This is a genomic window from Ralstonia flatus (genome assembly GCF_958439105.1).
GTDB classification, from domain to species: Bacteria; Pseudomonadota; Gammaproteobacteria; order Burkholderiales; family Burkholderiaceae; genus Ralstonia; species Ralstonia flatus.
On record NZ_CAUDLI010000014.1, the window covers coordinates 1 to 57,671 of the forward strand.

The window sequence follows — 57,671 nt, forward strand, 5'->3', positions numbered from 1 at the left end:
AAACCGGCTCCGGCAACGGGGCTTTGAAAGGCTTGAGCCGTATGCGGGGAAACTCGCACGTACGGTTCTTAGGGGGCCGCGTCGCAGCAATGCGGTGCGGCTACCCGACTTCGTGCATTTTCTTACGGCTTCGTCCGGAATCCTCTTTTTATTCAGCGGGTTACGGATTTGATGATTTCGAACAAGCCGTCCTTTTCGTGCGATTTCTTACGGTTTCACGGCTCTGGCCAGTTGGGCGCGGCTGCGGCGGGCAGCATGTTCACTGCGCAGTGAATATGCCGTTTTTGCCGAATATTGACGCTGGCCGCGCCGTCCAGCAAGTTGCCCGTTACGCTGCTGGGCCCGCTATGCCGAGGTGCGTTCGGTGGGAGCAGAACCACTTTTTCATCACCCGTTGGCATAATTGCTGGGCAAAAATTCATCTTTCGGGGAATGGGGTGGAAGTCGATCAGGCGCATTGCAGCGACATCGAGATTTGGAATGTCCGGCTTCGCAACCATGAGCCGTATGCGTTCACGCGCCTGAAGCGTGCGTTTGTATCCGACGATTCGCGCCACCGGGTCGTGATGGTCGATGCCAAGAAATTGCTCTCCTGTGCAGATCGCGACACCACGGACTACGTGCTGCCAAGGGTGGAGGACTGGTATCCGGGCAAGGTCCGCGGCATCTGTGAGTTCCTCGATCCTAGCCAAGCAAGAATCCCTGAGATGCCCTATGTCACTTTCAGGGTGCGAAACAGGCGCACACTGCTCGGTCTAATTGGCTTGGACAAGGAAGGTGTCGCCTCCTTCCGAAACGGCCAGCATCGTGCGCGCTACATAGTGTTTGCCGGCGCTACGAGCTTTCCGGTTGAAGTGCATGAAACGGAAGCAGCTTTGCTCGAACGCTACTGCGGCACTTGATTCGAGTCGGTCGGTCATGCCTATCCGCTTCCCGAGGACAATCCTGATCGAAGAAGCTCGCCTTGCAGAGGGGGCTGCCTCGTTGCGCCTTGACTGCGAGAGCATTACCGTCGCGCCGGGCGGCCTCACCGTCGATGGCGTCGAGGTGCGGCAACTGCTGGCCTTGGGCTGGACACCACGCTGCCTGTCCTTCGAATCGAATGGTCAAGCCTATCACTTCGACATCAACGGGGTCGCCGTCATACGACCGAGCCGCGCAGTATTCCCCTTTGCCTAGAGGCCTTTTTCATTGTCAGGCGAACTCCAGCGCGGCCACACGTGGGCGCAGAACTTGCATGGGAAGAATGACCTATTCTTCAACCATCACCCGTGCACCTCCCCCGCACATCATGAAGCCGCACATTCAGCATTCGCATCGCGCGTATCGTTCAGCCGAGCCACATTATGGCAGCCGCTACTACCTTGGGGTTGCCGCCTTCCTTATCGCAATCGGCCTGCTGTATCTCGCTTGGTTTCTTCTTTGGTCGATTCGGGCGTGAGTGGTCAATTGCGACGGACGGACCGTCAAGGAGCATCCTTCGCGCGCAAAATCTTAGCGTTTCAGGTCGCCGGCCCAGCCAAGCCGAGCTGCGCCCGGTAGTCGGTCAGTAGCGTCTGCTGGGCTTCCAGGCGTGCCGCCAGTTTGGCCAACTCTGCTGCCATCTGCTCACGTTCCGCACGCACGGCCGCGAACCCGTCCGTCTGCGTCTGCACCGTTGTGCGCAGCGCGTCCCGTTCCGCTTCTGCTCGGGCCAAGTCTGCGCGCGCCTGGTTCAGCGCCGTCAGAGTCTGTTCGCCACGTGCCTCCGACTCACGGACACGCTTCGCCGCGGCCCCGGCTTCGGCGACCAGCCTCGCGCCATCCTTGTTCAACTGCGTGATCTCTCCCTGCTTGATGATCAGTGCCTGATTGGCCTGCCGGATTTCCGCCTGCAGTTGTTGGACCTGCTGCTCGTGCCGGCGCGCGTCCTGATCCCGTTGCTCTTTGCTAGCGTTGCGGAAGTGGTCCAGTGCCTGGTGGGCATGCTGCAGCTTCTCCTCCAGCGAGCGGCGGAAGCCTTCATGCTCGGCCAGCCGGGCCGTGAGGTCCTGAACCTGCTGTGCCGAGCGCCCAGCCTCGATGGTGCGCTGCTGCAGCGCCGTCTGCGTGTCACTGTGCGCGGCCCGCACGTTGGCAATGTTGGCGTGAGCCTGCGCCAACTCGGCGCGCAGCGCGGCGAGATCTGCGGACAGCTTGTCGGCCTCCGCCTGGGCCTGTTGGCGCTGCGCGGCCGCGGCGGTGATTTGCTGATCAATTGTCGCCTGCGCCTCTTCGTGCAGGCGCGCCGCCAGCCGGGCCACCAGATCCTGGATGGCGTCGGAGAGCGAACCGGTGCGCGTCAGCGCCGTGCCGTCCTCCTCTTCCAGTTCCTTCAGGTAGCGGTGGATGGTCGTCTTCGAGCCGGTGTTGCCTAGCGCGATACGTATCGCATCGATCGAGGGGTGCTGCCCTTGGGCAGCCAGCGAATCGCGGGCGCGCTTCACGTCCAAGCGGCTCAGTCCTGCACGGGCCATGGTGCTCCTACAATTTGATACCGTAATACGTACCATGTATATACGTACCAAATTGAGGCGTCAAGCTACAGAATTCTGGTAATTTTTCACACACGATAATGGCGGATTATCACGTGTGAAACCTCTCACATAGGGCTCCAGTCCAAACCTTCGGTACGAAACTCCAGAAAAGCGCGATTCTCGAAATGCTGGCCGCGCTCACCTGTCTCACGGCGGAAGGCGACAGTACGTTGCGGCCGGCAACGCGAAAACTCACCTTGCGTAGCCGCGGTTCGTCGTTAGGCGAGATGCCAAGTGCCACACCCCAAAAACGTTCACCTTTCCACGGCAACGTATGGTGGTGCCCCAGCAGCCAATCTCCGCTGGTCTTGCATCTGTCGGGCCGGCTCGCATGCTTGTCAAATGCGAGACGCCAAGCCTCGCTATACGCGCACCCAGCTCGCTAATCGACGAACGGAAACCGGAGTGAGAACCGGGTGACGCTGCCAGGGAATGTCGCGACCGATGCAGTGCCCGCATGCAACTCCATGATAGATCTCACGATGGCGAGCCCTAAACCGGTCGACTGATCAGAGTGGGAACGCGCTTGGTCGCCACGATAGAACCGATCAAAAACGCGTTCCCTATCCTTGTCAGGTATCGGGACGCCCTGATTCAATACGTGCACTGTGACAGAGTCTTCGTCACGCTGACAGTTCAAGCTCACGACCGAGCCATTGTCAGCATGGCGGACCGCGTTCGAGAGCAGGTTGCCGACGGCGCGCCGGAACATGGTCAGGTCGGCACTCACACTGCCGGACGCCGAGACCTCAATCTTCACGCCCTTGTCTTCACCCAGTACGGCAAAGTAACTCGCCAGCTTGGACAATTCGGTGCCGAGCTCGATTGGCACACGGTCCAGTTCGACCGTTGCCGCATCGGCGCGCGCCAGGAAGAGCATGGAGTCGATCATGCGCGAGAGGCGCTGATATTCCGCCAAGTTGTCCTCCAGCAGGGTCACGTAGTCGGCTACTTCTCGTTCACGCGAGAGCGCCACCTCGGTGTGGCCGATCAGGTTATTCAATGGCGTGCGCAGGTCGTGCGCGAGATCGGCGGAAAAACGATACAACCGCTCATAGCCCGACTCCAGTCGCTCCAGCATGGCATTGAATGCGACGCCAATTTCGTGGACTTCCGTTGGCGTACTGGGGGCGTCGACGCGGTAGCTGAGTCGTTCGACGTTAATCCGGTGCACTTGCTGAATCAGTGCCTGTGCTGGCCTGAGTTCACGCCGGGTGATCAAGGCACCAAGAAGCGCAGTGAGAACCGCGCCCACCAGAATGCCGACGACGATGCTATTGCCCAGCCGGATCACCACCTGGCGCCGATCGTTTCCGTTCTTGGCCACCGATACTGTGGCGAACGGTACGCCATCACTCGCCTCGACGATACGCTTCCCCATGATCCATGTGCCGTCGTCATGAATTCCGGACCCAGTGGCAGCCAGATCGAAATCCGATCGCAGGCCGTCAGCCGTTCGATAGACGAGCCTGCCTTGCGGTGTTCGGAGTCTCAACGCCAAACCATCGTATCCCCTGACCAGATCGAACAAGCTGTGTTCGAATTTCTCGGTCTGCTCAAGGCTGCCAGCGTCTCGGACCAGGTGGCTCACCTGCGTCAGCTTGGCCTCGATGATTTCTACGTCCCGCGAGCGTAGTTGAGTATCCAGGGCGTAGTAGGCGTAGGCCCCCATGCTAGCCAGCGCAAACGTGACCAGGATCGAGAATAGCGAGGTCAGCCGACCGATCAGTGAACGCGCCACGTCTCATTTTCCGCGATGAGGATCAAGGACATAACCCATGCCCCGGACGGTATGGATCAGTTTGGTATCGAACGGCTCATCGAGCTTGGCGCGAAGACGGCGTATCGCCACGTCCACGACGTTCGTGTCGGTATCGAAGTTGACATCCCAGACGTGCGAGGCGATGGACGTGCGGGAAAGCACCTCCCCACTGCGGCGAGCCAACAGATGGAGCAGGACGAACTCCTGGCTGGTCAACTCCACCTTGACGCCGGCGCGTACGACTTTGCGGCCAAGGACATCGATATCGAGATCGCCGACGCTCAGATGCTCGGATTCGCGACCGCTGCTTTGCCGCAGGCAGCGGCGAATTCTGGCGAGCAGTTCGGCAAACGCGAACGGCTTCACCAAGTAGTCGTCGGCGCCGAGTTCGAAACCACGTACCCGATCGGCCACGTCATCCCGCGCCGTCAGAAACAGAACCGGGACATCACTCTTCTGCCGGATCATCTTGATCACGCTCCAGCCGTCTGCACCCGGCAGCATGACATCCAGCAGGATCAGGTCGTACCGCACCTCGCTGGCGAGATGCGCCCCGTCCATGCCGTTTGCGGCAATATCGACAACAAATCCGGATTCAGTCAGGCCCTTGAGCAGGTATTCCGCGGTTCGAGCCTCGTCCTCGATGACCAGTATTTTCAATGAGAGTGTCCTTGATGACCGTGGCGTTCGTCGGGTTGGCCGCTCGTCGCAGCAGCAATAGGCTCGCTGGGCCGGAAATGCGTCACGGCATCCGCCTGCGCGCACGGCCGCAGTTCGAACTGGATGGTGATATGCGTGATGCCGAAGCGTTCGGCAAGCCGGTCTCGGGCGACCGGCAGAATGTCGCGTTCGGGATTGACGGCGGGTTCGTTGACCAAGTGCACCGTCAAGCTGGTCTTGCCGCTCGTCAAGGACCACACATGCAGGTCGTGCATGCTGCGAACGCCGGGAATTGTCAACAGCGCCTGCTCCACGGATGGTAAGTCGATATCCTCTGGCACGCCTTCAAGCAGAATGTTGATGCTGGATTTGAGCAGGATCCAGGTGCGAGGCAGCACCCACAGCCCAATCAGCACGGCGATAGCCGAATCGACCCAGGTCCAACCGGTGAACCGGATAACGATCGCCGCAAAAATGACGCCGATCGAGCCCAGCAGATCGCTCCAGACCTCCAGGTAGGCCCCCTTGATGTTGAGGCTCTGTTCTCGGCCGCCTGCGAGAACTCGCATGCTGACGATGTTGACGACGAGGCCGATGGTGGCGATCCCCAGCATGCCCAACGATTGCACTTCGGCAGGCGCGCGCAAGCGCTGATATGCCTCGTAGAGGATGTACAGCGCTACCCCAAACAGCAACAGCGCATTGAAGGCCGCCGCCAGAATCTCAAAACGGTAGTACCCGAACGTCCGCTGCTTGTCTGCCGGCCGCTTGCCGATCTGGATCGCTGCGAGCGCAATGGCCAGTGCCGCGGCATCCGTGAACATATGCGCGGCATCGGAGATCAGCGCCAAGCTCTTGGTCAAAATGCCGCCGATCAACTCGGCGAGCAGAAACGTGCTGGTCAGCGCGAGCGCGATTTTCAATGCACGCTCGTTCCCGGTTGCATGGCTGTGGTCATGTCCTGCGCCCATGGCGAAAGCTCCTTGCGTAAGCGGCGCGGACCTTCTGTACCCGCGCCGTCAACTCCATCTCCGTCAGGCGGACCGCGGTGCCATCTCGCCCGTCCGCTCCACGTCCTCGGCTTCGTCCTTGCGGTGCGCCAGGCGATAGAGGACCGGCAATACCAGCAGGGTCAGTGCCGTCGATGAAAGGATCCCGCCAATGACCACGGTGGCAAGCGGCCGCTGCACCTCGGCTCCCGTTCCTGTGGCAATGGCCATGGGGACGAAGCCAAGCGAGGCGACCAACGCCGTCATCAAAACGGGCCGCAAGCGCGTAAGGGCCCCGGTGCGGATCGCGGTATCGAGCGATTGACCTTCTTCGCGCAGCGACCGGATGAACGACAGCATCACCAGACCGTTGAGCACCGCGACACCAGAGAGCGCGATAAAGCCGACCGCCGCCGAAATGGAGAGCGGTATGCCTCGCAACCACAACGCGAGAATACCGCCAGTCAACGCAAACGGAATGCCGGTGAACACGAGAAGCCCGTCCTTCACGTTGTTGAACATCGCAAAGAGCAGGACAAACACGAGCAGCAGCGCAACCGGCACCACGATCTGCAGCCGCGTCGTTGCAGACTGCAATTGCTCGAACGTACCGCCCCAGGTAATCCAGTACCCAGTGGGAATCTTGACCTGCCGCTCAATTGCGGCCTCGGCCTCCGGCACGAACGACCCAATGTCCCGGCCTCGCACGTTGGCGCTGATGACGATGCGGCGCTTGCCATTCTCACGCGACACCTGATTTGGCCCGGGGGCCAAGTCGAGCGAGGCCACTTCACTCAAGGGGATATAGGTCGTCTTCGACTCGCCGGCACCGTTTTTGGGCAGTGGCACCGGCAAGCGGCGCAGCGCCTCCAAGTCACCCCGTACGGCATCGGGCAGGCGCACCAGAATGTAGAACCGTCGGTCGCCCTGGAAGAACGTGCCTGCCTCCTTCCCGCCGATCGCAATCGCAACCGCGTCCTGCACATCGCTCATGTTCAATCCATACCGGGCCGCCTTTTGGCGATCGATGTTGACCGACAGCATGGGAAGCCCAGTGGTCTGTTCGATTTTGACTTCCGTAGCACCCTGTATGCCTTGCAATACCGCCGCAACCTTGCCGGCTGTTTCATTGAGCACATCGTTGTCGTCGCCGAAAATCTTGATCGCCACATCGGAGCGAACGCCGGAGATCAACTCGTTGAAGCGCAGCTGGATCGGCTGCGAGAACTCGTAGTTGTTGCCGGGAATCCTCTCAGCTTCCGCCTGAATCGCACTGAGCAGCTCCTCTTTTGTCTTCTTTGGCTTGGGCCACTGCGCCTGCGGCTTGAGCATGATGTAGCCGTCCGAGATGTTGGGCGGCATCGGGTCGGAGGCGATTTCCGCCGTCCCGGTACGGGCGAAGATGCGCTCGATCTCGGGGAACTTGGCCTTGAGCGTCGACTCGACCTGCTTTTGCATCTCCAGCGATTGAGACAGGCTCGTCCCGGGAATGCGCAGCGACTGGATCGCGATGTCGCCCTCGTTCAAATTCGGCACGAACTCGCTTCCCAACCGGGACGCCACGGCCAGGCAGAAGACGATCGCAATGCACGCGAAAGTCAGTACGACGGGCGTGTTGGCCAGGGACGCTTCGAGCATCGGCTGATAGCGATGCTTGGCCCACTCCATCAGCCGGTTTTCCTTCTCCGCCACCTTGCGCCCGATAAACAGGGCGACCGCCGCCGGCACGAACGTCATGGACAGCACCATGGCAGCAAGCAACGCCAGTACCACCGTGAACGCCATGGGGTGGAACATCTTGCCCTCCACTCCCGTCAAGGCAAAGATCGGCAAGTACACGATCATGATGATGAGTTGGCCGAAGAGCAGCGGTCGCCGCGCTTCCCGCGCGGCCGCGAACACCTCGTGGAAACGCTCGCTGCGGGTCAGCTCTCGCTTGTGGTGCTCCTGCGCGTGCGCCAGGCGACGCACGCAGTTCTCGACGATCACCACCGCGCCGTCAATGATGATGCCGAAATCCAGCGCCCCCAGACTCATCAGGTTTGCGCTGATCTTGTAGCTGACCATGCCGGTGAACGTGAACAGCATCGCCAGCGGGATGACCATCGCCGTGATGACAGCGGCGCGGATGTTGCCCAGGAACAGGAAAAGAATGGCGATAACGAGAGTCGCGCCTTCGAGCAGATTCTTCTTGACCGTAGCAATCGCCTTGTCGACCAGCACGGTCCGGTCATACACGGTCACGGCCTTGACGCCGGCGGGGAGCGTACGATTGATCTCCGCCATTTTCTTGTCGACGGCCTGGGATACCGCCCGACTGTTCTCGCCGATCAGCATGAACACTGTACCCAGCACGACCTCCTTGCCGTTCTCCGTGGCGGCACCGGTGCGCAGCTCCCGTCCGATGTCAACATCGGCGACGTCGCGGATGCGAATGGGCTGCCCTTGCGCCGTGCCCACGATGACGTCGCGTATATCGTCGAGCGATTTGACCTGTCCAGGGGCGCGTACGAGGTACTGCTCGCCGCGGCGCTCGATGTAGCCGGCGCCGACATTGCTGTTGTTCTTGTCGAGTGCGCTCACCAGATCCGTGAGCGTCAGCCCGTAGGAAGCCAGCCGTTCCAGGCTGGGCGCAACCAAGTACTCCTTGGCGTAACCACCAATCGAATTGATTTCGGTCACGCCGGTCACGTTGCGCAGTTGCGGCTTGACCACCCAATCCTGAATTTCCCGCAGATCGGTGGGCGTGTAGGCTGCCCCGTCGGGCTTGCGAGCGCCGTCTTCCGCTTCGACGGTCCACAGGTAGATTTCCCCCAGCCCCGTGGAGATTGGACCCATGGCGGGTGTGACCCCGCCGGGCAGCCGTTCCTTGGCCTCCTGGATCCGCTGGTTCACCAGTTGGCGAGCGAAATAGATGTCCGTGCCGTCCTTGAAGATCACTGTCACCTGGGACAGGCCGTACCGGGACAGCGAGCGCGTCTGCTCGAGCCCCGGCAAGCCTGCCATCACGGTCTCGATGGGGTAGGTGATCCGCTGCTCGGTCTCCAGCGGAGAATACCCGGGCGCCGCGGTATTGATCTGCACCTGGACGTTGGTGATGTCAGGCACCGCGTCGATGGGAAGCTTCCCGTAGTTGTAGACGCCGAGCGCTGCCATCCCGAGCACGGCGAGGATGATAAGCCAACGTTGCTCAATGGCAAACCGGATGATGCGTTCGAACATGCCCGTCTCCGTGTCAGTGCTCATGCTCGGCGCTAGCCTTGCCGAGTTCGGCTTTCAGGACGAAGCTGTTCGCGGTGGCATAGCGCGCGCCGGCGCTCAGGCCTTCCGTGATCTCCACCACTTTGCCAGTAGAACGCCCGGTCTTGACTGGCTGGGCGACGAAACCGCCCGGCACCGCAACGAACACTGCCGGCTTGCCATTAACTTCCTGGATCGCATCCGCCCTGACTGCAACAGGGACTTGAACGGCTGGCCCCAAGACCTGCACCGTCACGAACAGGCCAGGACGCCAAGCCATGCCGGGGTTCGCCAGCGTGACGCGGGCCTTTGCCGTGCGCGTCTGCTCACCAAGCAGTGAGCCCACATAGGACACCGAGCCGGTCGCCTTGCTGTCGAAGGCGGTCGAGCCGATCGTGACCTGCTGACCGACGCGAACATTGCCCAGATCCTTGGCCGCCACCACGAACTCCGCCCACACGGAGGACAGATCGGAAATCGTGAAGACGTTCGCATCCTCCTTGACGGCTTCACCGATTGCCAGATGCTTTTCCACCACCATGCCGTCGAATGGTGCGCGCAGCTCGAATCGGTTCAGGGCCGTCGTGGCCGGTGCGGCCCCGATCGCAACCAGTTTTTGCTGCGCGTTCTGCACGGCGATTTGCGCCTCCTGCAGTGCCGTCTGGGCCTGCAGGTAATCCTGCTCCGCGGAGATCTTCTCTTCCCACAGGCGCTTCTCGCGCGCGTAGGTCGTCTGAGCCAGGCTCAAGCGCTTCTGGGCCGCAAGCAGTTCGCTTCTTTGCTCGGACAGGGCGGTGCTCGCAATGACCGCCAATACCTGTCCGCTCTTGACCTGCTCGCCGATATTGGCGGGGACACGCTCGACGACCCCCGCAAGACGCGGTACCACATGGGCCGTGCGGTCTTCATTGAAGCGGATTTCTCCCGGGAATTGCACGCCCGACTGGACCGCTGCAGCGCCTGCGACTTCCACACCCACGCCGGCTTTGGCGATCTGGTCGACTGTCAATTCGATCTTGCCTTCCTCCTTGGAGAAGGCAACCGTCATCGGTTTCTGAACGCCCGGCAACATGACGGACGCGGTCGCGCCAAAAACGTGGGGCTCGGCAATGGCGGCCTCGCTCTCCAGGCTGTCTTTCGTGATCTTGAAGCCGATCGGCATCGATTCGCCGGTTACTCTCTTGATGGCGCCACTGGCCGAGATATTGGCAACCAAGGGCTTGCCGTCTCGGACGACCCACAGCTTTAGCTTGGGCTCCCCACCGTCCTCGGCCATGCCGAACTCGACGGTAGCGTCGCCAGCAGCGTAGACATTACCGCCGTGTGGGCCCTTCTTCGGCGCGTCATGGTGCTCCTGGTCGCCATGTGCTACCGCGTCTTCATGCTTGCCTTGCGACGGCTCGCCGTGGTGTTCGCGGTCCTGGTGACCGGCGGATTCTGCGTGTTCGGCCGCCTCGCGAGCGGACTCATTGCCCTCTGTCGAGCGCCCCAAAAATAGAACGGTGCCGGTGGCGATCAGGCCCGCAGCCACTAGAGCCGCGATCGCAGTCTTCTGCTTATTCGTAATAGACATGGTTCGGATTCTGAGTTAGCGGCCTAGCAGGCGGTCGACGGTCGTCGCGGATTGATAGACCTTCGCCAACACGTCGAGATAACGGATGCGTGCTTGGAACAACGTTCTTTGTGCGTCCAGCACGTCCAGAAAATTGAACTTCCCGGCTTCGAAGCCCCGTGCCGCTGCGCTATAGGCTTGCTCGGCGGCCGGCAGGATCGTCTCTTTGAGCGTCTGCGCGGAGCGACGAGAGACCGTCAATTCGTTCGACGCTTGCTGCATCTCATTGGAGAGCCGGATGCGGTTCGCCAGCACCTCGTCCTGCGCCTTGTCGGCACGCCGGATGGCCTCGTACAGGTTGCCCTGATTGCGATCGAACAAGGGCAGCGGAATCGACACGCCTAGCACCGCCATGTTGCGATTCGCGCTGTTGTCGCGCTTGGCGCCCACGCTGACGGTCACATCGGGGTATTGGCGGCTGCGCTCCACGCCCACCAGGGCTTGCCGGCGATCCAGCTCGACCTGGTCGGCCAATACGAGCGGCGAGTGGTCGAGCTCGGTCAGCAGCTCCGTGAGACCGGGCCGTGACGGCAGCGCGTCGAGGCTACCCTGCGCCGCGGAGAACTGCGGCGTGGCGTTGCCCCAGAGCGCTGCAAGCGAGGCCCGTGCGGAACGCAGTTCGGCGTTGGCGTTGTCGAGTTCGAGTTCGGCGTTGGCTTGCTCGACCTTTGCCTTGGTTTCTTCGACCGGCGAGATCTTGCCCGCTGCCACTCTGCGCGTTGCTGCCTGCGCGCCCTTGGCGGCCAAGTCCGCCGAGGCCTGCGCGAGCTTGACCCGTTCCTGGGCAACCAGCACTTCAAAGAAGCCGCGAATCACGTTGGATCGCAGTTCGGCCCGCGTTGTCGCCAGTTGCGCTTGCGCGAGTTCCCGGCCTTTTTCGGCCGCGACGATACGCGCCGAACGCTTGCCGCCCAGCTCCACAGGAATATTGAGCTGTCCGGTCGTCGTGCGCGACTCCGAGCGCGTGTCCTCCATGGTCGCGGCCACTTCGGGGTTGGGAATGGTGCGTGCCTGCATGACCGCACCTTCATTGGCATCGACTTCTTTCTGCGCAGCAAAAAGCGTGAAGTTACCTGCACTCGCCAATTCCATGGCGCGCTCAAGCGTCAAAGGACCAGGAGCCTCCAGTACTGTGCCGGAAGAAACAAGGGGTGCCGCGTTGGAATTCGCAGCAAAAGATGGGCTGATCACAACAGCCGCTAGCCCAAGCGGCAAAAATAGTCGTCGCATCGAATTGCACCAGGATACAAACCGTGGGAATTCGGCGAGACGCAGGTTCAGTGGGTCTCGCCGTCTATGTGAGACGGCGCCATTGGGGGCGATCCGGTGCGCGGGTGCTAGATGAGGTCAATTTCAACGCATGTGAAACGGGCGGCGTCTGGGCGCGATCGACCGTGTCGAGGCGAAGTGGCTGACCGCAGGCCATTGCGGCGGAGACCAGATGACATACGCCGCAGTCCGTATCGATCACGGCCTTCTTGTCATGCCCCGCTTTTGTGCTGGATTGATGGTGGTGCTCGTGGTGGCCGAAATGCCACTTGGATTGGCTGGCCTCTTCATGCTGGCAATAGGCGGCCGCTACCGCCCAGTTGAACTGGAATGGCAGGATCAACAAAAGCAGGATCAAGCAGAACCGCCGCATGAATGGCTGAAGAAGTGTTGGCTGGCGCGCGCAAATGGCACCGCTTTACGAATTTGCGCGTCAGTTTACTCGAAGAGCGGGATACGGATGATGACAGGGCGAGGTCTAGCGGCGCGCGCGCCCAACACAAGACTGCATCCGGGAGCGAATCCGGCGGCTACGACCGAGACCAAAAGGCCTGCTTGTCGGAGAGAGCCGCGCAGTGCACGACGAGGTCGGCGCTACAGCGCGGTGCCGCATTCGGCACAAAATTTCGCGCCCGGCTGGGCCGTGCTCCCGCATTGACCACACACCACCCCGGTAAGTGATTTTTCGCACTGCGGACAAAACCGCGCCCGCTGCGATGCAATCGAGCCACACCCGAGACAAGTGGTGGGCCAAGGATTCGAGGGGATCCCCGCCTGGGCGCGGTCGTGAGCGTCACCATGGCGTCTGCCGTGGTGACCGCCGTTCGGGCGGTGGCCACCGTGGTGACCGCCGAACAATCGCTTGAGCAGACTCATGCGTTTACATCCGTAGTTTTGTAGCGCTTCAGTATGGAGGACCAGGGGCTGCCCTGCGGGACCCGCTGCGATTGGCGAGTCGCCGGCCTTTGAAAGCATCAGCGATCGTCAATTCCAATGACTGAGTTACAGCCCGTTGGTGTAGACGTCGCGTTGTGCAACGTTCGCGCCGCCGGTATAGACGTCCCGCTGCGTGACACTCTGGCCGTCGGTGTACGGATCACGCGACTGCGCACGGCCACCATCGGTGTACGGGTCGCGCGGGCCCTGGGCGCGAGCGTTCTCGAGAACCGAGTTCACCTGGGTGCCGATGCCGGCCGCAAACGAAGGCATCGTCGAAGCAAACAGCAGGATGCCGGCAACTGCAATCTTGGACGTGGTCTTCATGGCTTTGTTCTCCGTGTCAGTGGTCAACCACCGTGGTTGACCGTGTGAGCAGTCTACGGAGACGGCACCCGCACGCTCATGACGACCTTATTACAATCTTGTCATGTAGAGCGCCGAGCGGCGCTTGGCTCCGGTGTCCGTGCGCGCGAGTCGCATCGTCACGATTCATGGCGCCGCAGCGCGAGCTCGCGTAGCGCCTGCAGCGTCCTGTCGGTAGCAGTCGCTAGCCGCGCAAACTCCTCCAGGTTCGAGCGCAACAAGGCCTCATATTCTTCGGCGCTGCGAGGGGCAATCAATGTCACTTCTGTTTGCAAGGCGAGAGTATGCAGCGGAGTGCGCAAGTCGTGATTGAGATCGGTGTAAATCGAGCGCACAGCCGCCACGGTCTCTTCGTGCTTCGACGAAACGTCGCGCAAGGCATCGACCAACGGTTGAACTTCGGTCGGTATGCTTCCCGACAGCGAAAGATGAACAATCCCAAAGGCTGTCTGATCGCCCTTGGCTGCGAGGCACCGCATTGGCGACAGGCTGCGCGAGACCAGACGATGGGTGCACATACCCACAATCAGCGGCAGGATCAGCGCCCAGATGAGAGCCCAGGTGAGACTTGGGGTCGCTGCGATCTGTCCTGAGCCCGCAAAGACCGATTGGACGACTACTGCTGCCATCGTTCCCAACGTCGCAAGTGCACTTGTCCGCCACGCCAACGAGCGGGGACCGTGCATGATTTGATGGTTCTTGAAAGCTGACACGATAGTTCGGCATGGCGCCCTGAGTGCGATTCGAACGGTTGGAGCCACCGGTTGTCCGGAGGCTCCAGATTTCGGCACCAGCGTAGACCGGAAAGCATCGCCGCAACCAAAGATGACAGAAATGTCATCTTGGTATAAACGTTTTGCAATGGTGAACGTGCCTGGACGTGTGGTGGAGTACCGCAGGCTGGGGGCTGCGCACGTGAGTACTGCCTGTCACATCACTTGGACTCGATGTGAAGGTGCAAGAGCTTCTCGACGGGAACAGCCGCCACGATCCCGGCACCCGGCACCGTCGACTTTCCGACCTCGACGATGGCGTTGGTGATGGCCTCGACGTCGGCCTCGTCCGCGAAAATTTCAACCTTGGTATGCACGCTGGTCAGGTCGCTGGAAAAGAAATTCTTGTACTCGCCATACCCCTTGACCCTTGTGATCGTCAGGTCCGGGGCGTGGACGGTCGCAAGCTTCCTTTCTAGCTGCTCCAGCAGTTCGGTGGGAACAATGGCAATCACCCATTTGATGCTCATGACCGTCTCCTTGATACCCCGGCTGCTGCGCCAGTTTTCGTTACGCTCTCGATGTCTTCAAGTCCTGCACGTCCAGGAAGCCATCAGCGGCGCTATCACGCGTGCTGAACGTCGCGTGTCCTCGAGTCCTGTGAGCTTCCAGCTTCCAACGCAGTCGGCCCAACCCAACCAACGGTATGGCTAGTCTGTTGGCAGCACGTCCAACTGCCTGTCATGCAACGGTGCATCGCCAGCATGCCCAATCCCCCGAGGATCGCGATGGCGCCGACGACGGCCAGGACGATCCAGACCACCTTCCATGTCGATAGTTCGCCCATCACGCCACCTCCTGTCCTTGGCGTGCTCGTGGCGGTGCTCGCATCTGTGATACGTGCCTGCACCGCGCCACGATTCACTTTTCGATCCGAAACGGCTGCTTCCGCTCAGGCGTGTCGTCGGTTGTCGAACGCCGCTGGTCGTCTTGACCTTGCATGCCTTTCATCATCAGCCACATCGATAGCGGGCAGACCAGAATCAACAGGTAGGGGCCAATGCCCAGCACGAAGGCACGAACTGACGGGAAAACGGTATAGGCGACTGCCAAGATCGCCACCAGGGCAGCGCCCACAGCGGCCATGGTTCTCGTATTGCATTTCATAGCGGTACTCCTGTGGTACTCGGTGGTTCTCGATACGGCCGGCCACCGTCATTTCGACGAGGGTGTCTGGATATTGTCCGCATACTTGCGCAGGATCTCTCCCATCGCCTGCATCATTTCTCCATGCATCTGCATCGAGAGCTTCTCGTTGCCGGGTGGCAACTGCCCCATCATCGGACAGCCGCCCATCATTCCGTCGCCGCCGCCCATCATGTGATCCATCATCATGGAGTGCATGGGGTCTTGCGAACCCGGCTTGGTGCCGTCGGTGCCACGGCTGGGGCTGGCTGCCATGCTCCAGCCACCAGCCCCAAGCAGGGCAAGCGCTAGCGCAGCGGCCACGACTGATTGCGTCTTCATGTCAATCTCCCTATTCGATTGAGTTGGATAGCGCTCACCTGATTTCGTGTGTCATCGACCGAGCGACTGGTCTCTCGGCACCCGCATCACGCTGACGCGGGCGCTTCGATCATCGGCCGCGGCACACACGCTCATTTCGCTTCGGGTAAGCCCTTCGGGCTGCCGCCGTCTGCCGGGCGGGCATCCGTCGATTTCATCATTTCAGCGCACTGCTTCTGCATCGCCTCTTTGCTCGATGCGGTACCGGAAGCGGCGGCAGAATGCTTCGCAGCCGCGCGCGCACTGTTGATGGCGTCCCAGTTGGGACCCGCGAAGGCGGCGCTAGCGGCGACACCGAACAAAATAGATACGGCGATTCTGAGAACGGAGTTCACGTTGGTCTTCCCCACACAAGGTTTCCTTCGGGCCCGATCCAAACGGGAATCCGCAGACATCCCGCCGGGAGGCGACTGAAATCAAGGCTCGCGGCGACGGACTGCCCGCGGATGGGGATCGATCAGATTCGCAAGCGTGCTGTTGCGAGGTAGATGGGCCCAGGCACTGCAACGGGCCGATGGGCCGTCCGGGTAACCGGTCCGGCATGAGGCGTTGGAGGTAGAACGTGTATGAGCCCGATGGCAGCGGGCAACATGCCAAGATCGTGAGCATGGCCGTTGGCATCCGCCCAATGGCGCCCATCGTGCCGATGGTCCGCGCAAAGCGCAGGCTGCGCCTCGTCCATGTCCTGGCAGTTCACGACGGAAACGGCCATCGCCGAGGCATCCACCATGGTCCCTGACCCGGGCGGGCAAACGTATCCCGCAATCGCCACGCGCGTGAACAACACCGTCGCGAGCAACGCTAGCGCAAGCAACCGAGCGAGGGGGTGATGGTGATGCTTCATGTATCCCTGCAAACAGGTGCGTTCAGTCTAGGCCCGCCAAAACTTGACCACAAGGCGGGCACGAATGGGGGACCATAGGCGGTGGGCATGATCTTCATCCAAAATGCAGCGCCTAAGGCACCTGCGCGCGCAACCGCAGCGCATTGGCAATCACTGACACCGAACTCAGGCTCATGGCCAATGCCGCGATCATCGGCGACAGCAGCCACCCCGTGAATGGATACAGCAGGCCAGCGGCCAGCGGGATGCCCAGCGCGTTGTAGACGAACGCAAATCCCAGGTTCTGTTTCATATTGGCAATGGTGGCTTGCGACAGTTCCCGCGCGCGCGCAAGACCGCGCAGGTCGCCCTTGACCAGCGTCACCTGGGCGCTGTGCATCGCCACATCGGTACCGGTTCCCATAGCGATGCCGACATCGGCTTTGGCCAGGGCTGGCGCATCGTTGATGCCGTCGCCGGCCATTGCCACCACGTGGCCTTCGGCTTGAAGTTTTGCGACCAGCGCCAGCTTGTCAGCCGGTTTGACCTCGCCGTGAAACTCCTCAATGCCAAGACGGCCGCCCACGGCTCGCGCTGTGGCGATGCTGTCGCCGCTGGCCATCACCACGCGAATCCCGGCCGCTTTGAGCGCCGCTAGCGCTTCGGGCGTGTTGGCCTTGATCGGGTCCGAGACCGCAAGCAGCCCCGCCAACTTCCGGTCAACGGCCAAGTACATGACGCTGGCGCCGCGCTGGCGCAAGGCATCGGCCTGCAGCGCCAACGGTTCGGTACTTACATGTTCCTGCCGCATCAGGGCAGCGTTGCCGAGGATGAGCTGGTCGCCGTCGACCTGACCCCGCACGCCCATGCCTGCATCTGCTGTGAATTGCTCCACTTTCCCCAAAGCCAGGCTGCGCTCGCGCGCCGCTGTGACAATGGTGGCCGCCAGCGGGTGTTCGCTGCCCTGGTCTAGACTCGCTGCTAGTCGGATCACTTCGATCTCAGTGAATGGGCCGACGCCTAGCGCCTGCTCGAAAGCCGGATGGCCCTCGGTCAGTGTGCCGGTCTTGTCGACGATCAGGGTGTCGACCTTGCGGAACTGCTCGATGGCCGCCGCATCGCGGAACAGAATGCCCTGGGTTGCCGCCTTGCCGCTGGCCACCATGATCGACATCGGAGTCGCCAGCCCCAGCGCACATGGACAGGCGATGATCAGCACGGCCACCGCATGGACCAGCCCAAAGACCCAGCTCGGCTCGGGACCGAAGAATCCCCAACCAAAGAAAGCAAGCACGGCGATGGCCACCACCACCAGCACGAACACGCCGGCCACCTGGTCCGCCATGCGCTGCATGGGCGCCTTCGAGCGCTGGGCCTGGGCCACCATCTGCACGATCTGCGACAGCACCGTTTGGGCACCGACTTTTTCCGAGCGCATTACCAGGCTACCCGACGTATTGAGCGTGGCACCGATCACGTGGTCGCCAGGGCGCTTGGAAACGGGCAATGGCTCACCGGTGATCATCGATTCGTTGATGGCGCTTGCTCCTTCGGTCACGACGCCATCGGTTGGCACCTTCTCGCCCGGTCGAATTCGCAGCAAGTCGCCGACATGCACGTGCGTGAGCGGAATATCCTCCTCGCTGCCATCCGGCTTGATGCGACGTGCCGTTTTGGGTGCCAGGCCAAGCAGCGACTTGATGGCGGCCGAAGTCTGCGAACGTGCCTTCAATTCGAAAATCTGGCCGAGCAGCGTCAGTGAAATGATGACGGCAGCGGCTTCGAAGTAGACCGCAATGCGGCCATGCACTACAAAGCTGCGGGGAAACAGCTCGGGCGCAACAGTGGCCGCAACGCTGTATATGAAGGCCGCGCCGGTGCCCAGGCCAATCAGCGTCCACATGTTCGGGCTGCGGTTGCGGAACGACTGCAGGCATCGGGCATAGATGGGGAAGCCGGCCCACAAGACCACGGGCGTGGACAAGGCAAGCTCTACCCAGCCTTGCGCCGCCGGAGCCACTCCCTTGACACGCCCCCCCAGCATCACCAGCGCTACGACGGCGATCGTCAGCGGCAAAGTCCACCAGAAGCGTCGGCGGAACGCGGCGAGTTCGGGATTCTCATCCGCTTCCAGACTCGGCATCGCCGGCTCAAGCGCCATGCCGCACTTTGGGCAACTCCCCGGATGGTCCTGACGGATCTCGGGGTGCATGGGGCAGGTGTAGACGGTGTCCGGCGCCGCGTTGGCAGTGTCAGCAGCGGAGGCGACATGAGGATGCGTGTACCGCGTGGGGTCCGCCTCGAACTTCTGCTGGCATGCTGCGCCGCAGAAGCTGTATCGGGTCCCCGCGTAGCTTGACTGGTACGGCGTATTGGGCTTGACCGTCATCCCGCACACCGGGTCCCGTTCCTCAGTGGCGGTCACGAGTGTCAGTCGGGTCGCCGTGGCATGTTGGTGGCCCCCACCTTGGGCACGCTCCGGCTCGCCGTCGTGCCCGGGCGCAGGGGATGACATATGCGGATGCTGTTGTTGGTCGCTCATTTTCGCGGCGCCTCAATGCCTTGTGGCCTGTGGTGCGGGCAACTGCCGTGGGGCAGCGCTGCCGATGGCCTCCAGGATCGGGCAGTCGGGGCGATCGTTGCCATCACAATGCTGCGCCAGATACCGCAGGGTGTCCCGCATGCCGCTGAGCGCGGCAATCCGGGCGTCCAGTTCCTGAATGCGCTGCAACGCGATGGCCTTGACCGCCGCGCTCGCGCGCCGCTTGTTTTGCCACAACCCAAGCAGCTCTCGAATCTGCACCATGGAGAAACCCAACGCCCGCGCACGCCCGATGAAGCGCAGGGTGTGGATGTCGTTTTCACGATACATCCGGTAGTTCCCCTCACTCCGGTCAGCCGAAGCGACCAAGCCAATACTTTCGTAGTAGCGGATCATTTTGGCCGAGACGCCGGAGACGCTCGCGGCTTGTCCGATATTCATGGCGTGCTCCTCGCTTCGTGTGCGCATAGCACCTTCGGTATCCCGTGCTCGTAACATCTTCCGCGGGACCGACACGTACCCAAATCTTCACGGTTTCACGCTACACCCTTCCCAAATGGGAAGGTCAAGGACGGTGCCATCGTGCTTTTGCCCGATGGCGATACGGGCGGTTGATCCCGCTTTCCGCGCAGTTGCATCGCGAGCAAAAAACGGTATCCTTGCGAAAATCCTGCCACTGCAAAGAACCCTTGCGTCACACGCCACGCCGGCATCCTTTCTTCGCCGGCATCCTCCTGCTGGTTTTTCTGACAGTTCAACTGGCAGCGACGGCTTACGCCTGTGCCGGCAGCCAGTACCAGATGGGCGGTGGCGAGGCAAAGGCAACTCTGACCGAATCGTGCGCTGACATGGCCGATCACGGTAGCAGCCAGGACAAGGACAACGGCGCGCTTTGCCTAGCCCACTGCCAGGCCGACTCCAAGAGCGCCGACCATGTCGCACCGCAACTGCCGGTGTTTTTGCCGGTGCTGGCCGGCGTCATCGCGCCGACGCCCGTGGTCCATGCCGATGTCCGTGCTGTGCTGCGTGCCGAGGTAACAGCGCGCGCTCCCCCGCCTCCGCTGGCCATTCTCTACTGCAGTTTCCAAACGTAGCCTCCAGACCGACGTCATCCAATGTTTCCCCTCTCTAGACTGGGGGAGCTGTCGTCGTTCTTGGAGGCTTTATGCTTTTTCCTCGTCGCCTGACGCTGGCGTTGCTTTGCGCGCCTGCTTTCGGCATCGCGATGTCGCATGCCGCGACCTCGCAATCCGTCCCTCCGCTTTCCGTTGAGGAAACTGTCGCGCTCGCCACTGCGCATGCCAGCGATGCGGAGTCCTCTCGAGGGACCATCGAAGCTGCGACGCAGATGGCGGTCGCCGCGGGCCAACTGCCGGACCCCATACTCAAGTTCGGACTCAACAACGTGCCGGTCAACGGCCCCGACCAGTTTTCGATCAGCCGGGACTTCATGACCATGCGCTCCATCAGCGTGATGCAGGAGTTCACACGTGGGGACAAACGCCGCGCCAAGGCTGCACGCTTCGAGGCTGAGGCGGCATCTGCTGAAGCACAGCGCGCCGTTGGCCTCGCCAACGTGCAGCGCAACGCCGTCGGTGCGTGGCTGGACCGCTGGTATGCCGAACAGACCGGCACGTTGCTAGGCCACCATGACCACCCGTTGGAACTCGCGTTGCAGGCGGCGACTGCCGCGTATCGCAGTGGACGGGGCACGCGCGCCGACGTGCTGGCGATGGAGCTGGAAATCCAGAAGCTGCACGATCGCCTGGACGAAAACCGCGCTGCCGTGGCGACCAGCACCGTCGCGCTGGAGCGCTGGGTTGGCCCGGCCGCCAACCGCCCGCTCTCCGAACCCCCACATCTCGATGCCCCCCCGCCGGTCGAGCGGTTGGTGCGCGGGGACCTGGATGCCGTGCCCGAGATCACCGCCGCGCAGCGCGAGGTGGGGCTGGCCGAGAGCGAGATCCGGGCCGCTGCGCAAGCAAAGAAGCCGGATGTCACTGTCGAGTTGATGTACAGCCAGCGCGGCTCCGCATTCTCGAACATGGGCTCCGTGAACGTCAGTTTTCCGCTGCCTTGGGACCAAGGCAACCGGCAGGACCGCGAAGTGGCGGCCAGGCTGGCGCAAGCCCAGGCAGCTCGCGCCAAGTCCGAAATCCTCCGGCGCGATACCCAGGCCATGGTCGGCGCCAAGCTCGCCGAGCTGCAGCGCAATCTCGAGCGGCTCAAGCGCTACGACGAGAAGACTCTGCCGCTCGCCAGCACGCAGGCGGAAGCGGCCCTGACCGCCTACCGGGCCAATACCGGATCGCTGCTGGCCGTGGCCGAGGCCAATCACCGAGCCATCGATACGGAATTAGAACGGCTCGCGTTGGAAGCCAAGACGGCCAAGCTGTGGGCGGACCTGACCTTCCTGGTTCCGCTGCCCACCGCGCAGACCGAGTCCGCCATCAAGGAACGCAAATGAAAAAACAGGTCATTGCAACGGCCGCGGGGCTCGTTCTTGTCGGGACCGCCATCTACGGCGCCTACCGGGTCGGCGTCAACCAGGGGGGCCGGTCGACACCATCGTCGATGCCGGCCAGCCCGGCCTCCAGCCTCGGGGCCGGCGACATCGATCCCAAGACCGGTAAGAAGGTGCTGTACTGGCACGACCCTATGGTGCCGGGGCAGCGCTTCGACAAGCCAGGCAAATCCCCCTTCATGGACATGCAACTGGTGCCCGTCTACGCCGAGGGGGATAGCGGTGCCAGCGGCATCACGGTTGATAGCCGTGTCGCGCAAAACCTCGGCATCCGCACGGCCGAGGTCAAGGCCGGCCGGTTGAGCGCGGTGCTGGAGGCGCCCGGCAACATCGCCATCGACGAACGCAGCGTGCAAGTGATCCAGGCGCGCACGAACGCCTTCGTCCAGCACGTTGCGGTCAGGGCAACCCTCGACCCCGTGCGGCGTGGGCAGGCACTGGTGACGCTGTATTCGCCGGACTGGGTGGCGGCCCAGGAAGAGTATCTGGCCGTGTTGCACCAGTCGGCACACGGTCAGGCCGATCTCGCCAGCGCGGCCAAGGCGCGCATGCTGCAAGCCGGCATGACGCCGGGTCAGGTCAGCGCGGTCGAGGCATCCGGACGGCTGCAGCCCAGTGTAGGTATCGCAAGCCCAATCGATGGCATCGTGACCGAGGTCGCGGTGCGGGACGGGATGACGGTCTCCCCCGGCATGACGCTGTTCCGCTTGGCCGACTTGAGCCAGGTCTGGGTGGTTGCCGAGGTGCCGGAAGGCCAGGCTCGCACCATCTCGCCGGGCCTGGCGGTCAAGGTGCTGCCGACCGGGGCAGCCGAGCCCCTGGTCGGCAAGGTCGACACTGTGTTGCCCGACGTCAACCCGGCGACGCGGACCATCAAGGTGCGCATCATCCTGCCCAACAAGGGCCGGCACCTGTTGCCGGGCATGTTTGCTACGGTCCGCTTTGACAGCGGTGAGCAGCAGGATGTGTTGACCCTCCCGTTGGAGGCCGTCATCCGTACCGGTCAGCGCAGCATTGTCATGGTCGATGGTGGCCAGGCGGGCTTTGTGGCCACCGAGATCAAGACCGGGCGCGAGGCCGCCGGCATGGTCGAAATCCTAGCGGGCCTCAAGGCTGGCCAGAAAGTGGTCACCTCCGGCCAGTTCCTGATCGATTCGGAAGCCAGCCTGCGCGGCACCACCGAGCGCATGGCGGCACCGGCTGCGGCCTCCGCGCCCGCAGCAGCCACCACCGAGCACGAAGGCGTCGGCCGCATCGAGGCCGTCACGGGTGAAGGCCTAACGATCTCGCATGGGCCGATTCCATCGATTCAGTGGGGTGCCATGACGATGGAATTCGGGGCGCCGTCGGCAGGCCTGCCGAAGGGCCTGAAGCCGGGCGACCGGGTGCGGTTCCGCTTCCACCTGGACAAGGACGGCATGGCGGTCCTCTCCTCCGTCGCGTCCGCCAGCACGGATCAGGGAGGCAAGCCATGATCGCCCGGCTAATTCTGGCGTCCATCCGCAACCGCTTCCTGATCCTGCTGGCGACGCTGATGCTGACCGCGTGGGGATTGTGGGCCGTGCGTAGCACGCCGCTCGATGCGCTGCCCGACCTGTCGGACGTGCAGGTCATCATCCGCACACCGTTTCCCGGCCAGGCGCCGCAGATCGTGGAGAACCAGGTCACCTATCCGCTGACCACCACCATGCTGTCGGTGCCGGGCGCCAAGACCGTGCGCGGCTATTCGTTCTTCGGTGACTCCTTCGTCTACGTGCTGTTTGAGGATGGCACCGACCTGTATTGGGCACGCTCGCGCGTGCTGGAATACCTGAACCAGGTGCAGTCCCGCCTGCCTGCCGCCGCCAAGCCCGCACTGGGCCCCGACGCAACCGGCGTGGGTTGGATCTACGAGTACGCGCTGGTGGACAAGAGCGGCCAGCACGACCTCAGCCAACTGCGCGCGCTGCAGGACTGGTTCCTGCGCTTCGAGCTCAAGTCGCTGCCCAATGTGGCCGAGGTGGCTTCGCTCGGCGGGATGGTCAAGCAGTTCCAGGTCGTCCTCATGCCGGATCGGTTACGCGCCTACAACCTGTCCCAAGCCAAAGTACTGGCGGCGCTCAAGGCGGCCAACCAGGAGACCGGTGGTTCGGTGCTGGAACTGGGCGAGGCAGAGTACATGGTCCGTGCCAGTGGCTACCTGAAGACGCTCGACGACTTCCGGCAGATTCCGCTGGTGACCAGCGATGCCGGCATTCCTGTGCGGCTGGGCGACGTCGCCACGCTCCAACTCGGCCCAGAGATGCGACGCGGCATTGCCGATCTCGACGGCCAGGGTGAAGTCGCCGGCGGTGTCATCGTGATGCGCTCCGGCAAGAACGCGCTGGAAACCATCGAAGCCGTCAAGGCCAAGCTCGCCACGCTGCAGAAGAGCCTGCCAGCCGGTGTCGAGATCGTGCCGACCTACGACCGTTCCGCGCTGATCAACCGCGCGGTGGAGAACCTGACGCACAAGCTGCTCGAGGAATTCATCGTCGTCGCGCTGGTGTGCCTGGTGTTCCTGTTCCACTTGCGCTCGGCGCTGGTCGCGATCGTTTCGCTGCCGCTGGGCGTGCTCGCCGCCTTCCTGGTGATGCGCTATCAGGGCGTCAATGCCAACATCATGTCGCTGGGCGGCATCGCCATCGCCGTCGGCGCCATGGTCGACGCGGCCGTGGTCATGATCGAAAACGCGCACAAGCACCTGGAGCATTGGCATGCGGACAATCCCGGCCGCAACCTGACGGGGCACGAGCGCTGGAGCGTGATCGGCGAATCGGCGGCGGAAGTGGGTCCGGCGCTGTTCTTTTCGCTGCTGATCATCACGCTGTCGTTCATTCCGGTGTTCACGCTGGAGGCACAGGAAGGACGGTTGTTCTCGCCACTGGCTTTCACCAAGACCTACTCGATGGCCGCTGCCGCAGGGCTGTCCGTGACGCTGGTGCCGGTGCTGATGGGCTACCTGATCCGCGGGCGCATCCCGACCGAGCAATCGAATCCGCTCAGCCGCTGGCTGATCCGGCTTTATCAACCGGTGTTGGCCAGAGTGCTGGCGTATCCCAAGACGACGGTTGTCATCGCCGCTGTGCTGCTTGCAGCCACGGCCTGGCCGATCCTGCGCACGGGCGGTGAATTCATGCCGCCGCTGGACGAGGGCGACCTGTTGTACATGCCGTCGGCGCTGCCGGGGTTGTCAGCGGGCAAGGCCGCCCAACTGCTGCAACAGACCGATCGCCTGATCAAGACCGTGCCGGAGGTCGCCAGCGTGTTCGGCAAGGCCGGCCGCGCCGACACCGCCACCGATCCGGCCCCCATCGAGATGTTCGAGACCACCATCCAGTTCAAGCCGCACGACCAATGGCGGCCCGGCATGACGACCGACAAGCTTGTGGAAGAACTGGACCGCGTGGTCAAGGTGCCGGGACTGTCCAACATCTGGGTGCCACCGATCCGCAACCGAATCGACATGCTCGCTACCGGCATCAAGAGCCCGGTCGGCATCAAGGTGGCGGGCGCAGACTTGAAGGAGATCGACCAACTGACCACGCGGATCGAGGAGGCAGTCAAGACCGTACCGGGGGTCACGTCCGCGCTGGCCGAACGCCTGTCCGGCGGGCGCTACGTCGACGTCGATATCGACCGAATGGCTGCGGGACGGTATGGGCTCAATATCGAAGACGTACAGAGCATCGTGTCGTCAGCCGTCGGCGGAGACAACGTGGGCGAAGTGGTCGATGGCCTGGCCCGGTTCCCGATCAACATGCGTTACCCACGGGACTACCGCGACTCGGTCGAGCAACTGCGCAGCCTGCCGATCGTCACCGACCGCGGCCAGCAGATCACGCTGTCTGACGTCGCTCGTATCCAGGTCGTGCAGGGGCCGCCGATGTTGCGCAGCGAGAACGCCCGCTTGTCCGGCTGGGTGTACGTGGACATCCGCGGACGCGATTTGCGCTCGGCGGTACAGGACATGCAAGCGGCCGTGGCCAAGGCGGTGCCCATGCCGGCTGGCTACGCGCTGAGCTGGTCCGGTCAGTTCGAATATCTCGAGCGTGCCAGCGCCAAGCTGAAGGTGGTGGTGCCGTTCACCCTACTGATCATCTTCGTGCTGCTGTACCTCGTGTTCGGCCGCATCGACGAGGCGCTGCTCATCATGGGCACACTGCCGTTGGCGCTGATTGGCGGCTTCTGGCTGCTCTATCTACTGGGCTACAACCTGTCGGTGGCCGGGATCGTTGGCTTCATCGCGCTGGCCGGCGTGGCGGCCGAGTTCGGCGTGATCATGCTGCTCTACCTCAAGCAGGCTTGGTCGGAGCGGCAGGAGGCTGGCCAGAACACCACACCTGCGCTGCTGGAAGCCATTCAAGAGGGCGCGGTGCTGCGGGTGCGCCCGAAGGCCATGACGGTCGCCGTCATCCTAGCCGGTCTGATTCCGATCATGTGGGCGCACGGTACCGGTTCCGAGATCATGCAGCGCATTGCCGCCCCGATGGTCGGCGGCATGCTCACCGCCCCCTTGCTATCCCTGTTTGTCGTTCCTGCTGTTTACCTGCTGCTACGCAAGCGCGGCAGGGGGCAATCCATTCCCCAACCACCCTCTCATGACGAGGTCTCACGATGAAATACGGTTCCGCTGTTGTATTCGCTCTGACGCTGGCGTCGGCGCCCGCCGCCTTTGCGGCTACGTCGATGGAGGGCATGGACATGAAGCCGGCAGGTCAAGCCAAGCAGGCATCCAAGCCCGTCGCGGCGGAGGTCCGCAAGGTGTACCTCGACACCGGCAAGATCACGCTCAAGCACGGCCCCATCGACAACCTCGGTATGGGCGCCATGACGATGACGTTTGCCGTCAAGGACAAGGCATCACTGCAGCACTTCAAGGAGGGCCAAGCGGTGTGGGCTGTCTTTGATATGGTCGACGGTCAGCCGACCGTGATCGATTTGCGGAGCAAGTAAGAGCAAGCCGTCGGTGGTGCGCGGCCCTTCAGTCGTGCGCCGCCACATGCGTCCGGGTTGAAATGACTCACTTCGCCGGTGCTGGTGGCCCCATCCAGTATTGCTGGTTCCACATCATGTTGTTCATCATCTGCTGCTGCATATTCAGGTACTGATCGGTCATGTACTGGCGTTGCCGAAGCTGCTCGGGCGTCAGGTTGGAGTAGTAACCGCCCATGTGCCCCCAACCGCCGCCACAACATCCCCGGCCGCCCATTCCCATCATTCCGGGGCCCATCATGCCGTATCCCATCATGCCCGGCCCCCACATACCGTGCATCGCGGTCATCGCGCTCTGCATCGTGGCCCAGTGCTGTTGCAACAGCCGCTGCCGCTCCTGAGGGTCCTGTGTTTGGCGAATCTGGTCCATTTGCGCCTGCATCACCTTCATCTGCTCCTGGACCTGCGCCAGTTGCTTGTCGAATTCAGCAGTGTTGGGCGCCGCAGCGGGGGCGCTTTTCTTGGTTGGCGTACTCTGCGCGACGGCGCTTACTGGCACCAACTGGCTGCCTAGAGCAAGGCCAGCGATGACAGCAACAACGATTTTTTTCATGATGTGTCTCCTGACACCGAACGATGATGAACAGGCCGAAATCTCTGCACCCAGCCTGTTTTCATAATGTTCGTCCTGGCTTTATTCGACTTGATGTCGGTCAACTGAGCACGCTTAGAAGCTCAAGTGTGCAAATGTGTCGAGGGAGGGATACCGGCACCGTCGTTTCGTCCAAGAATCCGTGCCAGCCATGATTGGCACGGCAGCCTTTCGACGCCGAGATCAGCGAACGAAGAATCCGTTTCCTGGGTGCCGAATCCGTAGCGGCGTCCTCCGCCGCTCGACTCGACCATTGGTCATCTTTTCAAATCAGTAGCTTAAGTTGAGATGTGGCGGATTTTTCGCGAATCCAGGCCGACGTTCACATAGGCGGAAGGAGTGATTCTCCCTTCGGGTCGTGCATGGCATAATGAATGCGAATAACTCTCATTAACAAAACGCACACATGAACACAAGCAGCACAACCGCAGCTCCCCTCTTTCGGTCCCGATGGGCTCGCTTTGCTGCCGTCGCTGGGCCTGGCCTGGTGGTCATGCTGGCCGACACCGACGCCGGCAGCATCATCACGGCCGCGCAGAGTGGTGCGCAATGGGGGTACAGCCTGCTATTGCTTCAAGCGATCCTCATCCCGATTCTCTTCGTCGTGCAGGAGCTTACGGTGCGACTTGGCATCGTGACGGGCCAGGGGCACGGGCGCGGGATTCAGCAGCACTTCGGGCCGGTTTGGGCGCGAATCTCAGTTGGAACTCTGCTGCTTGCCTGCGTTGGCGCGCTCGTGTCCGAGCTCAGCGGCATCGCTGGGGTCGGTGCCCTCGTTGGCATCCCCGCTTGGCAAAGCATGGCCGTCGTGGTGGTCGGGCTTGTCGCAATGGCATACACCGGCTCCTACCTGACCGTGGAGCGGATTGCGCTTGCCGTCGGGATGTTCGAGTTCGTGTTTCTGCTGGTGGCCTGGAAGGCGCAGCCCGAAGCACACCAGTTGGTCTCCGGCGCGATGAGCATGCCGTTACACGACACCAAGTACCTGTACCTGATCGCCGCCAATATCGGGGCAGTGATCATGCCCTGGATGGTGTTCTACCAGCAGTCCGCAGTGGTGGAAAAAGGATTGACGATCGATGATCTGCCGGCAGCGCGGTGGGACACCGCAGTGGGTGCCGTTGTAACGCAATTGATTATGGGGGCAGTGCTGGTCGCAACTGCGGCAACGATTGGCCGCGCAGGTAACGGGCAATCGCTCGATACGGTGCAGCAGATTGCGCAGGCAATCACTCCGTTCTTGGGCGAGCGCACTGGGACATTTATGTTCGCTCTTGGCATGATCGGCGCTGCCTTGGTCGCCACCATCGTTGTGACGCTTACAGCCGCTCGGGCTCTCGGCGAGGTCATGGGGTTCAAGCATTCGCTGGAACACCATCCGCGCGAGGCGCCATGGTTCTATGGTGTGTATACGTTGGCCCTTGCCCTCGGCGGTATCTTGGTCGCCTCGGGCGTGGATTTGGTCAAATTGAGCGTTGGCGTGCAGGTGATGAACGCGTTGCTCCTACCCATCGTCCTTGGCTTCCTGTATGTGCTGGCGCGCCGTGCACTGCCTGAGCCCCATAGCCTCAAGGGCGGCTATGCTGCTTTGGTGGTGACCATCATTGTCCTAACCGCGGGATTTGGTCTGTATTCCGGTGTGGTCGGGGCCCTAGGCTGATCGAGGGGTGAGCCAAACGAACTGCGCCTGACCGAAGATGCGCGCGAGTCCGACCAGCAGGCTTGCCCCCATGTCGGCGAACACGGCCATCCACATAGTCGCCTGCCCAGTGAAGGTAAGCACCAGAAGCACGGCCTTGATGCCGAGCGCGAGCGGGATCTTCTACATGAGTACCTGCGCCTAGCGCGGGAGAGCCACACGAAGGTCGGAAGGTTGCGCAGGTCATCATCCATCAGCGCCACGTCGGCCGTGTCGGTGCCCGCCGCGCCCATGACAAAGCCGATATGGGGCATCGTTGATTCCGTCCCCCGCCATGCCGACCTTGCCGGAGCGTGCGAGCTGCTCGACCTCGTGCAGCTCGTTGGCGGGCAGCAGGTTGCCTTGGGCGCGGTCGATTCCAGCCTGTGCGGCATTGCCTAGGGCCAGCCAGTGCCGCCGCCCAAGTAAACGAAGTCTGGCCCCCTGAGTCAGGTACGGCACCCGTCCGGGATGTGTTTTGGCTTTAGGATGGCTGTTTAAAGATGAGGTAGTCGAGATAAAGCCAAATTTCGCGCCACAGAAAGTTCGCCCGAGTGCTCAAGGACTCGAAACGGCTAGATGAGGTAGGCCCAGGCAGGGCCTGGAGTCCAATATCGTTAGCCATTGCAGTTGCTCTTCGCAAATGTAACGGATCGCTGACCAACAAAACCGTGTGGATTCCCAGTGGGTCTAATAGCTTCTTTGCATTGACAAGGTTTTGCCAAGTCGTACGCGAGGTGGTTTCCGCCAAGATCGCGTCAGGTGGTACACCGTGCTTGATAGCGTACTCGCGGCCGACTTTACCTTCACTTGGATAATCTGCCCCCGGTGTTCCGCCGGTGAATACCAGGTATCTCACCTGCTTGTTCTGGTAGCGCGTGATCGCCTCGTTAATCCGTTCACGATAAACGGGAGACGGCTTATTACCCCAGACTGCAGCGCCAAGAACAATAGCCGCATCCACGGGAGCATTGAACGACTGTTCTCCGTAACTGACAATCTGCCACGCTACTATGAACAATCCGATGGCGAACAAGAGGGCCAGCATCAGTGGCCCGATGACAATTGCGCGTCGGATTAACAATGGGCGTCGATTCACGTCATTCAACCGGCTGGCCTCCCCTTAACGAAAGGCCAAATCGCGCAGCTTTCTGAGAGAACTCCATCTCGACAGAAGCACATGACAAACACGGTTAGCCGATCCACAGTACCAACAGCGAAGCTAGCAAGCAGTAAAAGCCGAAGAAATGCCATCGGCCTTGCTCCAGCCAGCGCGAGAGCCACCGCAGCGCAACCCAACCTGCCAAAAAGCTCATCGCCATGCCGATCATGCTCGGCCCCATGAGGTGCAAGAATCCATCCGAGTGCATCGCTGTGGTGGTAGCTGCGTACTCTTTGTAGAGTCGATACGCTTCTTTGACGATCACTGCTGGGGTCAATACTACGGCCAACGCAAAGCTAAACTCTTCGGCACGTCGCCGCGCCACACCCAAGGCGAGCCCGGCCGAAATAGTGGCGCCTGAACGGGAGAAACCGCGAAATGGGAGACACAGCCCCTGCACAGCGCCAATCCATGCCGATTGGCGCAAGCTGAGGTTATCGATCCCTCGATCCTGGAGACGGGAGGACAGAATAATCAGCAGGCCGGCTGCCGCCAAGGCTGCGGCTATCAGGCGCGAGTTGCCAAACAGATGCTCGATCTCGAAATTCGCTGAGTCAGCTACGACTACATGCTTAATGAATTGCAGCAGCGTCACACCCACGATACCGGTTGCGAGCGTTGCAACCAGTATGCACAGGGCGTTAGTGCGAAATGCCTGTCCTGAACTGAAATAGGTGGCACGCCACGATTTCCAGAAATAGGCAATGACTGCGAACATCGTGCCGGTATGTAGCATGACCAGCAAAAGCGTCATTTGAGGCGCTGTTGGATCCAGCCCCATCAGCTTCTCGGCCACAATGACATGGGCCGAGCTCGATACAGGCAGCAGTTCGGCTGCCCCTTGAACGACAGCCAGGACAAGGATCTGTAGCAAGTTCATTTGTGCTTCTTCGCGGCAATTTAAAATTGGGACACGGGAATAAAGGGTGGCACTTGGTATAACTCAACCTGACTCGATGCCTGAGCGGGCATACTGGCGTTGCATCCTGGTGGCGCCCAGGAGACAGATCGCGCCAAGTGAAATCGCTACGTCAGCCAAGTTGAATGCGGGCCAGTGCCACGCTCGCCAATAGAAGTCGAGATAGTCGACGACCTGCCCACGCGCCACCCGGTCCGCTACGTTGCCGAGAGTGCCCGCGAGAATCAGCGCATAAGCCGCGGCTTCCAGTCGTGGTAAATTGCGGCGGAGCATCCAGATCAACCACGCGGACGCGGCGAAGGCGAGTGCGATAAAGAAATAGCGTTGCCAACCGCCGGCCCCGGCCAGAAAGCTGAACGCCGCGCCCGGATTGCGCACATGCACGAGATTGAAGAACGGTGCGATCTCCACACGCGTGCCGAGCAGCATGGAGGATGCCACGCTGAGCTTGACGACGTGGTCGAGCAGCGCGATCAGCCCCGCCAACAACAGCCATCGTGGCCACTCGCCTGTTCGTGATGAATGAAGCATGACCATGGCTCAATCAAAGAGGTCCGATCGCTTTGTAGGCAACGCGGCGGGACTTAACGCTTGTCCCCCTGGTTGATGCGGTGCCCTGTTCGCAGCCCGGGCCAAAGCGAAGAACTTCCCACCAGTCATTTGCGCAGCAACCTCAACCCGTTGCCGACCACCAGCAGGCTGGCGCCCATGTCGGCAAACACCGCCATCCACATGGTGGCCTGGCCGGTAAAGGTCAGCACCAGAAATACGGCCTTGATGCCGAGCGCCAGCGCAATGTTCTGCTTCAGCACCCCGGCAGTGGACCGGGATAGCCGTACGAACGCCGGGAGCTTGCGCAGATCGTCGTCCATCAGCGCGACGTCGGCCGTTTCGATCGCCGTGTCCGTCCCGGCGGCCCCCATCGCGAAACCGATATCGGCCCGTGCCAGTGCAGGCGCGTCGTTGATGCCATCGCCGACCATGCCGATGGCCCCTTGTCCGGCAAGCTGCTCGATTTCGCGCTGCTTGTCTTCGGGCAGCAGGTTGCCACGCGCGCGATCGATACCGACCTGCTGCGCGATCGCCTCCGCGGTATGCGGGTTGTCACCGCTCAACATCAGGGTTTTGATGCCCAGCGCATGCAACTCCTTGATCGCTTGGCGACTGCTGTCCTTGATGGTGTCGGCCACGCCGAACAGCGCGCGTACGCCGTCCGGGCCGATCAGCATCACAACGGTCTTGCCCTGGGTTTCAAGCGCGGCAAGGCTCGCTTCCAGCACCGGTGAGCACACGCCCAGTTCCTCGACCAGACGATGATTGCCCAGGTGATAGAGCACACCGTCGATATAACCCCGGACACCGCGCCCGGGCAAGGCCGCAAAGTCGGTGACGTCGCGCAGGGCTCGACCTTGGTCCTGCGCCGCGCGGGCTACCGCCTGGGAGACGGGGTGATCGGAGCGAACTGCCAGACTGGCGGCAAGCATCTCGGCGGCCGAAGCGTCGGCGCCATCCCAGGCCACGACATCGGTCAGCGCCGGCTTGCCGTGGGTGATGGTGCCGGTTTTATCGAGCGCCAACCACGTCAGCTTGCGACCTTCCTCGAGATAGACCCCGCCTTTGATCAGGATGCCGCGCCGCGCGGCGGCGGCCAGGCCGCTCACAATGCTCACGGGCGTCGAAATCACGAGGGCACACGGGCAGGCGATCACCAGCAGCACCAGCGCCTTGTAGATCCAATCCAGCCAGGTGGCGCCGAAGACCAGCGGAGGAATGATCGCTACCAGCAGCGCGACCGCGAATACGATGGGCGTGTACAGCCTGGCGAACTGATCAACGAAGCGCTGCGTGGGCGCTCGACTGCCTTGAGCGGCCTCCACTGCGTGAATGATACGAGCCAGTGTGGAGTCGCTTGCCGCCGCGGTAACGCGATACTCGAACGACCCCGACTCGTTGATGGTGCCGGCGAACACGGGGTCGCCTTCCGCCTTCTCGACCGGCAGACTCTCACCCGTGATCGGCGCCTGATTAACGGACGAGCGTCCCTGCAGGACCGTGCCATCGAGCGCAATACGCTCGCCCGGCTTGACCCGTACCCGGCTGCCGACCGCCACGGATTTGGCATCGACCTCGGTCCAACTGCCATCGGCGCGCTGAACCGTGGCCGTCTCGGGGGCGAGATCCATCAGACCACGGATCGCATCGCGCGCGCGGTCAAGCGAGCGGGCTTCGATGACTTCAGCCAAGGCGAAGAGCACCATCACCATCGCCGCTTCCGGCCAGTGGCCGATCACCATCGCCCCCGTGACCGCAATCGACATGAGGGCATTCATGTTCAGGTTGCGGTTCTTGAGCGCGATCCAGCCTTTCTTGTAGGTTGAGAGTCCGCCGGTCAGGATCGCGGCCAGCGCCAGGATCACCACCACCCAATGGTTGCCACCGTTGAGCCAATACACCACTTCCGCCAGGACGGCGTTCGCGCCGGCAATGGCAAGCGGCCACCATTTGGTGGGCGCGGCGTCTTGTTCGGGAAGCGGTGCTGCGGCAGAGCGGTCGCGCACCTCGGCATCGAAGCCAAGCGATTGAATGGCAGCCAGCACTTGCGGTAGCGCATCGGCAGCGTGTTGAACGGCGAGTGTGCGTTGGACGAGATTGAACTGCATGTCTGACACGCCCGCCATGCCCGCCAGCTTGCCGCGAATCAGCGTTTCTTCGGTCGGGCAGTCCATCTGACGAATGGTCAGGACTGTGCTCTGTCCGGCGGGGCTTTCATCCGCGCGAACCGCTCGCATGCCAACGGCTGCCAAGGCCTGCTCGATCGGCGCCGGGGATGGCAGCCGGTGCTGGACGGCCAGCGAACGCTGCATCAGGTTGAACTCAAGGTTGACCACGCCAGGCAGCGCCGCCAGCTTATTGCGAATGAGCGCTTCTTCCGTCGGGCAGTCCATGTTGTCGATCCGGTAGCGGGATCGTTTCAGGTCAACAGCCGCCGCATCGCCGTCCGCCGGCGTCACCACGTTGGTGGCAGCACAACCGCACCCCTTGGAGCCGCAATCACTCACAGCACCTCCCTTTGTCGCTTGAAATGGATTGGACTCAAGTACACACTCTATAGTTACTATAGAGTCAAGGGACTTCGGCCCGACATCATGAACATTCAGATCGGTGAATTCGCCAAGCGCACAGCCTGCCCGATTCAAACCATCCGGTACTACGAGCGCGAAGGCCTGTTGCCGCCGCCAGATCGCAGCTCGGGAAACTTCCGGCTGTACGGCGAGCGGCACATTGAACGGTTGCAGTTCATCCTCCACTGCCGGTCGCTGGACATGCCGCTGAACGACGTGCGTGCTCTCCTGCGCTACCGCGAGCAACCGGACGAGGATTGCGGCGTGGTCAACATCCTCCTGGACAAGCACATCCATGAGGTCGAGCGGCGCATCGAAGCGCTGGCGGTATTGAAGCGCCACTTGTGCGCTCTGCGCGAAACCTGCTCCGATGGCCGGGCTGCTGAAGCCTGCGGAATCCTGCAGGGGTTGTCCGAGGCTGGCTCCATGTGCGACGCCGACGCCACCCGTCAGGGCTGATACGCGGCCCACAAGGCGTCATCCCGATTTCTCGCGCTGATCCTCCGTGAAGGCACCTGCCTCCGCGATTGCGGGGACATGTCAATGTCCTTGTTGCGAAACATGAATTACAATCATTCTCATTCAAAGCTATCTCTCCCGCATCGCCGGTAGGCTCTTCATGCAATTGCAGCGCGTCGTTTCCCTCATCCTGTTCTACCTGCTGACATCGGTCTCAAGCGCGTACGCCGACACGCTGTCGACCCAAGACAAGACCAAGCAAGTCTGGCAGTTGCTTGACTATCTGGCGGTCGATTACGGCCGCTCCGTCAAGGATGGCCAGGTGGCCAACGCCGACGAGTACGCCGAAATGCAGGAGTTTGCGCATGCGGCGGAGCGTCAGATTGCCGAGCTGCCAGCTGGGGCACAGACGCAAGCCCTGCTCAAGGATGCCGGGGCATTGCGCACGCTCATTGCTGACAAATCCGCTTCTGCCGCCGTCGGTGAGCAGGCGCACAAACTCGCGGACAGCTTGCTGGCCGCCTATCCGGTGCCCATGGCGCCCAGTAAGGTGCCCGACCTCAAGCGCGGCGCTACGCTGTATCAAAGCCAGTGCGCGTCCTGCCACGGCAGCTCCGGACACGCGGATGGCCCACTGGCCGCCAAACTGAGTCCGCCGCCCATTGCCTTGGCCGACCACCAACGCGCCCAGGAGCGCAGCGTGTTCGCCCTCCAGCAAATCATCACGCGCGGTGTCGAGGGCACCTCGATGCCCAGCTTCGCGCAACTCACCGACGATGATCGTTGGGCGCTCGCCTATTTCGCGTCGACCTTGTCGTATTCCAATGCGGATCGGCAAGCCGGCGCCAAGTTGTGGGCGTCCCGCCCGGAGCTGCATAGCGCGGTGCCGACGCTCGCCAAGCTCAGCCAGACGCCCGAAGCGTTGCTGGCCAAGACGATCAACCCGGATGCCGCGCGGCAATTGACCGCCTATTTGAGAAGCACGCCGGATGTGCTGAACGCCTCCAACGCAGACAGTCTCGCGATCGCCAAGGACAAGCTCAAGGAAAGCGTGGCCGCCTTCGATCAGGGCGACAAATCGACCGCCTCACGCTTGGCGCTCTCCGCCTACCTCGACGGCTTCGAGCCGGTCGAACCGGCTCTGGCCGCCAAGAACCAGTCGCTGTTCCAGGACATCGAAAAGACGATGGGCCTGTATCGCAACGCGATCACCACCGGCCAGGCTGAGCAGGTACGGGAAATCGCGCAGCATCTGCAGACCATGCTGACTGAAGCCCAGGATGCGCTGGGCGGCACCAACGACCCGCTGTCGACGTTCCTGGGCGCTTTGACGATTCTGCTGCGCGAAGGCCTGGAAGCGCTGCTCGTCGTGGTCGCCATGATGGCGTTCCTGAAGAAGGCCGAGCGTACCGACGTGCTTCCGTATGTCCATGCGGGCTGGATCGCTGCGCTGGCTGCCGGTGGGCTGACGTGGGCCATCGCCACGTACCTGGTGGACTTGAGCGGGGCCAGCCGTGAAATGACCGAAGGTTTCTCGGCGATTTTTGCGGCTGTGGTTCTGCTCGGCGTGGGCATGTGGATGCACCAGAAGAGCCTGGCGGGTCGCTGGCAGGCCTACGTGAAGCAGAAACTGTCCTCCGCGCTGAACAAGCGTTCGGCGATCATGCTCTTCGTGCTGTCGTTCGTGACGGTGTACCGCGAGGTGTTTGAGACCGTGCTGTTCTACGCCGCGCTGTGGAGCGAAGGAAACGGCATCTACCTGCTGGCCGGGTTGGGCTCGGGGATCGCCATCCTGGCGGTCATCGCCGTCGTTCTGTTGCGCTCCTCGGCACGCCTGCCAATCGGCCAGTTCTTCGCCTTCAGTTCGGCCCTGGTCGGTGTCCTAGCAGTGGTGTTGATCGGCAAAGGGGTGGCGGCGCTGCAGAAGGTCGGCTTCCTGCATATCACGCCGATTTCGATGCCACGCATCGACGTGCTCGGGATTTATCCCTCCGTGCAGACGGTGATCGCACAGGTAGCGATCTTGCTCATCATTGCGCTCAGCATCGCGTATAACCTACGATCGCAGAAGGCATCGAGCAAAGCGTAGTCGCTGCCACCTTGATTTGAGAGTTCAATGGCGGATATCGACAGGTACCTGCAGGCTGCGACCCGCGATCACACGCGGCGCAGCTATCAGTCTGCTATCCGTCATTTCGAGCAGGAATGGGGTGGCTTCCTGCCAGCCAGCGCCGACAGCATTGCACGCTATCTGGCCGAGCACGCGCAGGTGCTCTCCATCAATACACTGCGACAACGGTTGGCTGCGATCGCGCAATGGCATGTTGCGCAGGGCTTTCCTGACCCCACGCGAGCACCACATGTCCGCAAGGTGCTCAAGGGCATCCAGGCACTGCACCCCGCGCAAGAGCGGCGCGCCAAGCCGTTGCAGCTCGCCCAGTTGGAACAACTGGTTGCCTCGCTGGATGCGCAGATCGCCGCCGCCTCGTCTGAGGGCAACGCCCATCAACTCCAGGTGCATACCCGCAACAAGGCGCTGGTGCTGATCGGCTTCTGGCGGGGCTTCCGGTCGGACGAACTGAGTCGGCTGCAGATCGAGCACATCACGGTGGAGCCCGGCCGGGGCATGACGATTTTCCTGCCGCGCACCAAGACGGACCGCAACCATGTCGGCACGACCCACAAGGCGCCCACGTTGTCGCGCTTGTGCCCAGTCGCCGCCTACGAGGCCTGGCTGGCGGCGTCCGGCCTGACTGAGGGCCCGGTGTTCCGCAGGATTGACCGCTGGAGCCGAATCGCCACCGATGGACTGCAGGCCAGCAGCATCGTGCCTTTGTTGCGCGCGCTGCTCCATCGCGCGGGACTGCCGCAATCGGACCGCTACAGCAGTCACTCGCTGCGACGCGGCTTTGCAACCTGGGCGAACTCGAACCAGTGGGATCTCAAGATGCTGATGGAATACGTCGGCTGGAAGGACGTACGCTCGGCCATGCGCTATATCGACGCGGCCGACCCATTCGCGCAGCATCGAATCGAAACAGCGCTGTCGGTCGCACCCCCGCCGGGCATTGCAGGCTGACAGGTTCGATCAAGCGGACCTCTTCAATTGCTTTGGCGAAGCGACCTTGCATGATCCGCTAACGGGCACGATTGGGGTTGACTAGGGCGCATGAGACGTGACGCCGCACCCGCACCAAGTTGTCCTTCACGCTTGGCTTGCGCGTCGCCGAGGTGCCGCCTCCAACAATGCGTCCTGGTATTGGTGGATCGGGAAGCTCAGAATGCCCCGGAAATTCACATGCGCGAAGTGTGCCGGCCCCATGCGTCGGAGCCAGTCATCGTCGACGCGTTGCCTCTTACCGCGCCATGCGTCGACTGTGACTTGCATCCGTTGCATGTTCCAGCCAATCACCAGATTCGTCAGCAGCGTGAGCGATCCGGAAATCGCCATCATCTCGTCCTGACGCCGCCCACGATCGTGCTGGACTTTGCTGGAGTAGATGGCCCGCTGGAGCTGGTGTACCGATTCGCCACGGTTGAGCAGCGTGCGCAGCTCCCGCCGAAACTCGCTGTTGCTGAAGAAATCGCACAGGAATAGCGTGCGCAACAGCTTGCCCAGTTGATCGGCTGCCCGGTGGATCGGGTCGCCCTGGGCAGCGCTGCCAAATCGCTGCAGCGCCACGATGGCGCTCACGCGCCCAGAGTGAATGGAGGCCACCAGGCGCAGCAAACCATCCCAGCCTTCACGGATCGCCTTGGGCGAGATGTCGAGCGAGACGGCACCCTCCAAACCGTCTGGCACCTGCAGGCCGCGCGGCAGGTACAGCTTGCGCTCCGACAGATTGCGCAGCCAGGGACACAGATCGAAGCCGAGCAACTTGGCTACCGCCATCCCCACGTTCGTGTATCCATGGGTATCCACGGCAAGACGGAGCAACCCGCCGTCGGCGCGGGTCTCGTTGTGGCGCATCACGCCTTCGATCGCAACGCCAGTCTGGCGCTCGTTGAGCACCATGGGCTGGTTGTAGACGATCCCGTGCTGGTCCAGCACGTGCGTATAGATCCCGACAGCATGGGTGCGGCGGCGTGGGTCGGCGCGAGCGTAGAACAGGTGGGGTGAGGTATCCAGGCTCATCGAATCGCTCGACGCCAGTTGCCCCGTTCCCCACAGCTCGGTGATCGGGTGCGTGCGCTGGAATTCCACCACCCGCTCGTTCGCACGGCGCAGCCGCCCAGGCATCTCCAGGGCGCGCATCGCGGTTGAGACATGCGCGGGGTCCAGTTGCGGGATCATGGCCGCCACTCCCTTGGCATCCAGTTCAGTGCCGTGGGCAATGAGCCCTGCGTAGAGCGCGATCAGTTCATGCGAGTCTCTGGCCTTGCGGGCCAGCAGCACTTCACTGAAATTGGTACGCGCATCCATCTCCAGGATCATGTCGGCAAACTGCGCGTTGCCGATGTCCTTGAACAGCAGATCACGGGTGCGCGTGGGTATGCCGTCTGTGTCCGCCGCTTCGAGCGGCGACTGATGGAGCACGCCATTTGCATCAATGGTGAAGTGGCCGGCTTCGCGGGCCTCGTTCAGTGCGGCGAGACTCGCTTTCAGGTGGTCCGTCAGCCGGTTGAGATAGGTGTCCGCTTGGCTCGGCAAGCCGAGCGAGGACAGATACCGGTCACGTTCGCCCCCCCACTGCGACGGTGGGATCAGCAACTGATCGCGCTCACGGAACGACAGGCTGTGGTTGATCCACACCGTGCCGCGGCGCAGCCCTCTGCGCAAGCCCAGCATCGCGCTGGCTTCCATGGCGCGCATCGCGCGCTGACGGTCTTCGCTGTTGACCAAGTCGCGCCAACTGGCACTGACCGGCACCTGGCAGTCGGGCGGCAACTCCGTCGCCCCTCGATCATGCAAGCTGCCGACGAACTCTAGCTGCTGCACAGCAGGATCGGCGCCGTTGCTGGCAAACTCCAATCCGCGCAGAGCAGTCAGGAGATTGCGGATACGGTGTTGGTCTTCGGTGAGCGTTTCGCGCACACTGGCCGCGTGGCTCGCGGGTGGTTTGGCCGAGAAGCCCTCCAGCAACTTGCCGATGTCGGCCAGCCGGTCTTCCGCTGAACGACGGGTATCGTCAACCAGCGCTTTGATGTCGACCAACTGCTGCCGGTATTCAACAGCCGAGCGCACTTGCTTGGCCGTGGTCTTGTTGTAAGCCCGGCGGACCAGGTCGGAAACGCGCCGCCCGGATTGGTAGGCCATCGCATCCGTCAGCTCCAGCAGGGTCACGCGCAGGAAGAACACCAGTTCGATCGTGCGCGTCGAGGTTTTCAGTTCGCGGACTTTGGCGGGGCGGCGAGCCTGGATGCGCTGGCCGTAGGCGCGCTGTTTTTCGATGGGGGCAGCATCGAATGCCCAGGTATGTGCGCCGAGATCCTTCAGGAAGCGGATCTTGTCCAGCGTCTCGGTCATGGTTGACGGGCTGTGCCGGGCTGGTGGGGTCTTGAGCCATTCGAGTATGGTCGTACCCGATGTTGCATGCTGAGCGAACACAGCCGCTTCGGCCTGTGCGATCTGCGTCAGCGGAACAACTGCCTCAATCATGGCCAGCAATTCGCGCTCGATGCCGGCCCAAATGGAACGGGCAATATCCAGCAGTGCGCGCGTGGAAGGGATCAGAATCCGTCGCTCATACAGCCAGAAGTGAGCGTGCTGGAGCAACTCATCGATCGTCAGCGATTCGGCGGCATCCTGCCGCATCCAGGCTTCCAGCCCAGCCCACTGGTCGCCATCAAGCCGCGTCAGGCCAAGGTAGTCGCATGCCCAAACCTGATGTTCGTAAAGGGTCTTGTATCGCTGATAAATGGTGCGCAGCGAAGCAATGGTTGGCGTCGACACCCCCAGCCTGGCGCCGATATAGCGCAGCAACTGCCGGGGAAGGGTGTTGAGTTGGTCGAGGGTATGACCGCTGGCGCGAAGAAAGACCAGTTGGATGGCGGCCCCGGCGCGGCCGTCACGCCGGAATTTCTGGTTGATCGCGACGACATCGCTCTCGGTCAGCGCGAAGTAGCGGTCGACGTCGAACTCTGACAACCGCGTGGGCAAGGAGTCCTTCCCCACATAGCGAAATTCCAAGCCCGGCATCTTCAGCCCCCGTCAAGGTGGCGCGATCCGAAATCGCGGGCGAACATCGTACTCCTGAAGTCACTCGGGGGCAGCAGACAATTGTCAGCAAAGACCGCGGTGCCTTATGGATAAAGGCTTTGTGGGGAAACCGCCAGATTTTGCACGAAAAGTACGACTACCCCAAGCTGCGGCTGGGCGCGGCGCGCGCCGATGTGGGCGGCACGGGCGCGTTCCAGTCGATTCCCAGCATGTCGGCGCGCAAGGCCTACGCCGTGGAAGGCGGCGTCGACTACGCCTTCACCACGGCCTTTACCGGCTCGGCCGATGTGCTGTACCGCCGTAACACGACGCTGTCGAACAGCTCAATGGTCTACCGGCTGCTGGGGCTGTACAGCCTGTCGAAGCGCACCACGCTGGTGGCCAACGTGGCGTATCTGAAGAACTCGTCGAGTGCGACGGAAGCGCTGGTCAACACCACGTCGGGCGCCATCGGCGGCGGTGTGCCGGGCACAAGCCAGACCTCGGTGGCGCTGGGCGTGCGTCACACCTTCTGACCCGCGCGAAGCCGGCCCCGCCACCTGCCCCGGTATGTGGCGCGGCTGCCCGCAGATGCGGCCACACGCACCAGAACGACGCATGCCCGGCGCGCACGCCGCGAATTTGCCGCGCGCAGACAGGCACACCTATTGCACCAACCCGACATGACCCGCGCCCCCACCGCTCCCGCTGCCGTCGCTGCTCCCGCTGCCGACTCCCTCGAACTCGTTGCGCTGACCAAGCGTTACGCGCAAGACGCCGTGGCGGTCGATGCCATCAACCTGCGCGTGCCCGCCGGCAGCTATTGCTGCCTGCTGGGCCCGTCGGGCTGTGGCAAATCGTCAACGCTGCGCATGATTGCCGGCCACGAGCATGTGAGCGACGGCGACATCCTGCTGGGCCACCGCAACATCACCAACCTGCCGGCGGCGTCGCGCGGCACGGCCATGATGTTCCAGAGCTACGCGCTGTTTCCCCATTTGAGCGCGCTCGACAACGTGGCCTTCAGCCTGAAGATGCGCGGCATCAACACACGCGAACGCCGCCAACGCGCGCAGGCGTTGCTCGAACGCGTGGCGATGGGCCACCTGGCGCAGCGCCGGCCGGGCGAGTTGTCGGGCGGCCAGCAGCAACGCGTGGCGCTGGCACGTGCGCTGATCATGGAGCCGCGCGTGCTGCTGCTGGACGAACCCCTCTCTGCGCTGGACCCGTTCCTGCGCACGCAGATGCGCGCCGAGCTGCGGCGCTGGCAGCAGGAGCTGGGGTTGACCTTCGTGCATGTCACGCACTCGCAGGAAGAAGCGATGGCGCTGGCCGACCAGATGGTGGTGATGAACCACGGCCGCATCGAACAGGCCGGCAGCCCGCGCGAGATCTACAACCAGCCGGCCAGCGCGTTTGTTGCCACCTTCATCGGCGGACACAACCTGCTGGAAGACGCGCATGGGCCCGTGGCGGTGCGCATCGATCGCATGGCCCTGCACGCCGATGAGGCCACCGCCGGAGACCGCCCGCGCCTGCAAGGCCGCATCTGCGACATCGAATACCAGGGCACGCACGTGCTGGTGAGCGTGGAAGGCGTGGCGCTCTCGCCCTCGCAACGCGTGACGGTGAGCCTGCCCGAGACCGACGCCGCCATCCCACGCCTGGCGCTGCATCAACCCATCTGGGCTTCGTGGGATGCCGCGCAGGCGCACCGTCTGCCGGCCGGCTCCGCAGCCTGACACCCGAGACCCGACATTCCAATCCGCAGCCTGACGGCTTCAGGCGCTGCCTTCACCTTCACATCAGGGGTTGCAACATGTCTGACGATTCCAACGACTTCAAGGCCGGCCGCCGCACCGCACTCAAGGGCATGGCCGCCATCCTGGCCACCGGCGTCGTACCCGCGATCCACGCGCAAGAAAAGCTGACGCTGCGCTACCTCGGCACGGCGGTCAACCAGGACAAGCTGATCGCCGAGAAGTTCGAAGCCGATACCGGCATCCGCGTGCAGTACGTGGCGGTGACGACCGATGAGATCACCAAGCGCGCCGTGACCGCGCCGAGCAGCTTCGACCTGATCGACACGGAGTATTTCTCGCTCAAGAAGATCGTGCCGACCGGCAACCTGCTGGGCATCGACGCGCGGCGCATCAAGAACGCCGACAAGATCACGTCCCTGTTCACCAAGGGCGAGGTGGCCGGCAAGAAGGTGGGCGACCAGGGCACCGCGCCCAAGAAGGTCATGTACCTGCCGGGCGCCAATGCGACCACGTTCGCGGCCTCGCCCACGCAGTTCATGACGCTGATCCCGACCGTGTACAACGCCGACACGCTGGGCATTCGCCCCGACCTCATCAAGCGCCCCATCAACTCGTGGGCCGAGCTGCTGAACCCGGAATTCAAGGGGCGCGCGTCGATCCTGAACATTCCGTCGATCGGCATCATGGACGCGGCGATGGTGGTGGAAGCCAAGGGGCTGCACAAGTACGCCGACAAGGGCAACATGACCCGCGCCGAAATCGACCTGACCATCAAGACGCTGATCGAAGCCAAGAAGGCCGGCCAGTTCCGCGCGCTGTGGAAAGACTTCAACGAAAGCGTGAACCTGATGTCTTCGGGCGAGGTGGTGATCCAGTCGATGTGGAGCCCGGCGGTGACGGCCGTGCGCAGCAAGGGCATCGACTGCACGTTCCAGCCGCTGAAGGAAGGCTATCGCGCGTGGGCTGCCGGCTTTGGCATTCCGAAGACGGTGTCGGGCAAGAAGCTCGATGCGGCATATGAATTCATCAACTGGTTCCTCGACGGCTGGGCCGGTGCGTACCTGAACCGGCAGGGCTACTACAGCGCCGTGCTCGAAACGGCCAAGGCCAAGATGGAGCCATACGAGTGGGCCTACTGGATGGAAGGCAAGCCCGCCGCCAAGGACATCAAGAGCCCGCACGGCGATGTGCTCGCCAAGGCCGGCAGCGTGCGCGACGGCGGCAGCTACGAACAGCGCATGGGCGGCATCGCCTGCTGGAACGCGGTCATGGACGAGAACGAGTACATGGTCCGCAAGTGGAACGAGTTCGTCGCCGCCTGACCATGACGACCACAGCACCGTCCACATCGTCAGCACCGTCGGCAGCGTCGGCGCCGGCCAACGACGCACCCGCTGCCGCCCGGCGCCCGGTCGGTCCGGGCTTGCAAGCGCTGCCGTTTGCGGCGGTGTTCGTGGTGTTCTTCCTCATCCCGCTGGGGCTGGTCGCGATGGTCAGCTTCTGGGATTTCAACGAGTACGCGCTGCTGCCGACCTTCACCTTGCGCAACTACGCCAAGCTGTGGGAAGGCTGCGGCCACCTCAATGAATACGGCGATCTGTGCGTGACCGCGTCGACGTATCTGTCGACGCTGCGCTTTGCGCTGGGCACCTGGGCGCTCACGCTGGTGCTGGGTTTTGCGCTGGCGTACTTCCTCGCGTTCCACGTGCGCTCGGCTGCCGTGCAGACGCTGCTGTTCGTGATCTGCACCGTGCCGTTCTGGACGTCCAACGTGATCCGCATGATTTCGTGGATTCCGCTTCTGGGCCGCAACGGCCTCGTCAACCAGACGCTGCAGGCCATGCACCTGATCGATCAGCCGCAGGACTGGCTGCTGTATTCGAACTTCTCGGTGCTGCTGGCGTACGTGCACCTCTACACCATGTTCATGATCGTGCCGATCTTCAATTCGATGATGCGCATCGACCGCGCGTTGCTCGAAGCCGCGCGCGATGCCGGCGCCACCGCGTGGCAAACGCTGTGGCATGTGATCGTGCCGCTGTCGCGCAGCGGCATCCTGATCGGCTCCATCTTCATCCTGACCATCGTGATGGGCGATTTCGTCACTGTCGGCGTGATGGGCGGTCAGCAGATTGCCTCGGTCGGCAAGATGATCCAGGTGCAGACGTCGTACCTGCAGTTTCCGCTGGCGGCCGCCAACGCCGTGGTGCTGCTGCTGACGGTGCTGATGATCATCTGGGGCCTGACCCGCGTGGTCGACATCCGCAAGGAGCTTTGACATGCAAGCGCGCTTTCGTGAACCACGCGCCCCCGGCTTCTGGCCGCTGGCATGCCTCTTCGCGCTGTTTGTGCTGTTCCTGTACGGGCCGATGCTGACGATCTTCGCGCTCAGCTTCCAGGGCCCGGACGGCGGGTTGACGTTCCCGATGAACGGGCTGTCGCTGCATTGGTATCGCCAGCTGGCCGAGGGGCTGGGCGTGGTGGATATCGGCGCGGCGTTCCGGCGCTCGCTGGCACTCGGCGCGGTGGTGATGGCGCTGACCATGGGGCTCTCGCTGCTGGCCGCGCTGGCGTTTCGCAAGCGGCTGCGCGGCGGCGGTGTGCTGTTCTATGTGACGGTGGCCAGCCTGATCATGCCGTCGATCGTGGTGTCGCTCGGCATCGGCCTGCAGTTCCGGCTCATCGACACGGGCCTCAAGGCGCTGCTCACCGCGATGGGCATGAGCGATCAGGCCGACAGCTTTGGATCGTCGCTTGGCCTGTGGACCTCCGCCCTGGGCGCGCACCTCACGTGGACGCTGCCGTTCGGCCTGCTCATCATGTTCGCCGTCTTCAACCGCTTCAACCCGGCCTACGAAGAAGCCGCGCGCGACCTGGGCGCCACGCCGTGGCAGACCTTCCGCCACGTCGTGCTGCCGCTGATTGCGCCATCGCTCATCGGCGTGGGCATGTTCGGTTTCACGCTGAGCTGGGACGAGATTGCGCGCACCTCGCAGGCCATCGGCGACGTCAACACGCTGCCGCTCGAGCTGCAAGGCTTGACCACCACCGTCACGACGCCGTCCATCTACGCGCTGGGCACGCTCACCACCGTGGTGTCGTTCGTGGTGATGGGGCTGACGATGCTGGCCATTGTTCGACTGCGCCGCCGCCAGCGCGCCGGGCGTGTCGACTGAACGCGTGCCAATGACCATCGCTACCGAATCCTCCCGCCCGCGCCGGCTGCTGTTGATCAACCCGAACACCACAAGCGCGCTCACACAGACCATCACACGCTTCGTGCAGGCCGCATTGCCCGGCGATGTTGTTGTGGAATCCGTCACCGCCCGATTTGGCGCGCCGTACATCGCCACCGAAGTCGGCTACGCCGTGGCCGCGCACGCCGCGCTCGACGCATGGACGCGGGCGGAGCAACCAGCCATCGACGCCGCCATCATCGGCTGCTTTGGCGACCCCGGGCTCTTCGCGCTGCGCGAGGTGGCGCCGTGCCCCGTCACCGGCCTGGCGGAAGCCGCGTTGATGGAAGCGGCAACGTACGGCAGTTGCGCGGTCATCACGGGCGGCCACGCGTGGGGGCCGATCCTGGAGCGCTTGCTGCCCACGCTGGAGGGCGGCCACACCGTGCGCGACATCCATACCGTCGAACTCGACGGGGCCGCGCTATACGCCGAGCCGGATGCCGCAGAACAGATCTTGATCGGCGCCTGCACGACCGTCCTGCGGCGCCAGCCCGTGGACGCGATCGTGCTGGGCGGCGCCGGGCTGGCGGGCCTCGCGCAGAAGCTGCAAGCCCACGTTCCCGTACCGCTGATCGACAGCGTGACAGCAGCCGCGCGCCAGGTGTGGCATGCCCAGCGCGGCGGGCATGGCGCGCTGCCGGCGTGGATGGCGCCCGCCACGCACGCTTGAACGGGGTGCGGGCTACATGTTGCGCCGGTACTGCCCGCCTACCTCGAACAGCGCATGCGTGATCTGCCCGAGCGAGCAGACGCGCACCGCATCCATCAGCACGGCAAACACGTTCTGATCGTCAATCACCGCGCGCTGCAGGCGCTGCAGCATGGCGGGCGCTTCCCGGGCATGCCGCGCATGAAACGCTTCCAGGCGCGCGAGTTGGCTCTGCTTCTCTTCCTCGCTGGACCGTGCCAGTTCGATGTGCGGCGGCACCACGCTCTCGGCGTCGGGGTTGCGGAACGTATTCACACCGATGATCGGCAGCGAGCCATCGTGCTTGCGCTGCTCATACAGCATCGACTCTTCCTGGATCTTGCCGCGCTGGTAGCCGGTTTCCATCGCCCCCAGCACACCGCCGCGCTCGGCAATGCGTTCGAACTCCTGCAGCACGGCTTCTTCCACGAGGTCCGTCAGTTCCTCGATGATGAAGCTGCCCTGGTTCGGGTTCTCGCACTTGGCCAAGCCCCACTCGCGGTTGATGATGAGCTGGATGGCCAGCGCGCGCCGCACCGATTCGGCCGTCGGCGTGGTGATCGCCTCGTCGTAGGCATTCGTGTGCAGGCTGTTGCAGTTGTCGTAGATGGCGATCAGCGCCTGCAGCGTCGTGCGGATATCGTTGAAGGCAATCTCCTGCGCGTGCAATGATCGGCCCGACGTCTGCACGTGGTACTTCAGCTTCTGGCTGCGCTCGTTTGCGCCGTACTTGTCTCGCAGCGTCACCGCCCAGATGCGACGCGCGACGCGGCCGAGCACGCTGTATTCCGGGTCCATGCCGTTGGAGAAGAAGAACGACAGGTTCGGCGCAAAGTCATCGATGTGCATGCCGCGCGCGAGATACGCCTCCACATACGTGAAACCGTTGGCCAGCGTGAAGGCGAGTTGCGAGATCGGGTTCGCGCCCGCCTCGGCAATGTGGTAGCCCGAGATCGACACCGAGTAGAAATTGCGCACCTGGTGGTGCACGAAATATTCCTGGATATCGCCCATCACCTTGAGCGAAAACTCCGTCGAGAAGATGCAGGTGTTCTGCCCCTGGTCTTCCTTCAGGATGTCCGCCTGCACCGTGCCGCGCACGTTCTGCAGCACCCACGCGCGGATCTTTGCCTCTTCGTCCTGCGTCGGCTCTCGCCCATTGTCGGCGCGGAATTTGTCGAGATTCTGGTCGATGGCGGTGTTCATGAACATCGCCAGGATCGTCGGCGCGGGCCCGTTGATCGTCATGGACACCGACGTGGCGGGGCTGGTCAGGTCAAAACCGTCGTACAGCACTTCCATGTCGTCGAGCGTGGCGATCGACACACCGGAGTTGCCGACCTTGCCGTAGATGTCTGGGCGCACAGCTGGGTCTTCGCCGTAGAGCGTGACGGAGTCGAACGCGGTGGAGAGCCGCTTGGCCTCCATGCCTTCCGAGACGAGCTTGAAGCGACGGTTGGTGCGGAAGGCATCGCCCTCGCCCGCGAACATGCGCGTCGGGTCTTCGTTCTCGCGCTTGAAGGCGAACACGCCGGCGGTGTACGGAAAGCTGCCCGGCACGTTCTCGCGCATCAGCCAGCGCAGCACTTCACCGTCGTCTTCGTACGGCGGCAGCACGACCTTGCGGATGGTGGTGCCTGAGAGCGTGGTGTGCGTGAGCTGCGTGCGGATTTCCTTGTCGCGAATCTTGACGACGTATTCGTCGCCGGAATACGCGCGGCGCAGGTCCGGCCACATGGCGAGCAGCTTGCGCTCGGCGGCGCCGAGCTGTGCGTCGCGCTCGGCCGCCTGCTTGTCGAGCGCGGACAGCGTCTGCACCGTGGCGCCCGCTTGCTCCAGCATGCGGTGGCTGGCACGCAGTTGCTGGCGCTCGCGTGCGAGGCGGCTTTGCGCGTCGACGCGGCGGTGGTAGCCGCGCACGGTATCGGCCAGCTCCGCCAAATAGCGCACGCGCGCGGGCGGCACGATGGCGTCGTGGCTGGTGGAGCATTTGCCGGCCGGGCGCGGCAGCGTGCGTTCAGCCAGCGCCATGCCGCGCTCGGTCAGTCGATCGGCCAGCGCGTGATACAGCGCCGTCACGCCGTCGTCGTTGAAGTGCGAGGCCTGCGTGCCGAACACCGGCATGTCTTCGGGGCGGGCGTGCCATTGCTCGCGGTTGCGCTGCACCTGCTTGGCGACGTCGCGCCACGCGTCCTGCGCGCCCTTGCGGTCGAACTTGTTGATCGCCACCAGATCGGCAAAGTCGAGCATGTCGATCTTCTCCAGCTGGCTGGCGGCGCCAAATTCGGGCGTCATCACATACAGCGACAGATCGACATGCGGCACGATCGCCGCGTCGCCCTGCCCGATGCCGGAGGTCTCGACGATGACGAGATCGAACCCGCCGGCGCGGCAGGCGGCAATCACGTCGGGCAGCGCGTCGGAAATTTCGCGGCTCGCCTCGCGCGTGGCCAGCGAGCGCACAAAGATGTTCGGATGGTTGATCGCGTTCATGCGAATGCGGTCGCCCAGCAGGGCACCGCCCGACTTGCGCCGCGACGGATCGATCGAGATGACGGCGATGCGCAATGTGTCCTTCTGGTCGAGCCGGAAGCGGCGGATCAGCTCGTCGGTGAGCGACGACTTACCTGCGCCGCCGGTGCCCGTGATGCCGACCACCGGCGTCGGCGTGGCCGCCGCAGCCGCGCGTACGGCGTCGCGCAATGCCGGATCGATGCGGCCCGATTCCAGTGCCGTGATCAGCTGCGCCAGGGCGCGGCGGTCGCCGTTGGCGACGGGCTCCAGCGTGGCGGGCGCATAGACGGAAAGATCGATGTCGCAGCGCTGCACCATGTCGGCAATCATGCCGGCCAGGCCCATGCGCTGGCCGTCTTCGGGGCTGTAGATGCGCGCGACACCGTAGTCCTGCAGTTCACGGATCTCCGCCGGCACGATCACGCCGCCGCCGCCGCCGAACACCTGGATGTGCTCGCCGCCGCGGGCGCGCAGCGCGTCGATCATGTACTTGAAGTATTCGACGTGGCCGCCCTGGTAGCTGGACACCGCAATGCCCTGCACGTCTTCCTGCAACGCCGCGTTGACCACCTCGTCCACCGAGCGGTTGTGCCCGAGGTGGATCACCTCGCAGCCCATCGACTGCAGGATGCGCCGCATGATGTTGATCGACGCGTCATGCCCGTCGAATAACGATGCGGCCGTCACGAAGCGCACCTTGTTGCGCACCGGCGCGGCTGCGCTGGCAGGCGTGGGGTCGGCCGCGCGGGCAGCGGAAAGATCGGTCATGTCTCCACCTTCGATAAGTGGGGTGCCGGCGCTGGATGTGTTGTACGACGCACAAGGCGACGCGTGCCGGTCGGCGGGTCGAACAGACAGTATTTTCGGGGTTGGCGCGGTCGTCAACGGGCCGCACGGGCGAGGACCTTTCGAGCCTTCCGCTCAAATAGGCGCGCCGCCACCCGGGCCGGTTTGCGCAAATCGCGGACGACCGGAACGGTCCGATCTCGGTGCAACACCCAGCTTGCACACAATCGATACAACTCGTTAGAGTCGGTTTTTGGTCGGAAACGGGTCCGGCCATAGGGGGAACGTCCAATGCCAAGCCGCGCAACGACGATGCGCTGGTGTCTGATTGCCTTGCTGGCGTGGTCCGGCCACGCCCTGGCGTGGGACTACACGCCCGGCGCCATCCCCGGGCTGATCAGCGTGCTTGGCTTCCTGACGGTGCAATCGCAGGCGCTCGACCGCGCCATCCAGCGCTTTCCCGATCAGCGTGAAGAGCTGATCCGCGCCCGTACCCAGTTCGACAACACCTTTCCGCAGGCGCTGGCCCGCACACGCCGCCTGATCGCCGGCATTCCGCTCTCCGACGACGAGCGCCAACTGCTGATCGAACGCGCACTCGACGTCCACCAGCCCAGCGTGGGCATTTCCACGCAGACGCCGCAGACCGCTCGCTCGCTGGCCGAACGCGTGGTGGCGCGCGCGCAAGGCAGCCAGGACCGCGCCACGCTGCAAACGCTGCTGGCGGTGGTCTACGACGACCGGCCGGCCGAAGAGCTGAGCAGCCGCTTTACGCAAGCCGTGACGTTGTCTGACTGGCCGAACGCCCGCGGCGCGAGCGTCAACCTGCGGCTGCCGTTCTCGTGGGAACGCGTGCCGCCCACGCCGCCGCGCAAACCCGACCCGGCGCGCGTGGCGATCGGCGCGTGGGCCAACCAGGGCGGCTCGGGGCTCTCGCGCATGGAATTGATCGTGCGCCCTGCGGAAGGCGACCTAGAAGCCGTTCCCGACAACCGCGAACCGCGCTGGATGCGCGATGCCGTCAAGCAAGCAGTGGCGGGGCCCTGCCGGCTACTAGGCTGGGGCACGCAATCCTTCGGCGGGCGCAGCGGCGTGTGGGCCAGCTACATCGGCGAATCGCCCGGGCCGCATCTCCCGCGCGCCACCGGCAGCACGCTGGTCGGCCGCGTCTTCATGGTGCCGACCGACGGCGCACTGCTGATGCTGCACATGCAGTCCCCCGCCACGTCGCCCGAGCAGGCCAGCGCCGTGCGGCTGCGGTACGAGCCGCTGTGGAACGGCGTGGCGACATCGTTCAGCGTGTCAGGCGCCAAGCCGTAACGCCACCCACGCCGTACGCACCACGACGGCGCATCTCGCCCTCCATCCGCACCAATTCAAAGCAAATACGCACCGATTTCGGGCCGCTTTCGGCGAGCAGCGCGAAGGCGATGTCCTTCGCACGGCCCTGGTGCGCCATGTCACGTTTTTGCACACCGTTGGAACAACTTTTGCATCTGTCGGCGCTTTTTGCGTCATTTGTGGGCACACGCTGCACCCGGATGGCGCTGACCCTCAACCCGCACGACAACCGCAATGAACTCCATCAAAACCGGGGGCGACGCGCTCTTCATCCTGCTGGGCGCGATCATGGTGCTGGCCATGCATGCCGGCTTCGCGTTCCTTGAGCTGGGCACCGTCCGCAAGAAGAACCAGGTCAATGCACTCGTCAAGATCCTGGTCGACTTTGCCGTGTCGACCATCGCGTACTTCTTCATCGGCTATTCGATCGCGTACGGGGTCAATTTCTTTACCGGCGCCGATGTGCTCGCCCAGCAGAACGGCTACGAGCTGGTGAAATTCTTCTTCCTGCTGACCTTCGCGGCCGCCATCCCGGCCATCATCTCCGGCGGCATTGCAGAGCGTTCGCGTTTCGAGCCGCAACTAGCGGCGACCTTCGTGCTGGTGGGCTTTGTCTACCCGTTCTTCGAGGGCATCGCCTGGAACCAGCGCTTCGGCATCCAGCACTGGCTGCAGAGCGTGACAGGCGCGGAGTTCCACGACTTTGCCGGCTCGGTGGTCGTGCACGCGGTGGGCGGCTGGATCGCGCTGCCTGCGGTGCTGCTGCTGGGCGCGCGCCACGGCCGCTACAAGGACGACGGCCGCATCGCCGCGCATCCGCCGTCGAACATCCCGTTCCTGGCGGCCGGCGCCTGGGTGCTGGCGGTCGGCTGGTTCGGCTTCAACGTGATGAGCGCGCAGACGCTCGACAAGATGAGCGGCCTGGTCGCCATCAACTCGCTGATGGCGATGGTGGGCGGCACGCTCACCGCGTGGTGGATGGGCAAGAACGATCCGGGCTTTTCGTACAACGGGCCGCTGGCCGGCCTGGTGGCCGTGTGCGCCGGTTCCGACGTGATGCACCCGCTGGGCGCACTGGCCGTCGGCGGCATTGCAGGCGTGCTGTTTGTGTGGATGTTTACGCGCGTGCAGAACGTCTGGCGCATCGACGACGTGCTCGGCGTGTGGCCGCTGCACGGCCTGTGCGGCGCGTGGGGCGGCATCGCGGCCGGCATCTTCGGTTTGAAGGCGCTCGGCGGCCTGGGCGGCGTGTCGTTCTGGGCGCAGGTGGCGGGCACGGCCGGAGGCATCGCGATTGCGCTCATCGGCGGCACGGTGGTGTACGGCACGCTGCGCAAGCTCGTCGGGCTGCGGCTGGACCGCGAGGCCGAATTCATGGGCGCCGACCTGGCCATCCACCGCGTCTCGTCCACGCCGGAATCGGAAACGCACTGGTAAGCAGGCGCCGGCAGTCAGGGGAAGGCGCGCGCGGCGCTTGCTACAGTGAAAGCGTCTTCCCTCGCCAACTGCAGGAGTGCCGCATGCCCGATATCGATCCGAATCACCCGATCACCGTCGAGTCGAACCCGCGCCGCGTCACGGTGACGCTCAACGGCTTCACCATCGCCAGCACGCACTTGGCGCGCACGCTGCGCGAGGCGTCGTACCCGCCGGTGCAGTACATCCCGCGCGACGATGTGCAGATGAACCTGCTCGAGCGCACGCAGCATCACACCCATTGCCCGTACAAGGGCGATGCGTCGTACTACACGATCGTGGCCGGCGATGTGCGCGCCGACAACGCCGTCTGGACGTACGAACAGCCCAAGCCCGTCGCGCGCGAAGTGGCCGGCTATCTGGCGTTCTATCCGAACAAGGTGACGATCCAGGAGGAATGAGGGCGCAGCTGACATGCCGTCGTCATGCTGCTGTCATGCAAGCAGCGCACGATGCGCGTGTTCCTCTTCTCACGGAGCCTCTTTCCGTGAAAGTTCCGAGACCCGGCGCAGACGATCTGTGGCCGGGTATTTTTTTGGGCGGATGCCGGTGCTATTCTCGGCGGCACCATGCTGGACTTCCGCACTTACGGCCTCGCCGCGCCCCCGCACTCGCACGACTTCATGCAGGTCGTGATGCCCGCACGCGGCATCCTCGAGATGGACGTCGACGGCCGCGGCGGCCGTGTCGACACGCACCACGCCGCGCTCATCCCGGCGGGCGCCACGCATGCGTTTGAAGCCACCGGCGCCAACCGCTTCATCGTCTTCGACATCCCCGGCCAAACCGTGGACGCGCCCAGCCTGGGCGGCCTGGCCGACCGCGTGTTCTTTCCGCTCACGCCCGGCCTGCGCGCCCTGACGACCTGGCTGCAGGATGCGCCCATCGTGGACACGGTGCTGGCCACTGCGTGGTCGTCACTCGCGCTGGCAACACTGGCCGCGCATCCGGCCAATCAATCCACGCAGATCCGCGCACGCCCCGATGCGCGTGCGGAGCGCGCCTGGCACGCCATCGAGCACCGCTACGCGGAGCCGCTCACCGTCGATGCGCTAGCCGCAGAAGCGGGCGTCAGCGCGCGTCGCCTCGCCACGCTGTTCCGTGCCGCCTACGGCACCACGTTGCATGCGCGTCTGGCCCAGGTGCGGCTGCGGCATGCATTGACGCTGCTGGAAACCACCGCCCTGCCCATCGCCGAAGTTGCCGCACGCACCGGCTACTACGACCAAAGCGCCCTCACGCGCCACCTCAAGGCCGCGCACGGCATCACGCCCGCCGCGGTGCGCCGCTAACCCGGGCCCTTTCCGTTTTTGCCAAAGCGCAGCCGTCTTCGCCAAGACGCGCGGCACGCGCACGCGCAGAGTGCCGGTTCGATTGATCTTTTTCGGACAGGCGCTCCATGGCTGTTGGCGACACCTCCACTGCAACGCAGCTGCATCACGGTCAACACGACGCGCGGCGCGACCACCTCATGGGCATCGGCTACGGCGTCGCGGCCGGCGCGCTGTGGGGCGTCATCTTCGTCGCGCCGAAAATGCTGCCGCAGTTTTCGCCGCTGGCGCTGTCGGCCGCGCGGTACGTGCTGTACGGCGTGCTCTCGCTCGCGCTGGCGCTGCCGGTGTGGCGCACGCTGTGGCGCAAGACGACCCGGCGCGACTGGGCGGCGCTGCTGCTGCTATCGCTGCCGGGCAACATCCTGTACTACCTGTGCGTGGCAGGTGGCGTACAGCGCGCGGGCGTGGCGCCGGTGTCGCTCATCGTCGGGCTGCTGCCCGTGACGGTCACACTGGCCGGCGCGGCCGAACGCGGCAGCCTGCCGTTGCGTCAGCTGGCCCTGCCGTTGCTGATGGCCGTGGCCGGCGTGGTGTGCATTTACCTCGATGCGCCCGACGTGCATTCGGATGCCGGCGGCAGAACCTATTTCATCGGGCTGTTAATGGCAGCGGGCGCGCTGGCGTGCTGGACCGTGTATGCGGTGTGCAATGCGCGGTACCTGCGTGCGCGGCCGCAGTTCACGAGCCGGGAGTGGTCGCTGTTGACGGGCGTCGCGACCGGGGTGCTGTCACTGGCGCTGGCCGTGCCGGCGTTCTTGCTGCCCGGCATGGCAACGGCGTCTGCGCAGCCCTCATCGGCATGGGCGATGTTCTGGCTGGTGAATATGGGCGTGGCGCTGGGGGCGTCTGTGCTCGGGAACAGCCTGTGGAATGCGGCCAGCCGCAAGTTGCCGTTGACGCTGTCGGGGCAGTTGATCGTGTTTGAGACGGTGTTTGCGTTGGTGTATGGGTTCGTTTATGAGGGGCGGTTGCCGCATGGGTTGGAGGTGGCGGCGGGGGTTTTGTTGGTGAGTGGGGTGGGGTTGGCGGCGCGGAGGCATGGGTAGGTTTTTTTGGGGTTGTTTTTTGCCTTGGTGGTGCATCCCTTGTTTCATCCCCTGCCGGGGCTGACTCACTTTCTTTGGTCTTGCCCAAAGAAAGTAAGCAAAGAAATGCGCGCCCGAGATGGCGACCCATCCCTTGAATTTGCGTAACCGGGCGGAGGTGGGGAAAACTCGCTTCGCTCAGACAGTTCCCCACCTTTTTTCCGCCCGCTTACGAAAATTCAAGGCGCCATCAAGGGCAGGAAAGTCAAAGGCCAAACCCTCTATGCGCAGGCCCAAACGACAAGGCCAACCGCGCGATGGGTTGGCCTTTCTCTTTTGACGTTGAGCCCTTGATGGCGCCTTGGATTTTTGTTGCGGGGAGGAAAAAGAGGGGAGGCTGTCTGAGCGCAGCGAGTTTGCCTCCCCTCCCTCCCCGCGACACAAATCCAAGGGGAAGTCGCCATCTCGGGCGCGCCTTTCTTTTGCTTACTTTTCTTTGGCAAGACAAAGAAAAGTGAGTCGTGCCCGGCAGGGTACGAAAGGAAGGCGGACCACCAACCCAAAAACCAAAAACAAAAAAACCCCACCCCATTTGACGCCCCATTTTTTTCATGGATAACTGTCTCCCCTCACCCCAACAACACAGCGAGCCACCCCATGACCCTCCAAACCTGGCTGGCCTTCATCGGCGCCAGCATCATCATCCTGCTCATCCCCGGCCCGACCATCCTTTTGGTGATTGGTGATTCGCTGGCCAACCGTGGCCGCTCGGCGTGGAGCACCGTTGCCGGCGTGGCGGCAGGCGACACCACCGCCATGGCCGTGTCCCTTGCCGGTGCGGGCGCCCTGCTGGCCGCATCGGCCGCAGCCTTCACGGCGCTCAAGCTCATCGGCGGGTCGTACCTCGTCTATCTGGGCATCAAATCCATCATCAGCGCCCGCCGCCTGCGCGACGATGCGCCCCAGGCCAGCATCCCGGTGCAGCAGAAGTCGGCCGGCCGCCGCTTCCTGTCCGCCTGGACGGTCACCGCGCTGAACCCCAAGAGCATCGTCTTTTTCGTCGCGTTCGTGCCGCAGTTCATGTCGGCCGAGCAGACCTTCCTGTCGCAGAGCGTGATCCTGCTGCCGACCTTCGTCATCCTGGCCGCCGCCAACGCGTCGATGTACGCGCTGGCCGCCAAGCTGCTCGCCAAGCGGCTGACCAGCGTGGCCGCGCAGCGCCGCTTCGGCTACACGGGCGGTGCGGTGATGGTGGGCGCAGGCACGCTCACGCTCGGCATGCAGTCGGCCTGATCGCCGTTCACAAGGCCGCACCGAGGACACCCGATGCCCCGCAGTTACCTCCGCCCCTCGCCCGAAGGGGCCCACGGCCACCACCGCGTCACCAACATCGAGCTGTTCTTCGATCTGGTGTTCGTGTTTGCGGTGACGCAGCTCTCGCACCTGCTGATCGGCAACTTCACGCTCCAAGGCGGCGCGCAGGCGCTGCTGCTGATGCTGGCGGTGTGGTGGGTGTGGATCTTCACGTCGTGGGTGACGAACTGGCTCGACCCGGACAAGCTCGCCATCCGCATGCTGATGCTCGTGCTGATGACGGGCGGGCTGCTGCTCTCGGCATCGCTGCCGCAGGCGTTCGGCTCGCGCGGGCTGGCGTTTGCGCTCGCCTATGTGTTCATGCAGTTCGGGCGCACGGTGTTCTTCCTGTGGGCCGTGCGCGGCGAGGCGCTGCCCATGCGGCGCAACTTCCAGCGCATCGCCACGTGGCTCGGCATCTCTGCGGTGCTGTGGCTGGCGGGCGGGCTGTCGGACGGTTCCGTGCGCTGGGCCTGCTGGATCGTCGCGCTGGCCATCGAATGGGTCGGGCCGTCGATGGGCTTCTACACGCCGGGCCTCGGCCGCTCCACCACCAATGACTGGAACGTGGAAGGCGGCCACATGGCCGAGCGCTGCTCGCTGTTCATCATCATCGCGCTGGGCGAATCGGTGCTGGTCACGGGCTCCACGTTTGCCGGGCTCGACTGGACCGCAGAAAACATCGCGGCGATGGCGCTGTCGTTCATCGGCAGCCTGGCGATGTGGTGGCTGTACTTCGACACGATTGCCGAGCGCGGCGCGCACACCATGTCGCATTCGGCCGATCCTGGCCGGCTTGCACGGCTGGCCTACACCTACATCCACGTGGTGCTGGTGGCCGGCATCATCGTCGGGGCGGTGGCCGATGAGTTCGTGCTGGCGCATCCAGTGGGCCATGCCCATGAAGGGACGACGCTGGCGGTGCTGGGCAGCGCGGCGCTGTACCTGCTGGGCAACCTGCTGTTCAAGTGGGCGATCTTCGGCCGGCTGCGCCCGGCGCATGTGGTTGGCCTGGTGGTGCTGGGCGGCGCCTGGATGGTGGCGGGCGAACTGCCAGCGCTGGCAATATCCGCGCTGGCGACGGGTGTGCTGTGCGGCACAGCCGCCTGGGAATGGTACGCACGCTCCTGCGAAACAGTGGCCCCCGAAGAGGCGCACAACCCGTAAGTGGTCACCTGAAAATTCCAGTTTCTGGACATTACAAAAGGCCACTCGCGCACCTACTCTGTCCACCAACATGACAGAACACGAGGGCCCCGCCATGATCGACCTCTACTACTGCGCCACGCCCAACGGCCTGAAGATGGCGCTGTTCTTTGCCGAAACCGGCTTGCCGCACCGCGTCATCCCCGTCGATATCAGCCGGGGTGACCAGTTCAAGCCCGAGTTCCTGGCCATCTCGCCCAACAACAAGATCCCGGCCATGGTCGATCACGACCCGGCCGAGGGGGCCGAGCCCGTGGTGCTGTTCGAATCGGGCGCCATGCTGCTTTACCTGGCCGAGAAGACCG

Annotated in this window: 51 protein-coding genes and 1 pseudogene (1 of these 52 running past the window's edge); 26 read left to right on the forward strand and 26 right to left on the reverse strand. The window is 63.4% G+C overall.

Annotation, left to right across the window (positions count from 1 at the left end):
- Window positions 1-347: 347 nt before the first annotated feature.
- The 3 genes from R2676_RS24265 to R2676_RS24275 all read left to right on the forward strand — a co-directional run bounded on the left by R2676_RS24265 (window position 348) and on the right by R2676_RS24275 (window position 1,441).
- Window positions 348-902, forward strand: coding sequence for a plasmid fertility inhibition factor family protein (locus R2676_RS24265; RefSeq protein ID WP_410482525.1), 555 nt, complete (start codon window positions 348-350; stop codon window positions 900-902).
- Between the two features lie 16 nt (window positions 903-918).
- Window positions 919-1,179: a hypothetical protein gene (locus tag R2676_RS24270; protein WP_124382927.1), complete on the forward strand. Its 261-nt coding sequence runs from the start codon at window positions 919-921 to the stop codon at window positions 1,177-1,179.
- Window positions 1,180-1,246: 67 nt separating this feature from the next.
- Complete coding sequence (locus R2676_RS24275) at window positions 1,247-1,441, forward strand: hypothetical protein (protein ID WP_124382928.1); 195 nt, start codon at window positions 1,247-1,249, stop codon at window positions 1,439-1,441.
- A gap of 61 nt (window positions 1,442-1,502) precedes the next feature.
- Here the strand turns inward: R2676_RS24275 and R2676_RS24280 are convergent, their stop codons facing one another.
- From R2676_RS24280 to cueR, 17 genes are all read right to left on the reverse strand, one after another.
- Window positions 1,503-2,495, reverse strand: coding sequence for a DNA-binding protein (locus R2676_RS24280; RefSeq protein WP_316857288.1), 993 nt, complete (start codon window positions 2,493-2,495; stop codon window positions 1,503-1,505).
- 442 nt (window positions 2,496-2,937) lie between these two features.
- Window positions 2,938-4,296 carry a heavy metal sensor histidine kinase gene (locus R2676_RS24285; RefSeq protein WP_009240706.1) on the reverse strand — a complete coding sequence of 453 codons (1,359 nt, stop codon included), beginning with the start codon at window positions 4,294-4,296 and terminating at the stop codon, window positions 2,938-2,940.
- Between the two features lie 3 nt (window positions 4,297-4,299).
- Window positions 4,300-4,977, reverse strand: coding sequence for a heavy metal response regulator transcription factor (locus tag R2676_RS24290; RefSeq protein WP_009240707.1), 678 nt, complete (start codon window positions 4,975-4,977; stop codon window positions 4,300-4,302).
- Window positions 4,974-5,948: a cation diffusion facilitator family transporter gene (locus R2676_RS24295; RefSeq protein WP_009240708.1), complete on the reverse strand. Its 975-nt coding sequence runs from the start codon at window positions 5,946-5,948 to the stop codon at window positions 4,974-4,976. Before R2676_RS24295 ends, R2676_RS24290 begins: the two co-directional genes overlap by 4 nt.
- A gap of 63 nt (window positions 5,949-6,011) precedes the next feature.
- The gene (locus tag R2676_RS24300; RefSeq protein WP_009240709.1) at window positions 6,012-9,188 is read right to left on the reverse strand and encodes a CusA/CzcA family heavy metal efflux RND transporter; all 3,177 of its coding nucleotides are present in this window, start codon (window positions 9,186-9,188) and stop codon (window positions 6,012-6,014) included.
- 13 nt (window positions 9,189-9,201) lie between these two features.
- Complete coding sequence (locus R2676_RS24305) at window positions 9,202-10,779, reverse strand: efflux RND transporter periplasmic adaptor subunit (protein WP_009240710.1); 1,578 nt, start codon at window positions 10,777-10,779, stop codon at window positions 9,202-9,204.
- Window positions 10,780-10,794: 15 nt separating this feature from the next.
- Window positions 10,795-12,048, reverse strand: a complete 1,254-nt coding sequence (locus tag R2676_RS24310) for a TolC family protein (RefSeq protein WP_009276932.1) — start codon at window positions 12,046-12,048, stop codon at window positions 10,795-10,797.
- A 64-nt stretch (window positions 12,049-12,112) separates the two neighbouring features.
- A complete protein-coding gene (gene czcI / locus R2676_RS24315) occupies window positions 12,113-12,460 on the reverse strand; it encodes a cation efflux protein, CzcI family (RefSeq protein WP_009240712.1) in 348 nt (115 codons plus the stop codon).
- A 221-nt stretch (window positions 12,461-12,681) separates the two neighbouring features.
- Window positions 12,682-13,062 carry a zinc ribbon domain-containing protein gene (locus R2676_RS24320; protein ID WP_316857687.1) on the reverse strand — a complete coding sequence of 127 codons (381 nt, stop codon included), beginning with the start codon at window positions 13,060-13,062 and terminating at the stop codon, window positions 12,682-12,684.
- Window positions 13,063-13,089: 27 nt separating this feature from the next.
- Entirely contained in the window at window positions 13,090-13,350 is a 261-nt protein-coding gene (locus tag R2676_RS24325; protein ID WP_009240713.1) for a hypothetical protein, read from the reverse strand.
- Window positions 13,351-13,508: 158 nt separating this feature from the next.
- Window positions 13,509-14,102, reverse strand: coding sequence for a sensor histidine kinase (locus R2676_RS24330; RefSeq protein ID WP_139181143.1), 594 nt, complete (start codon window positions 14,100-14,102; stop codon window positions 13,509-13,511).
- Between the two features lie 221 nt (window positions 14,103-14,323).
- Window positions 14,324-14,632 (reverse strand): P-II family nitrogen regulator, encoded by a 309-nt coding sequence (locus tag R2676_RS24335; RefSeq protein WP_009240715.1) that lies wholly within the window; start codon window positions 14,630-14,632, stop codon window positions 14,324-14,326.
- A 391-nt stretch (window positions 14,633-15,023) separates the two neighbouring features.
- Window positions 15,024-15,248, reverse strand: coding sequence for a DUF2933 domain-containing protein (locus R2676_RS24340; protein WP_223293270.1), 225 nt, complete (start codon window positions 15,246-15,248; stop codon window positions 15,024-15,026).
- A gap of 69 nt (window positions 15,249-15,317) precedes the next feature.
- The gene (locus R2676_RS24345) at window positions 15,318-15,629 is read right to left on the reverse strand and encodes a hypothetical protein (protein WP_009240718.1); all 312 of its coding nucleotides are present in this window, start codon (window positions 15,627-15,629) and stop codon (window positions 15,318-15,320) included.
- A gap of 131 nt (window positions 15,630-15,760) precedes the next feature.
- Window positions 15,761-16,018 (reverse strand): hypothetical protein, encoded by a 258-nt coding sequence (locus R2676_RS24350; RefSeq protein ID WP_009240719.1) that lies wholly within the window; start codon window positions 16,016-16,018, stop codon window positions 15,761-15,763.
- Window positions 16,019-16,624: 606 nt separating this feature from the next.
- Window positions 16,625-19,033, reverse strand: coding sequence for a heavy metal translocating P-type ATPase (locus tag R2676_RS24355; protein WP_009240720.1), 2,409 nt, complete (start codon window positions 19,031-19,033; stop codon window positions 16,625-16,627).
- A 12-nt stretch (window positions 19,034-19,045) separates the two neighbouring features.
- Window positions 19,046-19,474 (reverse strand): Cu(I)-responsive transcriptional regulator, encoded by a 429-nt coding sequence (cueR, locus tag R2676_RS24360; RefSeq protein WP_009240721.1) that lies wholly within the window; start codon window positions 19,472-19,474, stop codon window positions 19,046-19,048.
- Window positions 19,475-19,722: 248 nt separating this feature from the next.
- Between cueR and R2676_RS24365 the strand changes: the two genes are divergently transcribed.
- The 5 genes from R2676_RS24365 (at window position 19,723) to R2676_RS24385 (ending at window position 26,531) form a co-directional block, all read left to right on the forward strand.
- Window positions 19,723-20,127: a hypothetical protein gene (locus R2676_RS24365; RefSeq protein ID WP_009276929.1), complete on the forward strand. Its 405-nt coding sequence runs from the start codon at window positions 19,723-19,725 to the stop codon at window positions 20,125-20,127.
- A 71-nt stretch (window positions 20,128-20,198) separates the two neighbouring features.
- The gene (locus R2676_RS24370; protein ID WP_009240723.1) at window positions 20,199-21,500 is read left to right on the forward strand and encodes a TolC family protein; all 1,302 of its coding nucleotides are present in this window, start codon (window positions 20,199-20,201) and stop codon (window positions 21,498-21,500) included.
- On the forward strand, window positions 21,497-23,032 hold the full coding sequence (locus tag R2676_RS24375) for an efflux RND transporter periplasmic adaptor subunit (protein ID WP_009240724.1): 1,536 nt from the start codon (window positions 21,497-21,499) through the stop codon (window positions 23,030-23,032). The genes R2676_RS24370 and R2676_RS24375 overlap by 4 nt, the downstream gene beginning before the upstream one ends.
- Window positions 23,029-26,196 (forward strand): efflux RND transporter permease subunit, encoded by a 3,168-nt coding sequence (locus R2676_RS24380; protein ID WP_009240725.1) that lies wholly within the window; start codon window positions 23,029-23,031, stop codon window positions 26,194-26,196. Before R2676_RS24375 ends, R2676_RS24380 begins: the two co-directional genes overlap by 4 nt.
- Window positions 26,193-26,531, forward strand: a complete 339-nt coding sequence (locus R2676_RS24385; RefSeq protein WP_009240726.1) for a copper-binding protein — start codon at window positions 26,193-26,195, stop codon at window positions 26,529-26,531. Before R2676_RS24380 ends, R2676_RS24385 begins: the two co-directional genes overlap by 4 nt.
- 67 nt (window positions 26,532-26,598) lie before the next feature.
- Here the strand turns inward: R2676_RS24385 and R2676_RS24390 are convergent, their stop codons facing one another.
- The gene (locus R2676_RS24390; RefSeq protein ID WP_009240727.1) at window positions 26,599-27,123 is read right to left on the reverse strand and encodes a hypothetical protein; all 525 of its coding nucleotides are present in this window, start codon (window positions 27,121-27,123) and stop codon (window positions 26,599-26,601) included.
- 532 nt (window positions 27,124-27,655) lie between these two features.
- On the opposite strand from R2676_RS24390, the gene R2676_RS24395 reads away from it, so the two are divergent.
- Entirely contained in the window at window positions 27,656-28,822 is a 1,167-nt protein-coding gene (locus tag R2676_RS24395; RefSeq protein WP_009240728.1) for an NRAMP family divalent metal transporter, read from the forward strand.
- On the opposite strand, the pseudogene R2676_RS24400 reads toward R2676_RS24395, so the two are convergent.
- The 5 genes and pseudogenes from R2676_RS24400 to R2676_RS24420 all read right to left on the reverse strand — a co-directional run.
- A pseudogene (locus R2676_RS24400) lies at window positions 28,814-29,269 on the reverse strand (hypothetical protein); the annotation flags it as partial. The gene R2676_RS24395 and the pseudogene R2676_RS24400 sit on opposite strands and share 9 nt — an antisense overlap.
- Before the next feature lie 55 nt (window positions 29,270-29,324).
- The gene (locus R2676_RS24405; RefSeq protein ID WP_223293271.1) at window positions 29,325-29,888 is read right to left on the reverse strand and encodes a YdcF family protein; all 564 of its coding nucleotides are present in this window, start codon (window positions 29,886-29,888) and stop codon (window positions 29,325-29,327) included.
- A gap of 145 nt (window positions 29,889-30,033) precedes the next feature.
- Window positions 30,034-30,882, reverse strand: coding sequence for an undecaprenyl-diphosphate phosphatase (locus R2676_RS24410; RefSeq protein WP_009240731.1), 849 nt, complete (start codon window positions 30,880-30,882; stop codon window positions 30,034-30,036).
- A gap of 63 nt (window positions 30,883-30,945) precedes the next feature.
- Entirely contained in the window at window positions 30,946-31,458 is a 513-nt protein-coding gene (gene lspA, locus R2676_RS24415; protein WP_009276927.1) for a signal peptidase II, read from the reverse strand.
- Between the two features lie 119 nt (window positions 31,459-31,577).
- Window positions 31,578-33,980 carry a heavy metal translocating P-type ATPase gene (locus R2676_RS24420; RefSeq protein WP_410482524.1) on the reverse strand — a complete coding sequence of 801 codons (2,403 nt, stop codon included), beginning with the start codon at window positions 33,978-33,980 and terminating at the stop codon, window positions 31,578-31,580.
- Window positions 33,981-34,067: 87 nt separating this feature from the next.
- On the opposite strand from R2676_RS24420, the gene cadR reads away from it, so the two are divergent.
- From cadR to R2676_RS24435, 3 genes are all read left to right on the forward strand, one after another.
- Window positions 34,068-34,502 carry a Cd(II)/Pb(II)-responsive transcriptional regulator gene (gene cadR, locus R2676_RS24425; RefSeq protein WP_009240734.1) on the forward strand — a complete coding sequence of 145 codons (435 nt, stop codon included), beginning with the start codon at window positions 34,068-34,070 and terminating at the stop codon, window positions 34,500-34,502.
- A gap of 160 nt (window positions 34,503-34,662) precedes the next feature.
- Window positions 34,663-36,591 carry a cytochrome c/FTR1 family iron permease gene (locus R2676_RS24430; protein ID WP_009240735.1) on the forward strand — a complete coding sequence of 643 codons (1,929 nt, stop codon included), beginning with the start codon at window positions 34,663-34,665 and terminating at the stop codon, window positions 36,589-36,591.
- A 27-nt stretch (window positions 36,592-36,618) separates the two neighbouring features.
- Window positions 36,619-37,581 carry a site-specific integrase gene (locus R2676_RS24435; RefSeq protein ID WP_316887544.1) on the forward strand — a complete coding sequence of 321 codons (963 nt, stop codon included), beginning with the start codon at window positions 36,619-36,621 and terminating at the stop codon, window positions 37,579-37,581.
- Window positions 37,582-37,707: 126 nt separating this feature from the next.
- Here the strand turns inward: R2676_RS24435 and R2676_RS24440 are convergent, their stop codons facing one another.
- Window positions 37,708-40,641: a Tn3 family transposase gene (locus tag R2676_RS24440; RefSeq protein ID WP_009240737.1), complete on the reverse strand. Its 2,934-nt coding sequence runs from the start codon at window positions 40,639-40,641 to the stop codon at window positions 37,708-37,710.
- Window positions 40,642-40,760: 119 nt separating this feature from the next.
- On the opposite strand from R2676_RS24440, the gene R2676_RS24445 reads away from it, so the two are divergent.
- From R2676_RS24445 to R2676_RS24470, 6 genes are all read left to right on the forward strand, one after another.
- Window positions 40,761-41,177: a porin gene (locus R2676_RS24445; RefSeq protein WP_316887545.1), complete on the forward strand. Its 417-nt coding sequence runs from the start codon at window positions 40,761-40,763 to the stop codon at window positions 41,175-41,177.
- A 147-nt stretch (window positions 41,178-41,324) separates the two neighbouring features.
- Entirely contained in the window at window positions 41,325-42,383 is a 1,059-nt protein-coding gene (locus tag R2676_RS24450; protein ID WP_206273235.1) for an ABC transporter ATP-binding protein, read from the forward strand.
- A gap of 77 nt (window positions 42,384-42,460) precedes the next feature.
- Window positions 42,461-43,726, forward strand: coding sequence for an ABC transporter substrate-binding protein (locus R2676_RS24455; protein WP_206273234.1), 1,266 nt, complete (start codon window positions 42,461-42,463; stop codon window positions 43,724-43,726).
- A gap of 2 nt (window positions 43,727-43,728) precedes the next feature.
- Window positions 43,729-44,682, forward strand: coding sequence for an ABC transporter permease (locus R2676_RS24460; RefSeq protein ID WP_206273233.1), 954 nt, complete (start codon window positions 43,729-43,731; stop codon window positions 44,680-44,682).
- Between the two features lies 1 nt (window position 44,683).
- Window positions 44,684-45,580: an ABC transporter permease gene (locus tag R2676_RS24465; RefSeq protein WP_206273232.1), complete on the forward strand. Its 897-nt coding sequence runs from the start codon at window positions 44,684-44,686 to the stop codon at window positions 45,578-45,580.
- A 10-nt stretch (window positions 45,581-45,590) separates the two neighbouring features.
- Window positions 45,591-46,313, forward strand: a complete 723-nt coding sequence (locus R2676_RS24470; RefSeq protein WP_206273231.1) for an aspartate/glutamate racemase family protein — start codon at window positions 45,591-45,593, stop codon at window positions 46,311-46,313.
- Between the two features lie 12 nt (window positions 46,314-46,325).
- Here R2676_RS24470 and icmF read toward each other — a convergent pair whose 3' ends face one another.
- Entirely contained in the window at window positions 46,326-49,613 is a 3,288-nt protein-coding gene (gene icmF, locus R2676_RS24475) for a fused isobutyryl-CoA mutase/GTPase IcmF (RefSeq protein WP_206273230.1), read from the reverse strand.
- A 309-nt stretch (window positions 49,614-49,922) separates the two neighbouring features.
- Between icmF and R2676_RS24480 the strand changes: the two genes are divergently transcribed.
- Complete coding sequence (locus R2676_RS24480; protein WP_206273229.1) at window positions 49,923-50,951, forward strand: hypothetical protein; 1,029 nt, start codon at window positions 49,923-49,925, stop codon at window positions 50,949-50,951.
- Here the strand turns inward: R2676_RS24480 and R2676_RS24485 are convergent.
- Window positions 50,926-51,090, reverse strand: coding sequence for a hypothetical protein (locus tag R2676_RS24485; RefSeq protein WP_316857636.1), 165 nt, complete (start codon window positions 51,088-51,090; stop codon window positions 50,926-50,928). The two genes, R2676_RS24480 and R2676_RS24485, sit on opposite strands and share 26 nt — an antisense overlap.
- Before the next feature lie 116 nt (window positions 51,091-51,206).
- Here R2676_RS24485 and R2676_RS24490 point away from each other — a divergent pair, with 116 nt between their 5' ends.
- From R2676_RS24490 to R2676_RS24520, 7 genes are all read left to right on the forward strand, one after another.
- Window positions 51,207-52,409: an ammonium transporter gene (locus tag R2676_RS24490; protein WP_027678482.1), complete on the forward strand. Its 1,203-nt coding sequence runs from the start codon at window positions 51,207-51,209 to the stop codon at window positions 52,407-52,409.
- Between the two features lie 83 nt (window positions 52,410-52,492).
- Window positions 52,493-52,849, forward strand: a complete 357-nt coding sequence (locus tag R2676_RS24495; RefSeq protein ID WP_012760922.1) for a DUF427 domain-containing protein — start codon at window positions 52,493-52,495, stop codon at window positions 52,847-52,849.
- A gap of 168 nt (window positions 52,850-53,017) precedes the next feature.
- Window positions 53,018-53,740 carry an AraC family transcriptional regulator gene (locus R2676_RS24500; RefSeq protein WP_206273227.1) on the forward strand — a complete coding sequence of 241 codons (723 nt, stop codon included), beginning with the start codon at window positions 53,018-53,020 and terminating at the stop codon, window positions 53,738-53,740.
- Between the two features lie 107 nt (window positions 53,741-53,847).
- Entirely contained in the window at window positions 53,848-54,828 is a 981-nt protein-coding gene (locus tag R2676_RS24505) for a DMT family transporter (RefSeq protein ID WP_206273226.1), read from the forward strand.
- A 636-nt stretch (window positions 54,829-55,464) separates the two neighbouring features.
- Window positions 55,465-56,100, forward strand: coding sequence for a LysE family translocator (locus R2676_RS24510; protein ID WP_206273225.1), 636 nt, complete (start codon window positions 55,465-55,467; stop codon window positions 56,098-56,100).
- A gap of 33 nt (window positions 56,101-56,133) precedes the next feature.
- Window positions 56,134-57,327 carry a low temperature requirement protein A gene (locus R2676_RS24515; RefSeq protein WP_206273224.1) on the forward strand — a complete coding sequence of 398 codons (1,194 nt, stop codon included), beginning with the start codon at window positions 56,134-56,136 and terminating at the stop codon, window positions 57,325-57,327.
- 94 nt (window positions 57,328-57,421) lie between these two features.
- Window positions 57,422-57,671, forward strand: partial view of a glutathione binding-like protein gene (locus tag R2676_RS24520; protein WP_206273321.1) — the 5' end (the start) only. Its footprint extends 458 nt past the window's final position; only the first 250 of its 708 coding nucleotides appear in the window; the start codon lies at window positions 57,422-57,424; the stop codon falls past the right edge of the window.

Bases quoted from the DNA above. Each gene is read 5' to 3' on its own strand.
- R2676_RS24265 (WP_410482525.1), top strand. From the start codon at position 348: ATGCCGAGGTGCGTTCGGTGGGAGCAGAACCACTTTTTCATCACCCGT.
- R2676_RS24270 (WP_124382927.1), top strand. From the start codon at position 919: ATGCCTATCCGCTTCCCGAGGACAATCCTGATCGAAGAAGCTCGCCTT.
- R2676_RS24275 (WP_124382928.1), top strand. From the start codon at position 1,247: ATGACCTATTCTTCAACCATCACCCGTGCACCTCCCCCGCACATCATG.
- R2676_RS24280 (WP_316857288.1), bottom strand. From the start codon at position 2,495: ATGGCCCGTGCAGGACTGAGCCGCTTGGACGTGAAGCGCGCCCGCGAT.
- R2676_RS24295 (WP_009240708.1), bottom strand. From the start codon at position 5,948: ATGGGCGCAGGACATGACCACAGCCATGCAACCGGGAACGAGCGTGCA.
- R2676_RS24300 (WP_009240709.1), bottom strand. From the start codon at position 9,188: ATGTTCGAACGCATCATCCGGTTTGCCATTGAGCAACGTTGGCTTATC.
- R2676_RS24305 (WP_009240710.1), bottom strand. From the start codon at position 10,779: ATGTCTATTACGAATAAGCAGAAGACTGCGATCGCGGCTCTAGTGGCT.
- R2676_RS24310 (WP_009276932.1), bottom strand. From the start codon at position 12,048: ATGCGACGACTATTTTTGCCGCTTGGGCTAGCGGCTGTTGTGATCAGC.
- czcI (WP_009240712.1), bottom strand. From the start codon at position 12,460: ATGCGGCGGTTCTGCTTGATCCTGCTTTTGTTGATCCTGCCATTCCAG.
- R2676_RS24320 (WP_316857687.1), bottom strand. From the start codon at position 13,062: ATGCTTTCAAAGGCCGGCGACTCGCCAATCGCAGCGGGTCCCGCAGGG.
- R2676_RS24325 (WP_009240713.1), bottom strand. From the start codon at position 13,350: ATGAAGACCACGTCCAAGATTGCAGTTGCCGGCATCCTGCTGTTTGCT.
- R2676_RS24335 (WP_009240715.1), bottom strand. From the start codon at position 14,632: ATGAGCATCAAATGGGTGATTGCCATTGTTCCCACCGAACTGCTGGAG.
- R2676_RS24340 (WP_223293270.1), bottom strand. From the start codon at position 15,248: ATGGCCGCTGTGGGCGCTGCCCTGGTGGCGATCTTGGCAGTCGCCTAT.
- R2676_RS24345 (WP_009240718.1), bottom strand. From the start codon at position 15,629: ATGAAGACGCAATCAGTCGTGGCCGCTGCGCTAGCGCTTGCCCTGCTT.
- R2676_RS24355 (WP_009240720.1), bottom strand. From the start codon at position 19,033: ATGAGCGACCAACAACAGCATCCGCATATGTCATCCCCTGCGCCCGGG.
- cueR (WP_009240721.1), bottom strand. From the start codon at position 19,474: ATGAATATCGGACAAGCCGCGAGCGTCTCCGGCGTCTCGGCCAAAATG.
- R2676_RS24370 (WP_009240723.1), top strand. From the start codon at position 20,199: ATGCTTTTTCCTCGTCGCCTGACGCTGGCGTTGCTTTGCGCGCCTGCT.
- R2676_RS24375 (WP_009240724.1), top strand. From the start codon at position 21,497: ATGAAAAAACAGGTCATTGCAACGGCCGCGGGGCTCGTTCTTGTCGGG.
- R2676_RS24380 (WP_009240725.1), top strand. From the start codon at position 23,029: ATGATCGCCCGGCTAATTCTGGCGTCCATCCGCAACCGCTTCCTGATC.
- R2676_RS24385 (WP_009240726.1), top strand. From the start codon at position 26,193: ATGAAATACGGTTCCGCTGTTGTATTCGCTCTGACGCTGGCGTCGGCG.
- R2676_RS24390 (WP_009240727.1), bottom strand. From the start codon at position 27,123: ATGAAAAAAATCGTTGTTGCTGTCATCGCTGGCCTTGCTCTAGGCAGC.
- R2676_RS24395 (WP_009240728.1), top strand. From the start codon at position 27,656: ATGCTGGCCGACACCGACGCCGGCAGCATCATCACGGCCGCGCAGAGT.
- R2676_RS24405 (WP_223293271.1), bottom strand. From the start codon at position 29,888: ATGCTGGCCCTCTTGTTCGCCATCGGATTGTTCATAGTAGCGTGGCAG.
- R2676_RS24410 (WP_009240731.1), bottom strand. From the start codon at position 30,882: ATGAACTTGCTACAGATCCTTGTCCTGGCTGTCGTTCAAGGGGCAGCC.
- lspA (WP_009276927.1), bottom strand. From the start codon at position 31,458: ATGGTCATGCTTCATTCATCACGAACAGGCGAGTGGCCACGATGGCTG.
- cadR (WP_009240734.1), top strand. From the start codon at position 34,068: ATGAACATTCAGATCGGTGAATTCGCCAAGCGCACAGCCTGCCCGATT.
- R2676_RS24430 (WP_009240735.1), top strand. From the start codon at position 34,663: ATGCAATTGCAGCGCGTCGTTTCCCTCATCCTGTTCTACCTGCTGACA.
- R2676_RS24435 (WP_316887544.1), top strand. From the start codon at position 36,619: ATGGCGGATATCGACAGGTACCTGCAGGCTGCGACCCGCGATCACACG.
- R2676_RS24440 (WP_009240737.1), bottom strand. From the start codon at position 40,641: ATGCCGGGCTTGGAATTTCGCTATGTGGGGAAGGACTCCTTGCCCACG.
- R2676_RS24450 (WP_206273235.1), top strand. From the start codon at position 41,325: ATGACCCGCGCCCCCACCGCTCCCGCTGCCGTCGCTGCTCCCGCTGCC.
- R2676_RS24455 (WP_206273234.1), top strand. From the start codon at position 42,461: ATGTCTGACGATTCCAACGACTTCAAGGCCGGCCGCCGCACCGCACTC.
- R2676_RS24460 (WP_206273233.1), top strand. From the start codon at position 43,729: ATGACGACCACAGCACCGTCCACATCGTCAGCACCGTCGGCAGCGTCG.
- R2676_RS24465 (WP_206273232.1), top strand. From the start codon at position 44,684: ATGCAAGCGCGCTTTCGTGAACCACGCGCCCCCGGCTTCTGGCCGCTG.
- R2676_RS24470 (WP_206273231.1), top strand. From the start codon at position 45,591: ATGACCATCGCTACCGAATCCTCCCGCCCGCGCCGGCTGCTGTTGATC.
- icmF (WP_206273230.1), bottom strand. From the start codon at position 49,613: ATGACCGATCTTTCCGCTGCCCGCGCGGCCGACCCCACGCCTGCCAGC.
- R2676_RS24480 (WP_206273229.1), top strand. From the start codon at position 49,923: ATGCCAAGCCGCGCAACGACGATGCGCTGGTGTCTGATTGCCTTGCTG.
- R2676_RS24485 (WP_316857636.1), bottom strand. From the start codon at position 51,090: ATGGCGCACCAGGGCCGTGCGAAGGACATCGCCTTCGCGCTGCTCGCC.
- R2676_RS24490 (WP_027678482.1), top strand. From the start codon at position 51,207: ATGAACTCCATCAAAACCGGGGGCGACGCGCTCTTCATCCTGCTGGGC.
- R2676_RS24495 (WP_012760922.1), top strand. From the start codon at position 52,493: ATGCCCGATATCGATCCGAATCACCCGATCACCGTCGAGTCGAACCCG.
- R2676_RS24500 (WP_206273227.1), top strand. From the start codon at position 53,018: ATGCTGGACTTCCGCACTTACGGCCTCGCCGCGCCCCCGCACTCGCAC.
- R2676_RS24505 (WP_206273226.1), top strand. From the start codon at position 53,848: ATGGCTGTTGGCGACACCTCCACTGCAACGCAGCTGCATCACGGTCAA.
- R2676_RS24510 (WP_206273225.1), top strand. From the start codon at position 55,465: ATGACCCTCCAAACCTGGCTGGCCTTCATCGGCGCCAGCATCATCATC.
- R2676_RS24515 (WP_206273224.1), top strand. From the start codon at position 56,134: ATGCCCCGCAGTTACCTCCGCCCCTCGCCCGAAGGGGCCCACGGCCAC.